The 50,662-nt window shown below is 43.2% G+C and carries 45 protein-coding genes (1 of these 45 running past the window's edge); 25 read left to right on the forward strand and 20 right to left on the reverse strand.

The genetic code is table 11. The annotated features are described in order from the left end of the window. From L4D05_RS12875 to L4D05_RS12910, 8 genes are all read left to right on the forward strand, one after another. Positions 1 to 399, forward strand: partial view of an N-acyl-D-amino-acid deacylase family protein gene (locus tag L4D05_RS12875; protein WP_428794294.1) — the final stretch only. The gene continues 1,041 nt to the left of window position 1, outside the view; 399 of the gene's 1,440 nt are visible here — the last part of the coding sequence; the start codon falls outside the window, past its left edge; it ends in the stop codon at positions 397 to 399. A gap of 58 nt (positions 400 to 457) precedes the next feature. Next, entirely contained in the window at positions 458 to 850 is a 393-nt protein-coding gene (locus L4D05_RS12880) for a RidA family protein (RefSeq protein WP_265674154.1), read from the forward strand. 190 nt (positions 851 to 1,040) lie between these two features. Further along, positions 1,041 to 2,534, forward strand: coding sequence for a sodium:solute symporter family protein (locus L4D05_RS12885; RefSeq protein WP_428753152.1), 1,494 nt, complete (start codon positions 1,041 to 1,043; stop codon positions 2,532 to 2,534). A 91-nt stretch (positions 2,535 to 2,625) separates the two neighbouring features. Continuing rightward, on the forward strand, positions 2,626 to 3,549 hold the full coding sequence (locus L4D05_RS12890; RefSeq protein WP_265674152.1) for a sugar kinase: 924 nt from the start codon (positions 2,626 to 2,628) through the stop codon (positions 3,547 to 3,549). Between the two features lie 10 nt (positions 3,550 to 3,559). Next, the gene (locus L4D05_RS12895) at positions 3,560 to 4,183 is read left to right on the forward strand and encodes a bifunctional 4-hydroxy-2-oxoglutarate aldolase/2-dehydro-3-deoxy-phosphogluconate aldolase (protein WP_428794258.1); all 624 of its coding nucleotides are present in this window, start codon (positions 3,560 to 3,562) and stop codon (positions 4,181 to 4,183) included. Positions 4,184 to 4,335: 152 nt separating this feature from the next. Further along, complete coding sequence (locus tag L4D05_RS12900; protein ID WP_428753157.1) at positions 4,336 to 5,055, forward strand: oligogalacturonate-specific porin KdgM family protein; 720 nt, start codon at positions 4,336 to 4,338, stop codon at positions 5,053 to 5,055. 10 nt (positions 5,056 to 5,065) lie between these two features. Beyond that, positions 5,066 to 7,519, forward strand: a complete 2,454-nt coding sequence (locus L4D05_RS12905) for a family 20 glycosylhydrolase (RefSeq protein ID WP_428794259.1) — start codon at positions 5,066 to 5,068, stop codon at positions 7,517 to 7,519. A gap of 258 nt (positions 7,520 to 7,777) precedes the next feature. Continuing rightward, on the forward strand, positions 7,778 to 8,731 hold the full coding sequence (locus L4D05_RS12910) for a GGDEF domain-containing protein (protein ID WP_428794260.1): 954 nt from the start codon (positions 7,778 to 7,780) through the stop codon (positions 8,729 to 8,731). A gap of 26 nt (positions 8,732 to 8,757) precedes the next feature. Here L4D05_RS12910 and L4D05_RS12915 read toward each other — a convergent pair whose 3' ends face one another. From L4D05_RS12915 to L4D05_RS12925, 3 genes are all read right to left on the reverse strand, one after another. Next, positions 8,758 to 9,348 (reverse strand): HAD family hydrolase, encoded by a 591-nt coding sequence (locus L4D05_RS12915; RefSeq protein ID WP_428794261.1) that lies wholly within the window; start codon positions 9,346 to 9,348, stop codon positions 8,758 to 8,760. A gap of 89 nt (positions 9,349 to 9,437) precedes the next feature. Beyond that, positions 9,438 to 12,278, reverse strand: coding sequence for a PAS domain-containing hybrid sensor histidine kinase/response regulator (locus tag L4D05_RS12920; RefSeq protein ID WP_428794262.1), 2,841 nt, complete (start codon positions 12,276 to 12,278; stop codon positions 9,438 to 9,440). Beyond that, positions 12,275 to 13,324, reverse strand: a complete 1,050-nt coding sequence (locus L4D05_RS12925) for a cytochrome-c peroxidase (RefSeq protein WP_428794263.1) — start codon at positions 13,322 to 13,324, stop codon at positions 12,275 to 12,277. Before L4D05_RS12925 ends, L4D05_RS12920 begins: the two co-directional genes overlap by 4 nt. 293 nt (positions 13,325 to 13,617) lie before the next feature. Here L4D05_RS12925 and L4D05_RS12930 point away from each other — a divergent pair, with 293 nt between their 5' ends. From L4D05_RS12930 to L4D05_RS12940, 3 genes are all read left to right on the forward strand, one after another. Continuing rightward, positions 13,618 to 14,709, forward strand: coding sequence for an efflux RND transporter periplasmic adaptor subunit (locus L4D05_RS12930; protein WP_428794264.1), 1,092 nt, complete (start codon positions 13,618 to 13,620; stop codon positions 14,707 to 14,709). A gap of 28 nt (positions 14,710 to 14,737) precedes the next feature. Then, a complete protein-coding gene (locus L4D05_RS12935) occupies positions 14,738 to 17,782 on the forward strand; it encodes an efflux RND transporter permease subunit (protein WP_428794265.1) in 3,045 nt (1,014 codons plus the stop codon). A gap of 259 nt (positions 17,783 to 18,041) precedes the next feature. Further along, the gene (locus L4D05_RS12940; protein WP_428794266.1) at positions 18,042 to 19,106 is read left to right on the forward strand and encodes a BamA/TamA family outer membrane protein; all 1,065 of its coding nucleotides are present in this window, start codon (positions 18,042 to 18,044) and stop codon (positions 19,104 to 19,106) included. A 97-nt stretch (positions 19,107 to 19,203) separates the two neighbouring features. On the opposite strand, the gene dcuC is transcribed toward L4D05_RS12940, so the two are convergent. Then, the gene (gene dcuC, locus L4D05_RS12945) at positions 19,204 to 20,571 is read right to left on the reverse strand and encodes an anaerobic C4-dicarboxylate transporter DcuC (RefSeq protein WP_428753173.1); all 1,368 of its coding nucleotides are present in this window, start codon (positions 20,569 to 20,571) and stop codon (positions 19,204 to 19,206) included. 336 nt (positions 20,572 to 20,907) lie between these two features. On the opposite strand from dcuC, the gene L4D05_RS12950 reads away from it, so the two are divergent. Together L4D05_RS12950 and L4D05_RS12955 are read left to right on the forward strand one after the other, a co-directional pair. Continuing rightward, positions 20,908 to 21,807, forward strand: coding sequence for a LysR family transcriptional regulator (locus L4D05_RS12950; protein ID WP_428753174.1), 900 nt, complete (start codon positions 20,908 to 20,910; stop codon positions 21,805 to 21,807). A 111-nt stretch (positions 21,808 to 21,918) separates the two neighbouring features. Continuing rightward, positions 21,919 to 22,698, forward strand: a complete 780-nt coding sequence (locus tag L4D05_RS12955) for a LuxR family transcriptional regulator (protein ID WP_428794267.1) — start codon at positions 21,919 to 21,921, stop codon at positions 22,696 to 22,698. Here the strand turns inward: L4D05_RS12955 and L4D05_RS12960 are convergent. Then, positions 22,639 to 23,247 carry an acyl-homoserine-lactone synthase gene (locus L4D05_RS12960; RefSeq protein ID WP_428753178.1) on the reverse strand — a complete coding sequence of 203 codons (609 nt, stop codon included), beginning with the start codon at positions 23,245 to 23,247 and terminating at the stop codon, positions 22,639 to 22,641. The two genes, L4D05_RS12955 and L4D05_RS12960, sit on opposite strands and share 60 nt — an antisense overlap. A gap of 397 nt (positions 23,248 to 23,644) precedes the next feature. On the opposite strand from L4D05_RS12960, the gene L4D05_RS12965 reads away from it, so the two are divergent. Together L4D05_RS12965 and L4D05_RS12970 are read left to right on the forward strand one after the other, a co-directional pair. Continuing rightward, a complete protein-coding gene (locus L4D05_RS12965) occupies positions 23,645 to 25,030 on the forward strand; it encodes a sensor domain-containing diguanylate cyclase (protein ID WP_428753180.1) in 1,386 nt (461 codons plus the stop codon). 67 nt (positions 25,031 to 25,097) lie between these two features. Next, the gene (locus L4D05_RS12970) at positions 25,098 to 25,991 is read left to right on the forward strand and encodes a LysR family transcriptional regulator (RefSeq protein WP_428753182.1); all 894 of its coding nucleotides are present in this window, start codon (positions 25,098 to 25,100) and stop codon (positions 25,989 to 25,991) included. 120 nt (positions 25,992 to 26,111) lie between these two features. On the opposite strand, the gene L4D05_RS12975 is transcribed toward L4D05_RS12970, so the two are convergent. Further along, positions 26,112 to 26,738: a response regulator gene (locus tag L4D05_RS12975; RefSeq protein ID WP_428794268.1), complete on the reverse strand. Its 627-nt coding sequence runs from the start codon at positions 26,736 to 26,738 to the stop codon at positions 26,112 to 26,114. A 475-nt stretch (positions 26,739 to 27,213) separates the two neighbouring features. Between L4D05_RS12975 and L4D05_RS12980 the strand changes: the two genes are divergently transcribed. Beyond that, the gene (locus L4D05_RS12980) at positions 27,214 to 27,348 is read left to right on the forward strand and encodes a hypothetical protein (protein ID WP_428794269.1); all 135 of its coding nucleotides are present in this window, start codon (positions 27,214 to 27,216) and stop codon (positions 27,346 to 27,348) included. 128 nt (positions 27,349 to 27,476) lie between these two features. Here L4D05_RS12980 and L4D05_RS12985 read toward each other — a convergent pair whose 3' ends face one another. The 4 genes from L4D05_RS12985 to L4D05_RS13000 all read right to left on the reverse strand — a co-directional run bounded on the left by L4D05_RS12985 (position 27,477) and on the right by L4D05_RS13000 (position 31,608). Then, positions 27,477 to 28,094, reverse strand: coding sequence for a glutaredoxin family protein (locus L4D05_RS12985; RefSeq protein ID WP_428794270.1), 618 nt, complete (start codon positions 28,092 to 28,094; stop codon positions 27,477 to 27,479). A 112-nt stretch (positions 28,095 to 28,206) separates the two neighbouring features. Further along, positions 28,207 to 29,085 carry a DMT family transporter gene (locus L4D05_RS12990; protein WP_428794271.1) on the reverse strand — a complete coding sequence of 293 codons (879 nt, stop codon included), beginning with the start codon at positions 29,083 to 29,085 and terminating at the stop codon, positions 28,207 to 28,209. A gap of 239 nt (positions 29,086 to 29,324) precedes the next feature. Continuing rightward, positions 29,325 to 30,374, reverse strand: a complete 1,050-nt coding sequence (locus L4D05_RS12995) for a porin (RefSeq protein ID WP_428794272.1) — start codon at positions 30,372 to 30,374, stop codon at positions 29,325 to 29,327. 196 nt (positions 30,375 to 30,570) lie between these two features. After that, a complete protein-coding gene (locus L4D05_RS13000) occupies positions 30,571 to 31,608 on the reverse strand; it encodes a porin (protein WP_428794273.1) in 1,038 nt (345 codons plus the stop codon). 709 nt (positions 31,609 to 32,317) lie between these two features. Between L4D05_RS13000 and L4D05_RS13005 the strand changes: the two genes are divergently transcribed. Together L4D05_RS13005 and L4D05_RS13010 are read left to right on the forward strand one after the other, a co-directional pair. Beyond that, the gene (locus L4D05_RS13005) at positions 32,318 to 33,421 is read left to right on the forward strand and encodes a porin (RefSeq protein ID WP_428794274.1); all 1,104 of its coding nucleotides are present in this window, start codon (positions 32,318 to 32,320) and stop codon (positions 33,419 to 33,421) included. Between the two features lie 412 nt (positions 33,422 to 33,833). Next, positions 33,834 to 34,937 (forward strand): porin, encoded by a 1,104-nt coding sequence (locus L4D05_RS13010; RefSeq protein WP_428794275.1) that lies wholly within the window; start codon positions 33,834 to 33,836, stop codon positions 34,935 to 34,937. A 139-nt stretch (positions 34,938 to 35,076) separates the two neighbouring features. Here L4D05_RS13010 and L4D05_RS13015 read toward each other — a convergent pair whose 3' ends face one another. From L4D05_RS13015 to L4D05_RS13040, 6 genes are read right to left on the reverse strand one after another with little or no spacing between them, the layout of a single operon-like run. Further along, complete coding sequence (locus L4D05_RS13015) at positions 35,077 to 36,714, reverse strand: BatD family protein (RefSeq protein ID WP_428794276.1); 1,638 nt, start codon at positions 36,712 to 36,714, stop codon at positions 35,077 to 35,079. After that, positions 36,714 to 38,642: a VWA domain-containing protein gene (locus L4D05_RS13020; RefSeq protein ID WP_428794277.1), complete on the reverse strand. Its 1,929-nt coding sequence runs from the start codon at positions 38,640 to 38,642 to the stop codon at positions 36,714 to 36,716. Before L4D05_RS13020 ends, L4D05_RS13015 begins: the two co-directional genes overlap by 1 nt. Then, positions 38,635 to 39,603, reverse strand: a complete 969-nt coding sequence (locus L4D05_RS13025; RefSeq protein ID WP_428794295.1) for a vWA domain-containing protein — start codon at positions 39,601 to 39,603, stop codon at positions 38,635 to 38,637. The genes L4D05_RS13020 and L4D05_RS13025 overlap by 8 nt, the downstream gene beginning before the upstream one ends. Further along, the gene (locus tag L4D05_RS13030) at positions 39,603 to 40,196 is read right to left on the reverse strand and encodes a DUF4381 domain-containing protein (RefSeq protein WP_428794278.1); all 594 of its coding nucleotides are present in this window, start codon (positions 40,194 to 40,196) and stop codon (positions 39,603 to 39,605) included. The genes L4D05_RS13025 and L4D05_RS13030 overlap by 1 nt, the downstream gene beginning before the upstream one ends. Further along, the gene (locus tag L4D05_RS13035) at positions 40,193 to 41,203 is read right to left on the reverse strand and encodes a DUF58 domain-containing protein (RefSeq protein ID WP_428794279.1); all 1,011 of its coding nucleotides are present in this window, start codon (positions 41,201 to 41,203) and stop codon (positions 40,193 to 40,195) included. The genes L4D05_RS13030 and L4D05_RS13035 overlap by 4 nt, the downstream gene beginning before the upstream one ends. Positions 41,204 to 41,227: 24 nt before the next feature. Then, positions 41,228 to 42,184, reverse strand: a complete 957-nt coding sequence (locus L4D05_RS13040) for an AAA family ATPase (protein WP_428753201.1) — start codon at positions 42,182 to 42,184, stop codon at positions 41,228 to 41,230. A gap of 491 nt (positions 42,185 to 42,675) precedes the next feature. Between L4D05_RS13040 and L4D05_RS13045 the strand changes: the two genes are divergently transcribed. The 4 genes from L4D05_RS13045 to L4D05_RS13060 all read left to right on the forward strand — a co-directional run bounded on the left by L4D05_RS13045 (position 42,676) and on the right by L4D05_RS13060 (position 44,841). Beyond that, entirely contained in the window at positions 42,676 to 42,876 is a 201-nt protein-coding gene (locus L4D05_RS13045) for a restriction endonuclease subunit S (protein WP_428794280.1), read from the forward strand. A gap of 297 nt (positions 42,877 to 43,173) precedes the next feature. Further along, positions 43,174 to 43,851 carry a LuxR C-terminal-related transcriptional regulator gene (locus tag L4D05_RS13050; protein ID WP_428753205.1) on the forward strand — a complete coding sequence of 226 codons (678 nt, stop codon included), beginning with the start codon at positions 43,174 to 43,176 and terminating at the stop codon, positions 43,849 to 43,851. A 172-nt stretch (positions 43,852 to 44,023) separates the two neighbouring features. Beyond that, positions 44,024 to 44,608 carry a thioredoxin domain-containing protein gene (locus L4D05_RS13055; RefSeq protein ID WP_428753206.1) on the forward strand — a complete coding sequence of 195 codons (585 nt, stop codon included), beginning with the start codon at positions 44,024 to 44,026 and terminating at the stop codon, positions 44,606 to 44,608. Further along, positions 44,605 to 44,841, forward strand: coding sequence for a hypothetical protein (locus tag L4D05_RS13060; protein WP_428794281.1), 237 nt, complete (start codon positions 44,605 to 44,607; stop codon positions 44,839 to 44,841). Before L4D05_RS13055 ends, L4D05_RS13060 begins: the two co-directional genes overlap by 4 nt. Positions 44,842 to 44,972: 131 nt before the next feature. Here L4D05_RS13060 and L4D05_RS13065 read toward each other — a convergent pair whose 3' ends face one another. The 3 genes from L4D05_RS13065 to L4D05_RS13075 are packed head-to-tail and all read right to left on the reverse strand — an operon-like array spanning position 44,973 to position 46,641. Next, positions 44,973 to 45,809, reverse strand: coding sequence for a CsgG/HfaB family protein (locus L4D05_RS13065; RefSeq protein ID WP_428794282.1), 837 nt, complete (start codon positions 45,807 to 45,809; stop codon positions 44,973 to 44,975). An 18-nt stretch (positions 45,810 to 45,827) separates the two neighbouring features. Beyond that, positions 45,828 to 46,238, reverse strand: a complete 411-nt coding sequence (locus tag L4D05_RS13070) for a curli assembly protein CsgF (protein WP_428753211.1) — start codon at positions 46,236 to 46,238, stop codon at positions 45,828 to 45,830. A 16-nt stretch (positions 46,239 to 46,254) separates the two neighbouring features. After that, positions 46,255 to 46,641: a CsgE family curli-type amyloid fiber assembly protein gene (locus tag L4D05_RS13075; protein ID WP_428753231.1), complete on the reverse strand. Its 387-nt coding sequence runs from the start codon at positions 46,639 to 46,641 to the stop codon at positions 46,255 to 46,257. A 578-nt stretch (positions 46,642 to 47,219) separates the two neighbouring features. Here L4D05_RS13075 and L4D05_RS13080 point away from each other — a divergent pair. From L4D05_RS13080 to L4D05_RS13090, 3 genes are all read left to right on the forward strand, one after another. Then, on the forward strand, positions 47,220 to 47,885 hold the full coding sequence (locus L4D05_RS13080; RefSeq protein ID WP_428794283.1) for a curlin subunit CsgB: 666 nt from the start codon (positions 47,220 to 47,222) through the stop codon (positions 47,883 to 47,885). A 66-nt stretch (positions 47,886 to 47,951) separates the two neighbouring features. Then, entirely contained in the window at positions 47,952 to 48,686 is a 735-nt protein-coding gene (locus L4D05_RS13085; protein WP_428794284.1) for a curlin repeat-containing protein, read from the forward strand. 89 nt (positions 48,687 to 48,775) lie between these two features. Continuing rightward, a complete protein-coding gene (locus L4D05_RS13090) occupies positions 48,776 to 49,027 on the forward strand; it encodes a hypothetical protein (protein WP_428794285.1) in 252 nt (83 codons plus the stop codon). A gap of 64 nt (positions 49,028 to 49,091) precedes the next feature. On the opposite strand, the gene malK is transcribed toward L4D05_RS13090, so the two are convergent. Next, positions 49,092 to 50,201, reverse strand: a complete 1,110-nt coding sequence (gene malK, locus L4D05_RS13095; RefSeq protein ID WP_428753217.1) for a maltose/maltodextrin ABC transporter ATP-binding protein MalK — start codon at positions 50,199 to 50,201, stop codon at positions 49,092 to 49,094. Between the last annotated feature and the right edge of the window lie 461 nt (positions 50,202 to 50,662).

The following is a 50,662-nucleotide window of genomic DNA, read 5'->3' on the forward strand; positions in this document are numbered from 1 at the left end:
GTTGAGCGTGTTCTTAAGTACCGGTTGACGATGGTGGGTTCTGATGGTTTGCCGAATGACCCTCATCCGCATCCTCGATTATGGGGGACGTTCCCAAAAGTACTGAGTCATTATTGCCGAGATAGAAAGCTATTCTCGCTTGAAGAAGCGGTACATAAAATGACAGGGCTGTCTGCACAGCGATATAATTTGAAGCAGCGTGGAATAATTGAAAAAGGCGCATTTGCTGATTTGGTAATATTTGATAAAAATAGAATTAAAGACACGGCAACATTTGAAAACCCGATATCAGTTGCTGATGGAATAGATTGTGTTCTAGTTAACGGTAATATTAGCTATAGCAATAAAGAAGTTGCAAAAAATAGGTTTGGTCGATTTATTTATCGACATAAAGAGTAATATTGATCTAATCAATATTTAGGTAAGTAATTAATTAAGTATAATTTTTGGAGTTAAAATGACTATTAAACGTTACGGTGTTGAAGGTGGTGTGGGTACTGGTGGTCAGCATCTTCCGTTTGCGAGAGCAACAGAAGCGGGCGGTTTTCTTTATGTTTCTGGTCAAACACCAATGACCGATGGTGAAGTGGTCGAAGGGGGCATTATCGATCAGTCTCGTCTTGCTATCCAAAACTGTGTCGACATTATGGAAGAAGCAGGCTACGGCCTTGAAGATGTGATGCATGTTAAAGTTGTGCTGACGGATTCTCGTTACTTCCAATCGTTCAATAAAGTATTCCGCGAGTTTTTTGGTGCTAACCCACCGGCACGTATCTGCATGGTTTGTGACTTAGTCGTTGATGTAAAAGTAGAAGTTGATGTGACTTGCTATCGCTCAGATCGTGCTTAGGCGTTACTCCTATTAATATAATTAATGGGATGTATATTAAGTAACATTAGAAGGGCATGATGATGCCCTTCACATAACAATAAAAATTCACTTTGAATTAAAATTATTCAACCAATAAATGTTACTTTTAGATAATAACGTAAAACAATAAGTGGTTAATGCACGCCACAATTATATTTGGAGATGTTCAATGAACAGTACACTCTTTTTAACTGGTTTCGGAATATATGTGTGTTTTCTTATTTGGTTAGGGTGGTTTGTATCACGTAATCAAAAGTCTGGGGAAGACTTCCTTTTAGGTGGCCGCGGCTTACCTTTGTTTCTTGTTTTAGGTACCACGGTTGCCACCATGGTAGGAACCGGCTCAAGTATGGGCGCGGTCGGCTTTGGTTATGCTAACGGCTGGGCTGGTGCCTTGTATGGCATTGGTGGTGCGTTAGGTATTTTGTTGTTAGCTCTATGGTTTGCTCCTGTACGTAAACTCAATTTCATGACCATGAGTGAAGAACTGGCGTATTACGTTGGCGCTAATCGCGTGGTGAAAAATGTTGTTGGTGTGCTGATTTTTATCGCCTCTATTGGTTGGTTAGGTGCCCATATTCTTGGTGGCGGGATGTATCTCGCATGGATTGCTGATATTGATTTAAACGTTGCCAAAGTGATTATTGCCGCAGCCTTTACGATTTACGTTGTAATTGGCGGTTACACGGCTGTGGTTTGGACCGATACCATTCAAGCGATTATTTTGTTTGTTGGCTTTATTTTGATGGCAGTGATGTCAGTGCAGTACATCGGTGGTCTTGATAACCTTTATGCTGCGATGGACCCTGCCGCGACAAGCTTCCTAGCGATTGAAAAGTTAGGTGTAGTACCTGCTGTCTCACTTGCGGTTGTGATTGGTGTTGGTGTATTGGCTACGCCGTCGTTCCGTCAACGCATATACTCAGGTAAAGATGTTTCTACCATTCGCCGTTCATTTGTGATGTCTGGTGTGCTGTATCTATTCTTCTCCATCATTCCTGCCATTATTGGTATGGCTGCTCATGCGATTGACCCATCGCTAGAAAACCCTAACTTTTCATTCCCTTATGTAGCTGCGACGGTATTGCCGGTAGGCGTAGGTATGATTGTATTGATTGCAGGTCTTTCGGCTACGATGTCGAGCGCTAGCTCTGATGCTATTGCTGGTGTATCGATTCTTCTTCGTGATGTGTACGTGATGTTTACTGGACGTATGCCTAACAAAGAATCCATGCTGAACTATTCTCGTCTGGCGTTGATTGTGGTGATTGGTTTCGCACTGTTATTTGCGTTAACTTCAAACGATATCATTGGCTACATCACGAAAATGATTTCAACCGTAATGTCTGGGATGTTTGTATGCGGCATGCTAGGACGTTTCTGGAAGCGTTATAACTGGCAAGGTGCCATCGCGACTTTGATAGGTGCGTCATGTGCATCATTCACGGTAATGCTAAGCCCAGCATTGACAACGTATTGGGGCAACCCGGTCATTCCTTCTGTGTTAGTTGCGACGCTAGCCGGTGTGGTTGTGAGTTTGCTGACTCCTGCTAATACGGTTACTCCTGAGCAAGCGCAAGCAATTCTCGATGCGGAAAGAGCACAGATGGAACTGAGTGATACCTCTGGTTCCACAATTAAGTCATCTCCTGTGACAGAGTAATTAAGCGGAATGGAGCGTTGCAAAACGCTCCATATTTTTCACCTATTTATCTTAGGTAATGTTCCTAAGCTATTTCTCCCAAGGTATAAACATGAAAATAGCGTTTTTTGGCGAGTGCATGGTTGAGCTTAGTGGTGAACCGCTGAGAAAAACATTCGGTGGTGACACGTTGAATACGGCTCTATATTTGGCTCGACTCGGCCAGCGAAGAGGCATTCAAGTTTCTTATGCTACTGGTCTGGGTGATGATCAGCTTTCATCTGACATGAAGTCACATTGGCAAGATGAACAGATTGAAACGAATTTGGTAGAAACCATAGTTGGTAAACAACCTGGCTTATATTTAGTCGAAACGGATGCGTCAGGTGAACGAACGTTTCTGTACTGGAGAGAAAACAGCGCTGCTAGACACTATTTTTCTTTGGTAGCGACAAAATTAGAGATCGCATTGGCGACGAATCAATTTGATGCTTTCTATGTCAGTGGAATTAGTATTGCGATTCTTGATGACTCCGCGAGAGAGCGATTACTTTCCGCAATCACGTCTTTTAAATCTCGTGGCGGGAAAGTGATTTTTGATAATAACTTTCGTCCACAACTCTGGAGCACTGCAGAAGCCAAACACTGGTACCAAGCCATATTGCCACATGTTGATATCGCGTTAATGACAGAAGATGACGACGTGATGATTTGGGGTAACGAGGAGTCGGTAGAGAGTCGTTGTCAACGTTTAGGTGTATCAGAGCTTGTGATTAAGCGTGGGCATGAGCCGTGCAAGGTTGTTGCAGATTTGCAGTCAGACGCTCCAACGGCAAGCTATGTTGCTGCGACCCTCGTTGCAAACGTAGTCGACACGTGCGCAGCTGGGGATTCGTTTGCCGCTGGATATTTAGCGGCTCGATTGACAGGTGAAAGTGGCGATGATGCCGCGTTATTAGGGCACAAATTGGCGTCTACGGTTATTCAACACCCTGGTGCCGTTATTCCGTTGGGTGCTATGGACCATTTAATATAAGAGAAGTGTAATGTCGTTAATAGATAAACTAAAACAATTTAAAGTAATACCCGTTATTCAAATTAACCATGTTGAACAAGCTATCCCGTTGGCAAAAGTATTGGTTGAAAATGGCTTACCAGTTGCAGAAGTCACATTTAGAACGGAAGCCGCTGCTGACGCAATCCGAGCAATGAGAGCAGCCTATCCTGAGCTATGCATTGGTGCGGGTACGGTGCTGACGACTGAGCAAGTCGATACCGCGATAGATTCCGGAGCTGAGTTCATTGTTGCTCCAGGCCTGAACCCGACAACCGTTAAGTACTGCCAAGAAAAAGGTATTGCCATCGTCCCTGGGGTTAATAACCCGAGTCAGGTAGAGCAAGCATTAGAGTTGGGATTGAGCTTTTTGAAGTTTTTCCCAGCCGAGGCTTCAGGTGGCTTACCAATGATTAAATCGTTGTTAGCGCCTTATGGAGAGGTCGCCTTTATGCCAACTGGTGGTATCAGTAAATCAAATATTAATGATTATCTCGCCATTGATCGCGTGCACTGTTGTGGTGGTACGTGGATGGTGTCACCACAATTAATTGATGACGAGAAATGGGATGAATTGTCGATCTTAGTTCAAGATGCCGTTAATTGTGTTAAATAGCTCGAGTAAAACAATCTAAATATTAGGTTATGTAAAGCATCCATTATAATTCATATGGCTGTTTTATAGGCGCAATTTACTTTTTTAGTGATGATCATTGCCGTATGAGTTTTATATGGCACGTCACGATATTGCTTTGATAGAAAATTATTATGAATAAAATTATACCTTCTGCATTACTTATATTAATGTCCTCTTCAGCATATTCGGCAACTACGTATCTTGATCTAAGACACGAATACCGAGATCCGTCAGACCGTCATCGTAGCCGAGTTATTTTAGGTCACCATTTTGATAACGGCTATGGCATTGAGATGCTGACCAATGTGAACCACGGGACTTACGGCGATAGCTTTGGCAGTAACTTACGTTTGTCGAATACAGAAGTGACTAACTACTACACCTATGCTGTCAATGATAACTTTGTTTTAAATCCCGGTTTAACCATGAACTTTATGAGTTCAAATACCTTTTATATGCCGTATCTAAAGCTAAATTATAACTTTGATAGTGGATTCTTTATTCACGGACGTTATCGATATGACTTTTCAAGTGCAGAAGCTAAAAATGCAGCAGGAGAAAACGAAACTATCCGTCGCAACCGTTACGATATGTGGACAGGATATAACACGGATAAGTATACGTTCTCTTATGCCTATACCTATTTCGACCAAATAACGAATCACCCTGGTGAGCTCGCTAATGGTAAGCAAACTGCGAGAGAGCATACGTTTAAGTTTTTATATAAATACTCTAGCTTCATGAGACCGTATGCTGAAATTGTTGATGCTGATAAAAATATTTATATTCCAGCGCCAAATACTGGCGAGACGGAATGGCGCTATAGAATTGGATTAAACTTTGTATTCTAAGGAAGTAAGAATGAAAAAGAATGTATTATCATTGCTCGTCGCTGGCTCATTGATGTCAGCAACGGCATGGGCGGCGGCACCAAACACGGATCTTAATTTGATGCCTTATCCACAATCGGTCGAATTGGGAACCGGTCAAGTTGAGCTAACAAAAGATTTTAGTATTTATATTAAAGGTTATCGTTCTGAGCGAGTTGACTTTACCGCTAAGCGATTCATTGAACGCCTAGAAAGACAAACCGGTTTGCCTACCTTAAATTGGAACGCTGATTCTGAGAGTTCGGCAACGTTTGTTATTGATATTGCGGATGCGCCTCAAAATGATGTGCAAGATATGGATGCTGATGAGTCCTACCAGCTAGTCGCGAAAAATGGTCAAATTACATTAAAGGCTAATCGTCCTTACGGGGCAATCCGAGGTATTGAAACATTGCTTCAGCTTGTTGTCACGGATGCAAAAGGCTACCACGTACCGGAAGTAAATATTGACGATGCACCGCGTTTCCCTTGGCGAGGGGTTTCTTATGATACATCTCGTCACTTTGTTGAAATGGAGGTTATTTTACGACAGCTTGATGCGATGGCATCGGCAAAAATGAACGTGTTCCATTGGCACCTATGGGATGATCAGGGCATACGTATTCAACTCGACAACTACACCAAGCTGTGGGAAGACACCACCGATGGTGATTACTACACCAAAGATGACATTCGCCATGTCGTTGAGTATGCGCGTCAGCGTGGTATTCGTGTTATTCCAGAAATCTCGTTGCCAGGCCATGCTTCCGCTGTCGCTCACGCTTATCCAAACTTAATGTCTGGTATGGGTGAACAAAGCTATGAACAGCAAAGAGAGTGGGGGGTATTCGAACCGCTAATGGATCCGACTAACCCTGACTTGTACGTGATGTTAGAGAGCGTGTTTGATGAGGTAGTTGAGCTATTCCCAGATGAGTACTTCCATATTGGTGGTGATGAGCCAAATTATAAGCAATGGCAAGAAAATCCGTCGATTCAAGCGTTTATCAAAGAAAATAAGTTGGATGGTGAACGTGGTTTACAATCTTACTTGAACGCGAAAGTTGAAAAGATGCTAGAACAACGAGGCAAAAAAATGTCTGGTTGGGATGAAATTTGGCACAAAGATCTACCAAAATCCATCGTGATCCAAAGTTGGCGTGGCCACGATAGTATTGGTCGCGCAGCACAAGAAGGTTACCAAGGTCTACTATCAACAGGTTACTACCTAGATCAACCACAACCAACGAGTTACCATTATCGAAATGATCCAATGCCTCAAGGCATTACCGTGGATGATCAGCTTCATGAAGGTGAACGTTTCGTTAGTTACCAATGGGAAAAGCCGCGTACCAAAGGTGGTCCACGTAAAGGTCTACTGACCATCATACAAGCAAAAGACGGTAAAGTTCGTGCATTCACAGACTACAATGGTAAATCACGTACTGAAGTTAACATCATCGAGTACACACCAGGGGAAAGCTTCCGTGGTCACTTTGACAACTTTATGTCGTATACCGAATTTAATCTTAATCTGTCAGGTGAGCTGTTGGCTGAAGGAAGCTACCAGTTAATTGGCAATGTTCGTTGGCCGACTACCGGTAAGATTGTCGCTTCTTCTGCTAAAGAAGGCTCGTCAATTCCAGCTCCAACTGGTGGATACCCAGCAGAGCTTACCGATGATGAAAAGGCCCTAATTCTTGGTGGTGAAATTACGGTATGGGGTGAGAACTATAACTCACTAACGGTTGAGAATCGCATCTGGCCTCGTAGTTATGTTATTGCAGAACGTTTATGGTCGGACGAAACGTTGACTGATGAAGCAAGTATGTATAAGCGTATGCGTGCGATAGATACATGGTCTGAGATCTCGGTAGGAATGCGTCATCATGCCAATGCACGAGTGCTAATTGAAAGATTGGCTAACGGGGCAAATCCACAGCCTTTGTTGACTCTGGCTGACTACACCGAACCAGCTCAATATTATGCACGTAACTGGGAGAAGTGGATTCAAACTGAAACTCCAGGTGATTTGTATAATCAACATGAGCGTTTAAATCGTTTTGCCGACGCACTCGCTGTAGAAAGTTATGCCGTCTATGAAATGAACGATTTAGTACAAGCCTATCAATTGGGTGATAAAACCGCACTAGATGGATTAGAACTGCACTATGTCAAGGTTGCGGCGGCAGCTGAAACTTCAGCCACGATTTTTGCTAATAACATCGCTTCTATCGATACGGTTGATGTAGCAAAGTCGACGGTTAGCATTGCACAGCTAGGACAGACTTTGATCGAGCGCGCACGCAATCAAGACACGCTATCTTCAGCAGATATTAGAGAGTATCAGAAGATGATCGATGCGGTGGCGGTGATCAAAGACGAAACGATTGTTGCGATTACAGTGCCAACGGAAAGGTTGCTTCATGCGTTAGCCAATAAGTAGCCACGTTGTTTAACTGGTATTAATTTGAGCGCTCCCATCGGGGGGCGCTTTTTTGATCAAGAGTTAGGGTAGGAGGACTTCTAAGTTGAATGGGGCAATTCAGTGAGTCAGTGAAAATTTGTCTATACACTCATCATTTAGTTTGTGATAGCGGTCTGATATACGGGTTGTACTGCTTGTTTCCGCTGACATCCAAGTGGAAATAGAGCACATATCGACTAGTTTTAAATGAATTAGGGTTAAGAGAATCATGATGCCATGCAACCACCACCTATTCCCGTCAACGAAGACTACAGAATACATCTTCTTCGCCAACTAAAGATCTTAGATACGCCGCGAGAAGAGCGATTTGATCGGGTGACCCGCCTAGCTAAACGTATGTTTAATGTTGATGTTGCATTAGTCAGTTTGATTGATGAACAGCGACAGTGGTTTAAATCAGGGGTTGGGATTGATGCTACCGAAACTCATCGAGATATTTCATTTTGTGGTCACGCGATACTCGGTGATGAACCATTTATCGTTCCGGACGCATTGGCTGATCGTCGATTCTGGGATAACCCCTTGGTAAAAGGTGATCCGAAGATACGCTTTTATGCGGGTGTGCCCCTCAAACTGACTGAGGGTGCTAGGGTTGGGACGTTGTGTATCATAGGACGAGATCCCCGCCACTTTACCGATCAAGAAGTACATGACCTCATTGACCTAGCAAAGTTGGCAGAAGGTGAACTGGTTGCCAATCTAAACTCTACCATCGACGAATTAACGCAGATCTCTAATCGACGCGGTTTTAATGAATTAGCAGACAAGGTGATCAGTAAGTGTCGTTTTCTAATGGAGCCATACAGCTTAGCGTATTTTGATTTGAATGATTTCAAGCAAATTAACGATACGTTAGGTCATTCTATTGGTGATGATGCGTTGACCTCTTTTTCTCGATTGTTAATTGATAACTTTCGAGACTCTGATGTCATTGCCCGTATCGGCGGAGATGAATTTGTGGTCCTAATGTCGGGCACAACCGGTATAGACGCCCGCTATCCTATGACTCGATTTGATGAAGAGATAATGAAGTTCAACAGCGCTCATCCTCGTATTTATCAACTGGGGTATAAGGTTGGGGTCGTGTCATGCTCACCGTTAGAAGACATTGACCACAATGAGCTATTGGAGCGCGCTGATAGAGCGATGTATCAATATAATCGCGACTAATACAAGCACGATTAACCCAAGCGAGATTAACGTGCTTTGAGCGCGCGGAGTAATCCTATTAGCGACGAAAAACAAAAGTTAGCGTGAGCGGGGATATTTGCTTCAATGTTCTCGTTGGCAATGAAACAGCTTTGACAACCCGCGTTTTTGGCTGTTGCAATGTCGTAGTAATGATCGCCTACGTAAAGTACTTCTTGTGGGGTGAGTTGCCACTGATTCATTAGATGATGTAACGCGTCAGGCGCCGGTTTAGGGGCAAACTCTTCCCTGGTTAGCAAGTGTTCGATGGGCAGTTGATGGGTTTGTATTTTGGCAGTCGCGGCCTGACGACAGTTTCGAGTAATCACCGCTGTGTAATATCTCTTTTGCTTTAACCAACTAATCAACTCGGCAGCACCGGGCATAAGTGTGCTGCTTACCGCGTCTTTAAGTTCGTATTCTCTGACAATATCGGTTAATCGTTTTTGTTCTTCTAGATCAAACTGTTTTAAATGGATCAGAAGGTCACGATCTTGTGGGCATTGGAGATGATGGCGTAGCTGCGTAAAGTCGATATCTGAAGAAATGAGAGTGTTGTCTAAATCAAATACGATCGCTTTAAGTTTATACAGGCTCAAGAATAGTGCACCAAAGCAGTCTTAGATGATTGCAGAATAGGTGAGCTTAATCGGCTTGGGTAGTTGTTGATGGTGTAACTGTGAGATTGCTACCCGTCAAAATGTTTTTTTTGCGGGTCAATAGCCAGTAAACTAGGCTGGTTATCTTTAACGCTTTGTTGGTCAAGAATTCGTATAGCTTGGTGAATATTAACCTCAACCAAGTTAATTAGGGATTGCATATCTTGGATACTAGGTTGTTGTCCGCTATTAAGAAATGCAATGAGCATAGCCAGTTTACTTTCAACCAACGTAAGATGAAGTTCGCTAATTTCACTTTGTAGCGATGTGAGGGTAGTCAATATTTCTGGTATAGCTTTCTCGGGGTAAACTTTTACTAATATATCGAGATACTTTTCTGCTACATCTTTAAATTGGGCTATCTGATTGATATCGATGGGAGAGATTGAATGCAAGTTTGATGTCATCCTTAACTCGGCTTCGGTGTTGCTAATCCCTGCTAACTTAGTTACGTCATGTCTAATTAAATGCAAGATATTGGGGTGAGTATTTTTCTTGGATGGAATCATCAACTGATGACGAAAACGTTGAAGCGCGTCGATAAAGCTCTCTTTTTGTAACGGCTTTGTTAGGATGTGGTTCGCACCTGCTGCCATAAAATTATCATGGGCTTCTTTAAAGACATCTGCGGTACATCCAAAAATAACGGTATTACATTTGAGCTGTTGTCGAATGATTTTAGTGGCCTCAATACCATCCATGACGGGCATATGGTTATCCATAATAATAAGGTCGTAAGTATTGTTGTGGACACATTCAACCGCAATCTCTCCATTCTGGGCGACATCAACCTGATGGCCCTGTTTTGTACAAAATGTTTTAGCTACCAGTGCGTTGACTTTATTATCCTCCACAAGAAGGATGTTTAGTGAACAGGCAATCGCTTGGTCATCAAGAGACACTGTTTTTTCATGAGCGGCTTGAACCGTTTGAATCGGTATCAGTTTTAGAGTAACAGAAAAGGTACTCCCCTTACCGATACTGCTAGTGACATTGACATCTCCCCCCATTAGATTAGCGAGCTGTTTGACAATTGCTAGGCCCAACCCAGTGCCACCAAACTGTCGAGTTGTTGATGATTCTGCTTGAATAAAAGGGTCGAATATTGATGCTAAGCGATCGGTGGGTATGCCTATGCCTGTATCGCTAATAGCAATCACGAGAGTTTCAACATTAGAGTGTTTGTTATTACGGTCGGATGCATCTCTACTCAAGGTGATGGTGACTCGGCCTGTTTCGGTGAATTTGATAGAGTTACTGAGTAAGTTAAAAATAATTTGACGAATTCTGGATTTGTCACCTCGATATGATTTTCCGGGAGATAGTTGATTAATCAATTGAAAATCGATGCCTTTTTCTTTACATAAAGAGCTATAGGTACTGACTATTGGGTCGCAAATATCTTCGATAGAAAAGTCTAAAACTTCCAGATCTAGCTTCCCCTCTTCAATCTTCGAAATATCGAGAATGTCATTGAGTAATGATAGCAAGTGATTGCCTGACTCTAGGAGGATATGTAGTTGCTGTCGATGCTGAGCATTCGTTACCGAGGATTCAAGAATTTGGGCCATTCCTAGGATGCCGTTGAGCGGTGTGCGTAATTCGTGGCTCATAGTGGCAAGGAACGTAGATTTAGCGCGATTAGAAGCATCTGCTCGTTCAACAGCATTTTCGAGGCTTTTTTGAAGCTGTTTTCGTTCGCTGCTGTCGCGTTCGACAGCAATAAATTGCTCGACTTGATTGTTTGCGTCGAGAATCGGTGTGATGACAATATCAATCCAATACGGTTGACCACTTTTATTATAATTGATGAGCTCTGACTTAACGGTATTTCCAAGCTTGAGCTCTTTAGAAATACGGGTTACTTCGCTAGGCGAGGTCTCGTCACCTTGTAACATGTCACCAGGTTTTTTGCCGATAACCTCATTCAGGCTGAAGCCTGAGATGGCTTCGAATGCGGCGTTGACCCAAGATGTATTACCTTGTTTATCTGTGATAATGATCGCATCGCTTGCGTGCTCGACCACCATCGCGAGGTGAGAACGCTCTTTTTCTTTGACGAGCAGGTCGGCAATCAACTTCCTTTCTTTATACTGATGTATCAGCTGTTTTCTATACAAATAGCAGCCGATAGTTAGCAGTAATAAAAATGATGCAATGGAAATGTGGGCTTTGGTTGATAGTGAGCGCTCAAGCCAAAAATTATTGGTTTCATTCATGAGAACATGAATCTCGCTATCGACCAGTGCTAGTTTTTCCAAGCGAATACTATTTCTTACTCTATTATGAAGTTTGATATACCCGTCAAGTGCGAGTAGGTCGTTGTTCTGTTTCAATTCATTAGGAATATCAGCGATCGATCGTGCAAAATCTAGATATTGATAAATAGCGAGCTTGTCTTCGGTCGAATGTGTGTTGGAGATTAGATTAGTTTTGAGCACTTTAAGGGTATTACTTGAATACTCCATCGATACCTTTGCACTAAGCAGACGTTCTAGTCGTTGAGTAAAAATGAGGACGTTGTTTTTCACCTTCAGCGCATACGACACACTTTCTTGTGGTATTGGGCTGACAAAAGAGGGAAAGGCTTGGCTGTTGTGTGTAATGTTGTCATAAAGTTGTTCAGATAGTCGCTCTAACTCTACTAATTCTTTGGAAAATCTATCGTAGGTTTTAGTGGGACTATATTCAAATGAATATATTTCTTCGAGGCTATGAGTAATATTTTGGGATAGGGATAGAAATGCTTTTTGATAGGAATCACTTACGTAAGTACTAACGGCACTAACAATGAGCCAAGCCGCCGAAAGGAAAATAGCCATGATATACAGAAATTCGGCTCGGCGTTTTGTCAGTAATCGGTTACTCATTGGATGACTCCTTGAGATAGCTCCTCGAGATAGGGCGGGGCAGGCGCGGAAAGTGAGTGTAAAAATGCGCTTATTTCTATGACGGTGCTAGCATCTAACTCTTGACCAAGTTGGATCTTCGCCATGGTAATGATGGCATCTTCTAGCGTTAAGCTTCGTCCGTCGTGAAAGTAGGGGGGAGTGTTGGCCACGTTACGAAGGCTTGGAACGCGAAATACGTTTTTGTCAATTTCAATGCCTGTTATGTTGTAGCGACCTAAGTCTTGGCTTTGAATACTTGTTTCTTTTACATTACCAAACTTTTGAAATAAGTTACCGCCAACATTTGTACCTTGATGGCACACAATACAGCCCAAAGACTGAAATTTTTGCCAGCCTTTTTCCGCTATAGGTTCGATGGCAATTTTGTTGCCTTTTAAATAATGATCAAACGGGGCATCCGGTGTAGTGAGAGACCCCATGAAGGTAACAAGAGATGCTTTAATATTAGCTAGGTTTATTTTCCCACCCCATACGATGTCAAATTGATCACGATAATGCGGTACGGATTCAACGTAATTGATGATGTTATCCCAATTCGTATCCATCTCTAGCGGATTGTGAACAGGCCCATCCATTTGGTGCTCGAGACTCGACGCTCTGCCATCCCAAAAAAATCGCGTGTTGTTTGCAATGTTAAACACTGTCGGAGAATTCCTAGTGCCTGCTCCTTTTACGCCCGTTGAGACTTTGGTCTTTTCTGCTCCATTGTCGAAAATATGATGGCAAGATTCGCAACTGATTTGGCCATTAGATGAAAGGTTAGGATCGATAAACAGTTGAAAGCCGATTTTAGCTATTTGTTTCTCTCTAGGGCTAAGTTGAGTTACCTCAATAGGAGAAATTAGCGGGGTTGGTTGCGCATCATATTTATCTGCGAGCGAATGATGTTCATGCTCTTCAAGTTGATGGAGAGTTAGGGGCGAGTTAAAACTGTGCAACAGCCATGCTGCAAAAATAATCAGAAAGGTTACAGCGACTATCCATTTCGCTAAATAGCTATTCATACCGCTCGCACTATTATTGGTTGTATTTATTAGTATGGGATACTTATTTGCCGCTTCAATATAATGTAAAAAAAAACTAAGAATAATGAACTTACGTTAAAAGATAGGTCTTATAGAGGGCTATTGGTTGCAATCCGTACTTTTACTCAATCACTGATATTTCAAGTTGAATTTTTGTGTCCACAATGTTGCTTTTTGCTTGGCTTGATGTAACGTGTACCATTAAGTAGTTATTGATTTTGTTAGCCTATAATAGTCTTAACTTTTATAAATTTTTATTTTGGGTGGTTGTTATGAAAACTCATTTACGTGTTCTTACTCTGACGGCGCTAATTGGCGTTGCATTGACTGGATGCAGTCCAGAACCAGAGAAGACAGTTGAAGCTCCTGTTGTACGTCCAGTAAAAACGTTGGTTATTGGGTTAGAGAATCAAAGTATGGTTCGCGAATTTCCCGCACGAGTTTTAGCGTCTGATCGCGCTGAAATGGCTTTCCGAGTTTCAGGCAAGGTCGATTCCCTTCCGGCAAAAGAAGGCGATGATGTGAAAAAGGGCACTGTCCTCGCTACACTGGATGATACGCGTTTTAAACTTGCAGTGAGAGATGCAAGAGCGACATTGCAACGTTTGCAAGCTGATTTCAAACGAGCAAAAGAGCTAATAAAAGATAACTTTATTTCGAAGAAAGATTATGAACAAATTCGTGCAGACTTAACTAAAGCGCAAGCTGGTTATGATAATGCCAAAACGCAACTTAGCTATACCAAACTTGTCGCCCCTTTTGATGGTTATGTTGCTCAACGTAGTATTCAAAACTTTGAAAACGTCGAAGCTAAGCAAGTCGTGTTCTCTTTTCAAAACTTAAACACACTGGAACTTAAGTTTGCAGTACCGGAAAAGCTGGTTAGAGAAATTCGTGATCAGCAAGCCGACGATCCAGTTGAAATTCCAGTATTTGCTTATTTTGATCGTTCGCGTGAAAAGCCATATCCGGTAGAGATTACGGAAGTCTCCTCTAAAGCAGACACGGATACACAAACATTTGAAGTCACTGTAACGCTGGAGGCGCCAAGCGATCAGAATATTCTTCCTGGCATGACGGGTTATGTGACAGCTGATTTTTCAAACTTGAATGATACGAAACGTACGGTTCAAGTTCCAAGTACTGCTGTTGTCAGTGATAACGCACACAACCCAACGGTTTGGGTAGTCAACGACGACAACACCGTTTCTCCTAAGTCAATTGAAGTGTCGACAATGTCTGGTGACCGCATCACGGTATTGTCCGGCTTAGAAATGGGTGAGCGCATTGTAACGGTTGGTGTTCCATTCTTAAACGAAGGAATGGAAGTAAGTCTGATGCCAGAAATCGATCAAGCTCAATAACTGTTGACTCAGCGAGAAGAGATGTTTTATGAATTTAGGTGAGTATTCAGTAAAAAATAAAGTCAATAGTTGGCTACTAGTGCTACTAATGACGGTTGGCGGAGTCTTGGCGTATTTTGAAATGGGTAAGCTGGAAGATCCAGCCTTTACTATCAAAGAAGCCAAGATCATTACAACCTATCCAGGCGCTTCCCCAGAGGAAGTCTATGACGAGGTGACGTATCATATTGAAGATGCGGTACGTCTATTAGGACAGGTTAAGCGTATTAAACGTTCGGTTACCCGTGAAGGGCTATCCGATATTACCATTGAGTTTAAAGATGAATACACGTCTGCAGAAATGCCGGGTATCTATGATGAGCTCAGACGTAAGATCGCCGATAATAAACACAAGCTCCCTCCGGGCGCAGGTGAGCCGCAAATCATTGATGATTTCGCCGATGTTTATGGTGGATTTTTAGCACTAAACGGCGAAGGGTATAGCTTCCGTGAGCTAAAAGATGTTGCAGATAACCTTAAGAAACAATTGGTACTGGTTCCTGGGGTACGAAAAGTCTCTATTGATGGTGATCAGCAAGAAGTTGTCTATGTTCAAATGTCTCGCAACAAGATGGCGAAGCTTGGCATTGACATGGCGACAATCGAAAAGTTACTGAGTTCTCAAAACTTAGTGTCAGATTCAGGCCGATTCCGTGTTGGCCCTGAGTTCATTCGAATCGAGCCGACGGGAAGCTTCAAACATGTTAGTGAGATTGAAGACTTACTGATTGCTAGTGATGATAAAAAACTCATTCGTTTGGGTGATATCGCAGAAGTTACTCGTGAGTATAAAGAAGAGCCGTCGAAACTTATTTACTTTAATGGTAAGCCGTCACTCACCGTTGGTATTTCGATGCTAAGCGGTAAGAATGTGGTAGAAGTTGGTGGTTTAATTAACGATAAAATCAAAAGCTTAGAGAATCAAATTCCTCTAGGTATGAACCTTGATATTATCTATAACCAACCACAAGAAGTTGACGCATCCGTTGCTGGCTTTGTGACCAATACGGTCGAAGCGTTGATCATTGTTGTTGTTGTGCTATTGGCCTTTATGGGGCTGAGAGTGGGTTTGATCATCGGTGCTGTACTGGTGATTACCGTCGCAGGTACGTTGGCAATTATGCACCTGTATGGTATCGAACTGCAGAGGATCTCACTCGGAGCCTTGATCATAGCGCTCGGGATGCTGGTGGATAATGCCATTGTGGTTGCCGAAGGCATGATGATACGTATTAAGCGTGGTGTTCCAGCAATGAAGGCCGCCGGAGAAGTTGTTGGAGCTAATGGCTGGGCACTACTCGGTGGTACTGCGGTAGGTATTCTAGCGTTTGCAGCTATCGGTATGTCCCAAAGTAATACCGGTGAATTTACCCGTTCACTCTTCTACGTTATTTTGATTTCTCTGTCATTGAGTTGGGTGACGGCGGTTTCAACGACGCCATTACTGTGTGCATTACTTCTTAAGAAAGAAGATCGCAAAGAGGGTGAAGAAGAGAAAGACCCATACGCTGGTGCGGGCTTTGTTATCTATAAGAGTGTCCTTCAGTTTGCACTTAAGCAACGAGCGCTGACCATCAGTATTATTTTGGCGATGTTTGTTGCATCTGTCTGGGGCTTTGGTTTTGTTAAAAGTGCCTTTTTCCCGAATGCAAATACCCCGATGTTCTTTGTCGATGTATGGGAAGTGGAAGGCAGCGATATACGTCAAACCCGTGATGACACTTTGAAGGTTGCGGAATTTATCCGTGAACAAGAGGGTGTTGAATGGACGGCAACCTTTATCGGTGGGGGGGCATCACGTTTCTCCTTGGTTTATACGCCTCAAGATACAACCAAAGCGTATGGTCAAGTTATTGTTCGAACTGAGAACCGTGAAATGATCGCTGCGCTGCAAGCGGACATTGATAAGTTCATGACGGACAATATCGATAGCATCGAGCCTAAAATTAAGAGCCTACGGATTGGTCCAGGACGAGACTCTAAAATTGAAGCGCGATTTGCTGGTCCTGATCCTGCGGTATTAAGGGATTTGTCCTCTCAAGCAGAAGCGATAATGCTTGCGGATCCAGAAGCGAAAGAAGTCCGTAACGACTGGAGACAGCCTGTTAAGTTGATCAAGCCTATCTTCAATGAGCAAGTAGCTCGTCAGCTAGGCATCACACGTACAGAGCTTACCGCATCATTACGAGCGGCAAGTGAAGGCTCGCAAGTCGGTATCTATCGTGATGGAGTGAGGCTACTGCCGATCTACTTCCGTACGGATGCGAGCGAACGTGAAAACGTTGCCCAACTGATGGATGCTCAGGTCTACAGTCCTGTACTAGAAAAAACGGTTCCAATTGCGCAAGTTGTCGTGGCTTTTGAGACCGTTTGGGAAGATGCGATGATTCGTGGTCGTGACCGATTGACGACGATTATTGCCTCGGCTAACCCAACAGGTGAACTTGCTGCGCCGTTATTTGAGCGTTTAAAGCCTCAGATTGAAGCGATTGAGTTGCCACCAGGTTATTCTATGGACTGGGGTGGTGAATTTGAAGATTCAGCGGAAGCGCAAGGCGCGTTGTTTAGCGCGATACCTGTATCGTTTATTATGATGATCATTGTAGTGGTATTACTGTTTGGTAAAGTAAAACAGCCACTGATCATTTGGATTACTGTTCCATTAGCAATTATTGGTATCACAGCCGGTCTGCTACTGCTTGATGGTGCATTTGACTTTATGGCTCTATTGGGCGCACTTAGCTTGATAGGTCTATTGATTAAGAATGCGATAGTCTTGCTAGAAGAAATCGATATGCAAGCGGAAGAAAAGTCGGTCTATGATGCAATCATTGACTCTTCTATCTCTCGTATGAGACCAGTAATGCTAGCGGCATGTACGACTATTTTAGGTATGATTCCGTTGCTAGGTGATGTGTTCTTTGTAAACATGTCTATCACGGTGATGTTTGGTTTAGGCTTTGCGACGATCCTTACGTTGGTGTTTATTCCTGTCATGTATGCCATCTTATTCAAAGCGAAAAACCCTGCATAAGTAGCGCATTACTTTACTAGGTAGAGAATAGGAAGCCGAGTCAGTTTCATTACTGACTCGGCTTTTTTTATGTGGTGACATGGGCAGGGTATGCGAGTGCAAGAGTCGCCTATTGTTTAATATTCAAAGGTTTATGTTTTCTAAAATTGGCTGTACGATGTACGATGTACGATGTACGGTAGATATGGCTTTTGCAAAGGATTGAATCACGATGTGTGGAAAGCGTTCTTTAATCATACTTAGTATTGGATGCACTTTGATGTCAGTTCAGGCGTCGTCTGCTGAATACCAAGAACATGTTAATGACAAAAAAGACCAAGTAGAAGACTCGAAGCAATCGAATGAAGAAAAGGAAGGGTTTATCGCCTTACCTATCCCAATGTCTAACCCGACGCTAGGAACTGGGGTACAGCTAGTTGGCTTATATATGCATGCCAAGGAGCCAGACAGTAAAGCGCATAATGACACAACAGCACTCGTCGGTATGGTGACATCGACGAAAAGCTGGTTAGTTGGAGCTTTTCACGATGGTGCGCTAAAAGATGACTCCATTCGTTATACTGGTGGTATTTTTCATGGCAAGTTGAACCTAAAATATTTCGGTGATGGCAACGATCCAATTTTTGCTGATGATCCTCTAAAGTACAATATGGAAATGAGTGGTGTGATGCTTAGAGCACTATTTCAACTTGGTCACTCTTCGTGGTATTTAGGACCCCAATATAATTACATGCAAACCCAGATTGCATTCGATGATCTCAATGAATTCTGGCCTGAAGCCGAACGAGTGTCCTCCGCTGGAGTGGGGGCGGTACTTCACTTTGATACACGAGATGATAACTATTACCCAACGGCAGGATGGTTTGCTCAGCTGAGCTATATGGACTATGGCAAACAATGGGGCGGGGATGGTGATTACGCGATAGGGAAGTTTGCGACAAGTAATTATACCAGTGTGATTGATAATGTTGTTTTTGCCTCTAAAGTAACCATGCAAATGAGTGGCGGCGACGTACCGTTTTATGAGAAACCTACCTTACAAATGCGAGGGTTTAATCATGGACGTTATCGAAATGACAATATCATGCAAGGTCAGTTTGAAGGTCGCTGGACATTTATGCCAAGGTTTGGTTTGGTTGCGTTTCTGGGACTGGGTAAAACGTCAGAAGCGCAGCAAGATATTCTTAGTCAACGTACTATCGTGACGAAAGGGGTTGGCTTTAGATGGCAGCCTGTTGAGCAGAAAAAAATGAACATTCGACTCGATGTCGCAAAAGGGCCAGAAGAGAATGCTTTCTATTTATCGGTTGGAGAAGCCTTCTAATTCATTCAAAGCACTCATTTGAATAAATTAGAGCGGATATAGAAAAGGGAAGCCATGATGCTTCCCATTTTTAATGAGTTTATTTTCTATTCGGTGGTTATACCGACATTGGTACGAGTACCATTGTACCAATAATCACGGTGATCAACCCTGCAATGACGGGAACAGAAGTACGCTTAACGACTTCAAATGGTGAGATGTTACCCATGCCAGAGGTAGCGACGATAACCCCTGAAACCGGTGAAATCGTACGACCAAGGTTAGACGCTTGCAACATAGGAATGATCAAGAACGCAGGGTTAAGGCCCATTTTCGCTGCCAGAGAAGGCGCCAGTTCAACGAAGGCGTAAAACGGTGCATTACCAGAGCCTGTCGCGATTGCCGCTGCCACAGTAAGACCTGTGAGGATTAGCATCAATGCCACTCCGCCAGCGCCGGCTGAGTCCGCAAGATGAAGTAGGTTATCAATCGCGCCGATAGACATTAAGCCTTGTGCAAAAACACCAGCAGCAACCAACAGCATCACCACACCTTTAAATGCATCGGCCATTCCTTGGTAGCATGACTCTAAATCTTCTAGCGTCTTTTTACCATTGAACCTTTGCGTGATGAAGTTGATCACAGCACCAATGAAAATTGAACCGACCACAATAGTATAGATATCGAGTGATAGGCCGGGAATAGTGCGACCATTGAAGAGAAAAACACCAATAATAGGCAAGAATGGAAGTAAGCAATAGAACGCTGGTGCGTCTACTTTCATCTCGGAGACATCAACACGCTCCATTGGTGTATTTTCTTTTTGGTCTAAGTACTTATTCCAGAAGAATGCCGCGGCGGCCATGACAATGATGGCGCAAATGGACACAGGAAGTACAGTTTGTACTGCAAACACGTCAAGCGCGAGTCCAGATTTCTCGGCAGCAATAACAACATCACCAGATGTCGGGGAAAGAATAATGGCAGCAGGTGAGGCACACACTGCAACCGCTGCAGGACGAGAGATACCCATCGCTGTCATCATTGGAAATAAGGTTGCCATAAGCAGTACGCCCAGGCCAGTCGCAGAGCTGACTGCTAGCGACATCAAGCAGGCAACAATATACGCCGCGACCAATAATACATAAGGAGACTTGATGAACGACAATGGCTTAGAAAACTGTTTAACCACCACGTTATTGGCGCCAATATGAGTCATGTAAGACGCAAAACCACACAGCAGCATGATTTGCATACCAAGACCACCCCCGCGATACTGGAGCATATATTTCACGTACTCTAGTGAGTCCGTAACCATATTGCCCGTTGAAGCGATCTTGGAAGGTAATATAGTGTGCCCCAACACGCCTGTGAGTAAGAGCAGTGCAATACCAGCTGTCAATAAAACGCCTGCGGGTTTGTAGCCCTTAACAATGAAATAGCCCACGGCTACTGTCACTATTAAGCCAATAAGTAGTTCTAACATAATTGTCCTTTTATTCAGTTAAAATACGCAACAATTTATTTCTAAATGTGTCAGAAAATGTACAGGAAATTGATTTGTGGCACGACAATTACCTAACGAAGCGATGATCTAAAACAATAAATTAATTCGGATGAAAACTGCAGGTTTTTGGGCTGTGCTAATAGTGTTGAGTAGGTGTTAATTTCGTATTAATGTCATCATGTAAAACTATTGCAGTGGTCACATTGGGTTGATTTTTGACCAGGTTCATTGGTAAATGTATGACTGGTGATGTTTCGGTTGCAAATTTGGCAAATAACGACAAAATCAAACCATGCTTTTATAGGAATAGTCGATATGTTGCACCCTTCTGTTAATTTGCTTGATGTCCGAGCGTTTGTGCTAGTAGCAAACTTAGGTAATTTCACTAAAGCTGCTGAAGCGCTAAAAGTATCGAGATCTCACGTATCCAGGCAAATCCAATCTCTTGAGAAAGAGATGGGAGTGAGTTTATTGATACGTACTACGCGCACAATGAAGCTGACTCAAGCAGGGAAAGCTTTACTGGCCAGTTGCGATAGTGCCCTGCATACCATTGATCAGGCGGTTCATGCTGCAATCGATGATATTGATACAGTTAAAGGGCGCATCAATATTAATTGTGTGGGCGGTTACATTGGTGAAGAGTTGGTTGCGAAGTATCTATCTGAATTCTCTTTGCAGTATCCCGAAGTGTCAATTGAGTTGGATTTCTCCAGTCACCGCGTTGATTTACTTGAAGAAGAGTTTGATATTGCTATCCGAATGGGAGAGTTACCCGATGCTAACTATGTTGCTCGACACTTAATTGATATTGAGATGCTAACCTTGGCTAGCCCTCATTATTTAGCAAAGGCGAACCCTGTCGAGCATCCAAAAGATTTGAGGCAGCATAATTGTTTAACGGGTTCGGTGACAAAGTGGCAATTCATTCATGATAGTAGTGATGAAAAAGTAGAAACAACGATTTATGGTCGTTTAAGTTGTAAGAATGGACGAGTGTTGGTTAATAGTGCAAAAGCAGGGCTAGGAATAATTCGAGTGCCAGCGATGTACTGCCAGCCTGAATTGGATTCGAAGCAATTAGTTCCCGTATTTGAAAACTGGGGGATTAAACCTGTGCCATTGTCGCTAATCTATCATCGTGATCGATACCAACCTAAACGCATTAAAGAATGCGTGGCATTCTTGAAAAATTGTTTTGTGCATGCGCTTTGAACATCCTCTGATTGTATTTTTATAGTGTGCAAGTTATCTTAGTTCAATTAGCCGCATATCATTTTATGGGTTAACTCGTACTATTATTTAACCAAGAGCCACTTTAACCACGTGTATTCAGTAGATAAAATCAATCAAATATTAAAGCGAGATCTCAAGGAAGCAGATGAATTTAGCTTAGATGGACTCAATAAAAAATTAGCTGAGGTCACAGATGTCCTTGATTTTGAGCACTTCTTGTTTGCGGTTTCTGTCCCTGTGACGTTGATGCGCGCTGAAAACGTGGTGTTAACGAATCAGCCAATCAACTGGCGTGACTTTTATGAAAATAATGAGGTGATGTATTTTGACGAAGTTGTCCTTCATTGCCGCAATAGCACCGCCCCCATTTTATGGAATGACATAATCAAAAATGGACAGCATGAGAGTAAAAATGTCGTTAAATTAGCGTCTGATTTCGGGCTCGGTGATGGTATTACAGTGCCACTTAGAGCCAATTTTGGTTGTTTGGGGTTACTTAGCTTTTCAAATCGTAAAAGCTCGTCCATATTGACAAATGAGTCAATACTATTGGCGACTTACGTCGGCAGCTTAATTGCTGACTACATCAATGATGTAAGGTACGAGGTGTGTAAACAGCAACCAGGCTTTGTCGAGTCAGACTTAACTTTACGAGAACAAATATGCTTAGCGTGGGTTGCAGAGGGCAAAAGCTCATGGGAAGTGTCACAGATTATCGGTTGCTCTGAAAGGACGGTTAACTTTCATATTCAGAATGCGAGTGAAAAACTTAATGCTTTCTCTCGCACTCAGGCTGTGTCTAAGGCACTGTTAACTGGCTCTATCGAACCTATGTTGGTGTATCGTAGTGTTGGCAAACCAGTGACGTAAAGCATCATCTACAGGGACGCGCAGTGCAACGCTGCGTGTAGTGTCGAGTAGATGTACCTTACCATCCCCAATTCGACAACTTGGAATACCAATTAATCTCATGATGCGCTCAATCCCTGTCGATGTCAGTGTGACGTACTCGGTGTAGCCCTGCTCAATGGCATACTGCACAACGAGGTAAAACAGCATAGCGGTAAAGTTAATATGGCTTGCTCGTTTGGCTATTTCTCTATCAACGGCAAATCGAGTGAGCTCTACAATCGATTCATCATCAAAAACCTCACCTTGTAACAATTCAGGAAAGGTATTGTTGAGCATGTAAGCGCTGTTGGTATGAAGCAAGCGCCAGCATGCGGCGACCTTGTTTTCATATTCAATAATAATATATTTGGAGTCAGGGCGATCATACTCGTCGATATCCAGCTGGTCCTTAGTGTTAATAGACCATTGTAATCGCTCGACAAACACCTGATAGCGCAGCTGATGCATCTCGAGTTTTTGCTGATCTGTCAGCTCATTATAAGTACAAATAGTAATGATCGGTTCCATAGGATGTCCTCTTGGTTGTATAACAATCAGAGGTTATCGCGAGTGAACCATAAGCATAACTGATAGAACGCTCAGCTTGTTTTCTAAAAAACAGCAATATGTCAACCTGTCATTTTCTGCAGTTTATTAATTTATTAATAAGTGTAAAACTACAGTTAAGCTCTGTAGACCTCTTAAAACAACGTCAGAACATAGATTCAATGATTAAAATAAAGTCACACTCGGCTAGGTGACTCTCGGTTTACAGAGCTTCTCCCTTCTCTTGCTGCTACGCTTCTCTTTTTAGACAATAATTGTTGCGTTTGAGTTGTTTGACTTCGCTGAAATCGAGATAATACTTAGTTAAGTGCTGTTGACCGTTGTCGGTCATTCGCGAGACCTTTGGATTAAGTATTTGATGACTATGCACAAACTGACAAAAATCCATACAACGATTGTACTCAAGGCGGTATTGTTGTCTTTGGGGATTTATACGATTGTGTTGTATAAAGCGGTTGATAAGCTTGTCGATAACGAGGTCGCGAAGTTTCACCTTGTGACGAAATCAATTTCTGACTATAAGTCTACGTTATACTTGCTCGGAGCACTGTTTGAAGCTGAAATTGCCGCTAAGCAAGGCATCACTTTACAAGGTCCTTATCTGAAAAATGGTAAGGTATACGCTTCTGATAGTCACGCAGAACTGACGAAAAGCGAACGCATCGTCAGTATCACGGTTAATCGTATCTTTACGCGTATGCCAGAGTTGGTTAATGTGAGAGAGGTCTTATATTATTATCGCTCGTATGAGGGCGAGAAAATCATGTCGGCTCACTCTTTTGATCAAAACCCGCTATCCTTTGAGTCGGTATTCTCTCGAAAAATGTGCCAGTCTTCTTTAGCGTGTTCCAAATATGCTAGCGATAGCGATTTGAAAGACAGACTCGTTGTGTCCAACGTCTACAAAGACAGCGTCACAGAACAACCGATAATCACGATATCCAGTCCGGTCTATTTCGAAGGCGTGATGATAGGTGATGTCAATGTTGATGTTTATTTAGACAAATTCCCATTTTTAGTTAATAAGGATTACGTGTCTCTAGAGAGTTCATCTGGTCGACAAGTGATTATTGAAGACTTGCGCTATCCTTTTTCTGATCATGCATACTCTGCCAATTATTTAGCTGATGACGACTTTTTAGCTACGTATCGGCTACCTTACAGTAAGATAGTCATTGATTATGGCTGGCTTCTTATTGGACTATTTCTTGTATTGATGTATGTGATCAACAAATTAGAAGAACTGAAAATTAAGCGCGTTAAGCTTAAATTAGCTGAAGTTGCGATACGAAAAGATGAATTAACGGGTTTATATAATCGGGCAATATTGAAAGACAGCGCAATAAAATACGCGATGGAAAAGAAGGGTATCACTGTTATTGCGATTGATGGCGATAAGATCAAAACCATCAATGATACATATGGACATCATGTTGGCGATGAAGCGATTATCCATATTGCACAGAGTATGCGTCAATGTTTTAGAGAGAGCGACTATCTAATTCGAAGCGGAGGCGACGAGTTTATCGTCATCCTTCCTGGGTGTAAGTGGCCGGCAGCCTATAATCTTGCGAAGCAGCTAGCTAGTGAAGTGGCGTCTAAACCATTTGGAGTTGAAGCCTTAGCACTTAATATCAGTTTTGGGGTGAGTGAACTGCGAGAGCATGAATCGTTACAAAATGTGTTAAAACGCGCGGATGCGCGGCTTTACTTAGCAAAAGAAAAAAAATACGCACCAGATTGAGTATTAACCTGAAGGCTTTAGCTGAGTAACAGCAATATGTGAATAAAAGTAATGAGAGGATATTTAGTTGCATAAAGAGCACGATTTTAACCTATTAAAAGTCTTGGTTATGATCTACCAATATCGAAATCTGACAACAGTCGCGGCTCACTTAGGTAAGACAGAAAGTGCGGTGAGTAAGCACTTGTCCAAGTTAAGAGAGCAATTAAAAGATCCTTTGTTTGTCCGAACGGTTGAAGGTTTTGAGCCTACCCACTATTTAGAAAGAATAATTCCGGGCATTGAGCAGGGATTAAAATCGGTAGAGCAAGCTTTGCAACATGGTGAAACCTTTGATGCGGAAAATTACGAACAATCAATAAGACTAGCATTCTATAATGTGGCGCTGGAACAATTTGGTGAGCCGATCTACCAAGCAGTTCGTGAGGCTTTCCCAAAAGCTATGATTGAATTGAGAACGTGGAGAGAGAGTACTTACCAAGACTTAGGTAACGGTAAGATACACTTGGGAGTACAAATATTTAATGAGGACTGCCCTAAATCTATTTACCAAACGAACTTGTTTCATATAGAAATTGGGGCATTAGTAGGACGACAGAGCAGTATTCAAACTTGGCAAGATGTCTTTGAGCACCCGAGTATTTTTTTTGAAGTTAGAGGTTGGAATGACATCCACCAGCGGCTGATTAAGTTAATGGACCAAAATAATTATCATCTAGACTACCGTCTACGGTTGGATAACCTAACCACCACATACCAAGTGTTAAGGCAGCATAATTATTCGGCGCTATTAGCCAGACATCTTGTGGCTGGTTCTGAGTTTCGATTTATCCCTTTTCCCGAAAACATACAGCCTCACACGCCGTTGGTCGCGTGTATGAAACAGAGCAACAGGCAGAGCCCGCTCCACATGATGCTGCATAAAATTGTCAAAAAAGTGATGAGTTCGTCGAACCAGTGACATGAAGAGGGCGAGTCATCTTGGTGTGGTTTTTGTAGTGTAAGCAGCATCAATGGTGACGAGAGGCTCGTCACCATTGAGTTACGATCTAGCGTAGTTGGTACTTAGCTAGGTCGATATTTAGCTGGCAAGGCGTATTTCGCTTTCTACCACGTCATGAGAATTCACCAACTCAACGATAGAGTTTGCTTCGTATTTATCTAAAATACGTGATTTATAAGTACTAATTGTCTTAGCGCTTAACGACAAAAATTCTGATATTTGTTTGTTGGTATAGCCTTTCTTTAGGTAGTTAAATACCACGGTTTCACGTTGAGAAAGGACAATTTTTCTATTGCGGACCTTATAGTCGGTTTTAAATAGATTGTAACCACGCATGACCCCGCTAATCGCGTCTCGGATCAAAGCTGGATCTTCAGATTTACTGATGTATCCATTTACACCTAATTTATAAGCGGTTTCTGAGTAGATTGGGTAGCCATAACTAGAAATAAAAATGGCTTTGCCTCGATAGCCCGCTGTAAACGCTCGACGCATAAACTCAAACCCATCGGCTTCTGCTAGATTGACGTCTAGTACGATCAAGTCAATACTTCCTGCTTTTACTAGGTCTAGAGCGACCTGGATATCAGAAATTTGATGAACTAAGTTGATATCCTCGATGCTAGAGACGATGCGTGAAATAGCCTCTCTTACCAATGGAAAGTTATCAATAACGAGGCAGTCTTTTGATTGTGAGCGGAGCATTCGCATTACCTTGTTGAAAGTGAGAGATTAAAAGAGAATCAAATTGGGTCCTTCACTCATGGTGCTGCATGACAGTTGCAGGATTATTCTGATGTCCATTACAAGAATTTGATGGCGGAAAGTATAAGTAACAATACGGTGAAAGTGTGGAATGGTCGAAATGCCAAAATGGAATGGCATAAAAAACATACAGCATACATATATATCAATTGGTTACGATTGAATTTTTTGTAGTGTTAATCGTTCTGACAATAATGTTTGATTGACGAAATGACTTGATATCGCGTAGATGAGCGGAAAGGGAGCCCTAAATTAGTGGTCTAAGATGTGAGTAAATCTGTTAACAGAGAGGTTACGTTATGCAAGATATAAATTTCAGTTACACCAAAAATGTGATCTATGTCTTGTGTTTTTTTGGATTGAGTATAGAATTCGCGTCGAATTGAAAACTACTGATAGATTAGTGAGAAAAATCATGGGTTATGAATTAGGCGCCGCATACGTAAGCCAGCTTGCCGCCAAAAAAATGATTGATGACATGCTTTATGGCAAACCTGAGCCAAAGAAAAAGTCATTTCTTAAGCGAATGATGAAAAAGCTACGCAAATAAGAAAAGTCGGAATTAACATGAAAAAGCTCGCATTCTGCGAGCTTTTTTAATTATTACGTAACCATTATTTACGTAACCGCCATTGCATTTATACGCACATGACGACTAGTTATTGTCCGAAATGCACGCTAAGACGCTGATTTTTCGTTAAAGTTCACGACATTGTTACTACTAGAAGCGATAGGCTGCTTTGCTAGCCATTGCTCTAATTGTTCAGCACCACCGATGTACTCTCCATCCATCCAAATTTGTGGGACCGTGACGGGGGTTTTCTCGCCGATATGAGCTTTGACTTCAGGGATCATTCGATACAGTGCCGCACTGTCTTTAACCACATCGTGATACTGGAAGTCAATTCCAGCCTCGCTAAGCAGCTGCTTTGCTTTGACACAGTAAGGGCACGTTTCTTTACCAAAAACAATAGAGCCAGTTAGTTCATCTTGCTTGGTCCACTCTTGGATAATGGACTGCACCAGCACGCCGCGGTTTAATGCTTCTCCTTGGCTAATGACTTTACCTTCGACCATAATAATCGGAGCGTGCCAAGCGCCCACTTTAAGTGGCTCCCACCAGTTAGACAGCCAGTCTTTTACTTCTAACTCAACCGGTACGCCATTCAACTCGTGAGCAAACGTATCGTTAAGAATGTCTTTGGTCAATGTGCACTCACCGCAGGGAATATTGACTTTGAATGGGCCCCAGCTCCCTGCCCAACGATATAGAGTGACTTTGATTGGCTTCGCCATGGTTATCTGCCTCTTAACTGTATTTATATAAGAACAAGAAAATGTGTCCATATAAGTATAAGAACGCGCTCATCACCGATTTATTTCACATGAAATGATTATTTTATGGAACTTACTTTCTAGACTTTGTTTCCCAATGAGTAATAAACGCGATGGATGCAATAATAATAGCAGCGCCAATCCACAAGCGCCCTGGCGGAACCCAACTAAAGACTAGCCAACCGGCGAGAACGTTCATAGGTAGTTTGGCGTGGTCAAAAGGTTGAACGAAAGACGCGTCGGCAACGGAGTATGCTTTTACAATCGCCCATTGAGCGAATGCAGTTAACGCCCCAGCGCCAATAAGATAGACCCAAATAACGCCTGAGGATGGTAGCGACCATGTAGGTAGTGCTAGCATGAAATTAAACGGCGTAATGAGCAGCAATAGATAGATGACCATCGTAGAAGGCGCGTCATGCGCTGAGAGTTTCTTGACCATCAAAGAATAACAAGCCCAGAAAAAGGCCGCTCCGACTGGAAGCAACGTCGCCCAGCTAAATGAATCAGACCAAGGTTCTAAAATCACCAGTGCGCCAATAAAGCCGCATATTGTGGCAAACCAACGGGCGTATCCCACTTGCTCTTTGAGTATTAGCCCTGAGCCTAATGTCGCAAAGAGCGGGGAGGTCATCAGCAACGCAATCCCTTGCCAAATAGGCACGGGGTAAGCGAGCGCCCACATCCATAATTGGATACCTATGACAGAGAGTAGGATACGGAAAAGGTGTGCACCAAAATGCTGGGTGCGGAGCGAGCGAAACAGTCCACTGTTGCGAAGGGTCGGGAGGATAACAATAAGTGCAATCGCATATTGAATGAGAGCAATCATGGTCGACGACATGCCGTGATTAATGCTAACAATTTGGGCAATATTATTGACTAGCGCAAAAGCAGCGCCAGCGGATAGCATCCAAACTGCGCCTTGAAGCGGGTGATGTGATTGACTCATAGTATGGGTTCTTAGTGTTGGTTGGCTGATATTACTATGGAAACATAACTATGGAAACTGACACTTAACCGATTATCCTCGGCAGAGTCATACTGGTTGGCGGGATAAGGGCTTTAGAAAGAGGAGAAAAGCAAGGATGGACGATCTTATTTTGTAAAGAGTAGAGACCAAATGCAAACAAGCCGAGGACATGACCTCGACTTGCTGTATTCGTTTCGCTCTTGATGACTCAGAGATGTCTAGAAATCGTAGCGAAGACCTAGACGTAGGGTATTTTCAACGTCATAGCTGATTTTCGTGCCATCGATATCGCTATAATCATCTTTGTTACGGTTATCGATTTTATAGGATAGGTAGGTACGTAGTGATTTATTGAAGTGGTATTGACCCGTTAATTCAATGAAATCATCTTTATTATATTTGTTTTGGCTAGCGCCCTTGCCTTCAATTTCTGATTTTGCGTAAGCTGCCATTAGACGGAAGCCACCGTCGAATTTGTAGGTACCAGAAACCTCAACGCCGTTATAGTTCGTATCGCTGCTACCAGTGTTCTTGTAGGTGCCTTGCGTATACGTACCGCCTAGTGTCAAACTGGCGATAGAGTAGCTTAGACCACCTATGATTTGGTCTGCGTCACCCTTGTCTTCGTTCGTTGTTGGTTCAGTGCCTAAACCGTTTTGCGCGTAGCCTAAACCGATATCAAGACCAAATGGTGTCGCGTAGATACCCGATAAGCCATAACCATCGGTATTTTTATCCGATCCCAAAATTGCACTGGCTTTTACATCAAAGGCGTCAGCAAAAGTATTGGCATACGCAATAGTATTGTTGATTTGCTCGTTACCGGCGTTGATGAATTCTTTTTGTCCGCCAGTCCAGATTTGGCCTGCATCTGACATTTGAGAAATTTGTACGCCAGCCGTATCTTGTTTACCAAATGAAATGTCACCGAATTGAGTACCGATACCAGCGTACATATAACGCTGTTTTAATTCGATTTCCGCCTTTTTATCACCAGTTGATTCAACCCCTTGCTCTGCTTCGTAGAAACCAAAGCCAGTAAGGTTATCAGTGATCTGCGTTTCACCACCGACATTAATACGAAAACGAGATTTGTTTGCCATCGTGCCTTCGATTTCTTTGCCGCTATTGCCAATGAAATCACCACGAAACTCAGCACGGCCACCGATTTTCAGCGACGTACCTTCAGAATTGTATACTTCTGCTGCGAGGGTTGAACCTGATGTCATCACTGCCAGTACTGCACTTGCCAAAACTGCTTTTTTCATTTTAGTTACCTATTAAGTCTCTGTAGACACATGTCTTTTTGGAATGCAGGTAGGTTAGGGTTTGGTTGTTACAGTGAAATGTAGGGGATATTGCAGTTTGGTTTCAGTTGGTGTTGTGTGGGGGAATAGAAGTAGCTACTTAGTAAGAAAGGGCGAATAAATCGCCCTTTGTGTATAACTTAAATTAGTTAGGTAATTAGAAGTCGTAACGTAGACCTAGACGAAGAGAGTTTTCTGCGTCAGCATAGTCCCCAGCACTATTTTTAGTCTGCTCATCACTTTTCTTGAGGTTATTGAATTTATAGGAAATATAACTATGAATCGTGTTATTGAAGAAATACTTCCCTGTTAGTTCAAAGTAATCACTTACGTTGTATTTTTCACCACCCTCAGGATCTATTTCCCCTTTTTGATAGCCCGCGACAGCTTGGAAACCACTGTCGAACTTATAGTGAGCAACTAACTCATAGCCTTTATAGTCGTTATTGGATGTAAGCAGTTTTGCTGATCCCTCACCTTGAGTATAAGTCCCCGCAACATACAGACTATTCCAGCGATAATTTAGACCGCCAATAAACTGTGTAGAATCTTGTGAACCGTCATTTTCGTTAGCGGCATAACCCAAGCCGATACCAAGACCAAAAGGAAGCGTGTATATGCCAGAAAGGCCATAGCCGTTACTACTTGCTTTATCTCCAGCCACATAACTGGCCTTAAGAGATAAGGCATCCATAAAGTAGCCTGAGTACCCAAAAGTATTGTTTACTTGTTCGTTACCAGCGTTGATAAACTCTTTTTGAGCACCACTATAGGTACTGGCATTATCCGACATTTGAGATAGTTGTACGGTTGCCGTGTCTTGACGACCAAACGTTATGGTGTTGTCATTACTTTCTAGTCCAGCATACAAATAACGCTGCTTGAACTCAAGACCGTTAGTTCCTTTTTTGTTGTCACCTGATGAGTTAGAGCTTTGTTCGGCTTCGTAGAAGCCAATACCTGAAAGGTCATCGTTGATTTTGGTTTTTGCATCGATGTTAATACGGACACGAGATTGGTTATCCATGGTTCCGCTTAGCTCATCTCCTGATGCCCGGCCTTGAAAGTCGCCACGAAACTCAACTCGACCACCTACACCGAGTGAAGTCCCATCCGAATTATAAACCTCTGCCGCTAAAGCTGAACCAGAGACGAGTGTTGTTGTAATCGCTGCTGCGATGGCTGCCATTTTCATAATTATATTCCTTTAATTTGTATCACCACTGCAATGTCGCCATTGCTATTTACCAATGCCTGCATACACATCAGTAACTAAAGCAAGAATAGAACGGCATTCGGAACTTTCCTGATCCGAAAGGGGTAAGTTCAAGTTTTATGCTAGTTTTGTGACCTGTGGCTCATATGTTGCGTACTTCATTGGCATTTTTATAACCAATTTCATGTTTGGGGAGAGGGAATAGCCATGGGGAAGGGCATGCTTTTCTAGGTTAAGGACGGTGTTTACACCTCGGTAACGAAATTTAAGCTAGATTTGCACGTTAGTTTAAAGAAGGGAGGATCCGCTAAGCGATTGAAATTACGCATGAGGAAGCAACAATAAAAAGCTAGCAGAGTGTAAAATTTCCCCACGCAAAAAGTCAATTTGCATAAAAATGACTCAAATTTACGCTTATTTAGGTTGTTTTATCTTTTTTATATTTATTTTAAGTTGTTGTTTTAATGTGATTAATTAAAATAGAAAACACTGTTTTTAATCTTTTACGTCTTTTTATGAAAGCTTTGGGAACTTTAGGGTTAGAGTGATTTTCGTCATGTTAATCCAGCGTTACATTAAGTGGGTTACATGCATAGGTGTTATGTCTGTGTACGTAACAGCTTCATGTACGTTATGTCATTCATTATGTAGATGTTTGGCGCACAAAACTTGAAATATGGAAATCCCAATGAACAAAAAATTTATCGCACTAGCAGTGGCAGCTGCAGCATTCGGTACATCTGCACAAGCAGTTGAGCTTTACAACAAAGACGGTTCTACTTTCGCAGTAGGCGGTCACGTATCTGTAGGCGTTGCAGACGCTGAGTCTACAGCAGCTGGCGTAAACTCTGTTTCTCCACGTATCAACTTCGAAGCAACTCAAGACCTAGGCAATGGCTTTACTGCTGATGCTAAAGGTGAGTGGGCGCTAAACATGCTTGACGGCGGTGACAACTCTTTCACTACTCGTCTTGGTTACATCGGTGTGAGCCATGAAGAAATGGGTCGTGTAGCAGTAGGTACTCAATGGGCACCTTTCTACACAGCTGGTGGCGTTGCGGATCTTCCAATCGCTTTCGCGAATGACTTCCTATACGACAACCACGGCGCGTTCGGTACTGGCCGTGCAGAATCAATGATTGCTTACACTAATGCATTCGATTTTGATAATGCTGGTGCATTCAACTTTGGTCTAGGTTGGCAAGGCGCAAGCGACATCGATAACAGAACAGCGTCTACAAGTCCAGTGGTAGATAATGGTCAGTTCAACGTTGGTCAACGTGCACAAGTTCAACTTGGTTATGATGTAGCTGGTTTTGGTGTTAACTATGCGTACACCGGCGGTGATATCACTTCTACTGGTTCAACAACTCAGATTCTAGATGATAAAGCTACATCTCACCTTGTATCGGCTAAGTACGGTACTTACGGTAAAGGTCTATACGTTGCTGGTGTTTATGCAATGAATGACTATATGACAAGTTACGATAAAGGTGCTCAAGGTCTTCAACTAGACGACACTAAAGCATACGAAGCAATCTTAGCTTACGGCCTATCTAACAGCTTGAACCTGTCAGTTAACTACGAGTCAGTTAAGTATGACGGTGATAAAGTTCTTGGTGCTGGCTACCAAGGCGAAACTATTTACGCGACTTCAGCTATCCAAGCTGAGTACGACGTAACTTCTCGTTTACGCGCATACGCAGGCTATGAGTTCGATCTTCAAGGTACGGGCGAATTCAAAGAAGCACGTGACAACGTATGGATGGCAGGTGTTCGTTTCTTCCTATAAGGAAAAAATGACCATTTAGCTCCAACAGTTTGATGAAAGCCGCTCCTTGTGAGCGGCTTTTTTGCGCCTTGTGTTTGCGTGGTAAATGGTAGTGATTGCATTTAATTCACAGAACCAATGAAAAAAATAAAAGAAAACCTACGAATAAGTATAAGGTTCTCACTGTTTATAAATCTTTATGTGTAAGTTATTGTTTTTGAATGGGTAAGTCTCTTGTTCCTGGCTCTCTAAAATTTCAGTTTGTTTCACGACACATTCGGGAACTCTCAATTTAAAGTAATTCCATATTTCAAGTTCACGTTTTTAGCGTCTTTAACACCGAGTGGCCTGCCAGCTTCTCTCGTTAAGGAAACACTTTAAACACCTATCGGGCGATACAGCTCGATAATAAGCCGTCAATATGGAAATCGTAATGAACAAAACACTATTAGCACTTGCAGTAACAGCTGCTGCAATCGGTACTCAAGCAAACGCACTAGAAGTGTACAACAAAGAAGGCACTCAAATGTCTATCGGTGGTCACGCGACTATCGGTCTAACGGGTGCTCACGCGGGTAAAGATGCACGTGTTACAGAGACATCGCCACGTATCAACATCGAAGTAATCCAAGACATTGGTCACGGCTTCAAGGCAGACTTCAAAGCGGAATGGGCGATGAACATGCTTGAAGGCGGCAAAGACACATTCAAAACTCGTTTAGGCTACATCGGTCTTGGTCACGAGACATACGGTCGCATTGCTGCGGGTACACAGTGGTCTCCTTACTACATGGCGGCAGGTGTTGTTGATACGCCAATCGGTTGGTCAAACGACTTCCTATACGACAACCACGGTTTCTTCGGTACAGCTCGTGCGGATAAACTAGCGGCTTACTACAACACTATTGATTTTGGTGATGCAGGAGCGTTGACAGTTGGTGCTGGTTGGCAGGGTGCTAACTCTGTGAGCGAAACCATTCAATATAACGACTCGGGTGATGTTGTAGCGCCTGGCGAAATCGTTGATGGAACCAAAACTCAAACTTGGTTGAGCTCACAAAACCGTGCACAAGTTGCAGCTGGTTATACGATTGCAGGCTTCAATGCGAACTACGCATTCAACAGCGGTAACATCACTGAGCGTGGCGTAGCTAAACTGGCTGACTCTCACCTAGTATCTGGTAAGTACGGTAACTTCGGTTCTGGTCTATACGTTGCTGCTACACTAGCAAGCAACAAGAACATGAACTCGTTCGATAGCAAGCTTATTGCTGAAACTGAAGCATTCGATTCTATCCTTGCTTACGGTCTAGACATGGGTCTTAACCTAATTCTTAAGCACGAAGAGATGAAAGACATGCAGAACGACGTTCGCGTTAAGTCTGGTACGTCTATCCAAGCTGAATACACGCTTTCTCCACGTCTACGTGCCTACACTGGCTACAACTTCGACAACCAAGGCGAAACTGGTAGCACAGTTGATTACCGTAAGCGTAAAGACAACCAATTCATCATCGGTACTCGTTTCTACCTATAAGCGACCATCGATGTTAACAATGAGTTAATCATTGCTTAAAGCGCCCGTTTAAGGGCGCTTTTTTTATGGGTAGTATCCAGTATTTCAAGTGTTACGAGATCGCTCATCCACTAAATCAGATTGAACAGATTGAATAGCCTTATAGCGGCGGTAATTCATGGCCTTCTTTGGTTAACCTTGCACTTCCAATTAATCCGATAACATGGCTTGAATCCCAAGAACTCGATTCATTGCGCTCTAATTCGCCAGTGAGTGATAAACGACTCATCTCAGTAAGCTGCGCTTGAATTTGTGCCACGGTTGATGCCGACAAACCTTGGTTCGACTTAATCCACATATGGAAGACAGACTGCGCCTCAATGGCTCGGTTATCTTTGATGGCTTGTATTAAGCGCTGCTTGATAGGCAAATTGCTGTCGCCAGTTTGCAGAGTTTCAACGTTTGAACGTGGTGCGTGTTTGCTTGCCCTGTACCACATGAATGTCGAAAATAGCCAAAGCATCGCCAAAATGCCACTTATGTATGGCCAAAGCCCAGGGTCTTTGACCACTTCTGCAGGGGGGGGTACATCTGCTGGCGCAAATGAAATCCCGGTTTCATCGCTTTGTTGCACGCTAACGGTTAATCCGGGAGATGTAGATTGGTCAGCGAGGTTCGTGGTGGTATTCCACCAATTCACCGTGATCTTGGGTAACTCATAATCCCCCGCTTGTTTGGCAATTAATACTTGTTTGGTGGTCATGGTGACTGAACCATCACTATTTTCGGTAAAGGTAGGTTTTTCCGGATAGACGCGAAACGCGTTTGGGTTTTTTATCGAAAGGTTAGGGAGCTGGTTTGCCGTCAATCCCATCGCAGTTAATGTGATGGTTCGAGTGAGCGCATCGCCTGTCGCCATTTCAGTGTCATTAGACGACACAAGGCTGCCATCAGCACGTTGCCAAGATTGTGTCATTGAAAGTTTGGAAGTGGGGAGCCAAATACCTTGATAGTTCTCAGGAATAGGGTGCACTGTTATGGCAAGTGTCGGTGCTTTGTGGTTTAGAGTGAGTATTTTAGTCGACCCACTCCGATTATTACCATAGAGCACTCCGCCACTGAGTGTTGGGGCCTGAAGAGTAAACTCACCAGCGTCTTTCGCTGTCACTCGATATTGTTGATCAATGATCAATACATCAACACCGTCTAATACGGCTTGGTATTGCTTTGGCTCTCCAATCGCGTCTAACGATACGCCATTGGCGATAGGTTGAACTAGTTCAGGGTTTTGTAACAGGCGAGGGTCTACTTTAACGATAATCCGCACGTTTAATAAGGTGCTTTCTTTAGGAAATAGTTGCTGCTTGCCGATTTGTGTTCTGACCTCAATCATATCATCGGTGGTTGGCGTTTGTTCATCAATTGTCACAGACAGTGTGATTGGCGCCGTTTTCACTCCATCAACATCAAAGCTTGGAATGACAATTTTTCCTATCCGTTGTGGTGCAATGGCAATAGTCCACACACTACTGTCCGTTCGCGAGCCGTTTAAAATGTTAACGGAAGAACTAAAATTGGCGCGACCAGTATAGAAGTCACCGCTCAGTGCATCAAAAGAGACCTTATTCCCATCGAGTTTTTCGTCGGCGACCACTCGCAGTTGAATGACTTCATCTTTACTGACTTTGGTTTTATTAACGCTAGCGGTCACGTTCAAAGCCCAAGAGGGAAAGCTGATAAGCCCACACAAGGTGAGTAATAAGCTTAGGAGCAAAGGATGCAATTTCATGTTTTTCATTACCAGTTTTTCCCTTGAGCTGTCGGTTGTTCTCTATCTCGAGCTTGTAATAACATTTGGGCTTGAATAAGGCGGCTCGGATCTCGCGCGGATTCTACCTGTTCGAGTTGACGCAATTCTGGATCTAGCGCCTCTAATTGATCGTGCTGCGATATGGCATTATTGCTCTGTGTGTCGCTGCTGGTGTCCGCTTCTTGGGCATTCTTACCTGCCTGGGCGTCGATCGTTGAGTCTTGCTTATCCGCTAGGTTTTGTTCATCGCTGGGTTGTTGTCCTTGCGTATTGTTAGGCTCGTTGTCTTCGCTTGCTTCTTGTGTTGACGACGGCTTTTGCTCACGATTTGCCATGTTGTTTTCTTTTGAAGATTCGGCTTGTGAAGAGTTAGCCGAAGAAGAATCCGCCTGCGACGTGGAATCTTGATCGTTTTGTGATTGTGAAGCGTCGGCATGGTTTTCTTCACTATTGCCGTTTTTATTATTCTGTTCGGGTTGCCCTTGCTGGTCTGTTGAATCAGAATCTTGCTGTTGCTGTTGCTGTTGCTGTTGCTGTTGCTGTTGCTGTTGCTGTTGCTGCGCTTGTTTAACCGTCGCTAAATCTTGCTGCGCTGCCAGGTTGTTAGGCTCACGTTCGAGTACGGTTTCATAGCTTGAAATGGCGTTATCAAAATCCCCATTTTGGGCGTACGCATGAGCCAAGTTGTTAATGTCTTCGGTCGTATTGAGTGATTGCCATGCTTGAATTGCCCCGGCATAGTCACCCGCTTCATATTTCGCTGCACCTTGCCATTGCGCATCGGTGAATTCGTTCGCCGCTTGCTCAAAGCGTTTGTCTTGAAAGGCACCATACGCATTCTGGTCACTATTTTGAAACCAACCAGCGATGGGGGAAGCCTCCACTGGGGAGGGGCTGGAAACGAGTACGATAAAGAATAGAGGCAGAGTGAAGATCAATCCTTTTCTAAATAAAGGCAGCATGAGTAATAAGATGAAAGGCAGTAACCAAATCCCGTTGTTAACATGAGTGGTGACCGATTGATCAGCGACCTCTTGCTGCACCTCGTTATCAAACGAGGGGTTTATTGCGGTACGGACAAGTTGCTCAATATCGTTATTATTGCTTTGGTAGGCGCTAAACTGACCAGCGTTTATGTTTGCGACTTGTTTTAGAGCTTGGAAGTTGGTCTTCGCAACCACCGTTGTCCCAGCTTTATTTTTTAATAATGAACCATTTGGAAGCGGAATCGGTGCGCCAGCTTTAGACCCGAAAGCTAACACTGATAGAGTCCAATGGCCATCGCTTAACAACGCTTTAATATTGGATTGCTCTTTCTCGCTAAGGTCATCTGAAAACAGAACGATTTCCCCCTGTTTTGCCCCCCCTTGTTTCATCATAGTTATGGCTTGCTGTACTGCGAGATCAGCGCGCGCCCCTTGAATAGGCATAATGTCAGGCGAAAGGTGCTGAATCAGGTTTTTTAATGTGGCAGAATCGGAAGTGAGTGGACTTAAGGTATAGGCGTCACCCGCGTAAGCGATGAGACCCGTCTGCCCTTGCTTTAATAGCGGCAGTAGATCCTGAGCCTTATATTTTATCTGGGCAAGTCTACTGGGTTTAATGTCATTAGCATAAACAGATTGAGACATATCCAGCACCAACACTCTCGCGTCGTTAGTTTGCGAGGCAGGTACGGCGTGTTTTTGAAAGCTCGGTCCGGCGATGGCAATTATGACGATAACGATCAGTACCGAAATCCCAGGTAAACGTAAATAGTGCCCTGATTTCGCTTGAGTAAAATAAGCGGCTAAATGAGGGGCCATCAAAGCATTCGCTTGCCCACTGCGTTTTAACCAGCTTAGCAAAGCTAAGCCTATGAACGCAGGGAGCAGTAACCATAAAGCCTGCGGATGAAGGAAAATAAAGTCAGACATCGTCTCTCCTAATGAAAAGTAACGCGCTCAGCAACATCAGTGCGACTAAAGCAGGTAACCAAAACCATTCGGTTTGAGGTCGCCAACTTTGAGACGCTTGAGTGATCGGTTGCAGCGCGTTAATCGTGTCGTAAATTTTGCTAAGATCTTGTGCGTTTCTGGCTCGAAAATACTCGCCGCCAGTCATGGTTGCGATTTGAGTTAGGGTTTCTTCGTCTAGATCTTCAGCAGTATTCACAGTTCGAGTCATGAAAAAGTCTTTCACCTGCATCTCGCCAGCACCGACACCGATGGTGTAGATCGTTGTCTGGTATTTTTTTGCAATTTCAGCCGCTTTAATGGGGTCGATGACTCCTGCGTTGTTACTGCCGTCGCTGAGTAAGATCATCACACGTTGCGGAGCATTGCCGTCGATAAAGGTTTTTGTCGCCAGCCCAATCCCTTCGCCAATCGCGGTTTGTGTACCGATTAACTTCAATACAGTCTGATCCAGTTGACGCTTGATGGTTTCTTTATCAAACGTTAGTGGCGTTTGCAGGTAGGCATGGTCAGCAAAATAAACTAACCCAATACGATCGCCTTTGCGCTTATCGACAAAGTCAGAGACGACGTGTTTTACCGTGGTAAGTCGGTCTATGTATTCGCCTTGATAAGCCATATCTTCTTTACTCATTGAGTAAGAAAGATCGATAACTAACATCATGTCTCGATGTTTGGGCTGGATCTCAATGGGTTCTCCAAACCAAACAGGGCGAGCGCTGGCGATGACGAGTAGTAACCATGCGCTAATCGTTAAAAACTTCCCCACATTTTCCACTCGATTGACTTGCTTTGGAAGTGCAGTCAAATGTGGAAGGATGACGCGGGTCGAAGGGATATTCGGCGCCAGTATTCTATGAGCAAAATAGGGCAGTGGAGTGAGTAAGAACATCCACCACCATTCAAATGACAGTGACATGATTAGCCCCTATTCCAATTGCGATATTTCCGCTTTGGCGGTAGTGCTTGTTGAATCCAACGCTCACAGTCTGCGATTAAAGTATGACCTTCCAAGCTTGGATGCGAGACCGTCGGCAGGGCGTTGTTTTCCTCTTGAACTTGCTCTTTGACATCAGTATTTGCTCCGCCATTGAGCGTTTGAGCGCGAGGGGAGCTATAAGCATGTTGCGAGCAGTAAAGCGCCTGATTCCATAGTGCTTGGTTGGGAGAAAAGATGTCCTCCGCCAATTGTGAATCTAAGAATTGATACCAGCTCTGTCCACTCAACTTCGCAATATCTTGCCTTGGGTAGTAACTCAGCGCCGCTTGTCGGACGACCTCTATGGCGGAAGAAGGGGTTAAATTGTGGCGCTCTATCTTAAATAAATTAAGTGCTGCACGTTTAGCTCGCGTTTTCTGTTTGTTGCGTCGGTACCAAAATAGCGAACAGACGATAATGAAAGCGAGGATTAATCCTGATATCCAACATCCCGGCCCAAGTGGCCACCATGATGGCGCAGTCGGTAGGGTAAGGGGACTCAATTCTAATGGGTGCGATATAGTTTGTTGGGTCATGATTGGCGTTCTAAAATTTGCTGAAGTAGTGGCGCGCCACTGGAAATTTGCGATAAATGTATCCCAAACGACGCGAGCTCATATTGAAGGCGGCTGTGATGGTCGAGATACGCTTGTTTGATAGCTGAACGAGTGCGGTCGCTACTCATGTTTAGTGTCATTTCATCGGCTTTGCCGTGAACGCGTTGTAGCCCTTTGCTGTTGCACTCGGCTATTTCTAGTGGATCGTATATTTGAATCGCACGCACTCGATTATGCTGAGAAAGGCGTTTAACGGTGTCAAAATCGTCGGTTGTCGAGGTAGAAAAATCACTGATAAGCACGACTTCACTACCTTTTCGGCAAAGATTGCTCAGCGCATCAAACGCCCGCGTTTTTACTTCGCTTTGCTTTTGCTGCGTGAAGGTGAGTTGCTGCTCAGCAGACGTTGTCGTATTTGGTTCTAGCAGGTGGTTGTGCGTAGAAGCAATGGTGTTCAGGAGTTGGAAAACCGCGCCTTTTGATGCAGAAGGTCGTAATTCAATAAGCCGATCCTGAGTACGAATCACTGCCCCGACACGGTCTTTATTCGCAACGGCGACCCAACACAAAAGGCTAGCTAAATGGCACAGCTGCACAGACTTAAGGAGCAGTTTGGTGCCACTGAATAGACTCGGTGTTAGGTCAAGAAACAAGACAACGGGTCGCTCTCGCTCTTCGGAAAATAGTTTAGTGTGAACCTTGCCCGTGCGCGCCGTAACCCGCCAGTCTATTTGCCTCACATCATCGCCAGCTTGATATTGACGGACTTCAGAAAAAGTCATACCACGTTCTTTGTGGAGGCTTAAATGCGCGCCGTTAAGCTGTGACCATAAACTTTTTGCTGGTGGTTGCCATCGCTTGCCATGAGTTTGGTAAAAGGCAAGTTCGTCTACGGTTAGGCTAACACCGTTACAGGTAGGTAAGTGCCCTTGCTCAATCGCCTGCTGTAAAGGACTCACTTGGTTAGATTGACGTCGAAAAAACATAACTGCATACCGCCTAAATGTTCGTTACGCAGAAGCAACAGTGCTAAGAAGCTCGTCAACCACATCATTTCCGGTGATCCCTTCGGCTTGAGCGTGGTAGCTAAGTAGCAAGCGGTGGCGCAGCACAGGGTAGATGACGGCATGTACATCTTCTGGGCTAACGAAGTCTCGCCCGGCTAACCAAGCATGGGCACGGCTTGCTCTATCTAATGCGATTGTGGCTCGTGGGCTCACGCCCATTTCTAGCCATTTTGCTAATTTGTCGCTGTATTGAGTGGGCTGACGAGTCGCGACAATCAGTCGAACGATATAGCGTTCAATAGTGTCTGCCATATGAATAGAGAGAACTTGCTGGCGAGCCTTGAAAATATCCGATTGTGAAATGGCTTGTTGTGGTTGCATGGTATGACCAAGTGCCTCGCCACGATTGAGCTTGAGGATGGCTAACTCGCTCTCTGCATCCGGGTAATCGACTTCAAGATGCAATAAAAAGCGGTCTAGCTGTGCTTCTGGTAAAGGGTATGTCCCTTCTTGCTCAATTGGGTTTTGTGTGGCCATCACAAGAAATAGCTCGGGTAATGGGTAGGTGGTTTGCCCTACACTGATCTGTTTTTCGGCCATTGCTTCAAGCATGGCAGCTTGTACTTTTGCCGGTGCGCGGTTGACTTCATCCGCAAGCAGTAAAGAATGGAAAATAGGGCCCGCTTTAAATTCGAACTCGCCACTTTCTGGGCGATAGATATCAGTACCAGTTAGATCGGATGGCAGTAAGTCTGGTGTAAATTGGATACGATGAAAGCTGCCTTCAATACAATCTGCTAGTGCTTTTGCTGCCCTTGTTTTTGCGAGTCCTGGAGGTCCTTCAACAAGAATATGCCCGTCGGCGAGTAGGGCGATGAGCAATTGTTTTACCAACGCTTCTTGGCCAATGACTTGGGTCTCAAGGTAACCTTGGAGTTGTTGAAAGGCTTGCATAGGCATGTATTATTTCCTTCTTATCGATAGCTAGCCACGACAAATGACATAACGGGCTTATATAAATCATCTAGACGTATTAAGTAGAGGCGTTACGGTTCACAAAGTTCCATCTGTTATGTCATTGTTTTGTCAAGCTAGTTATGACGTTTGTCGAATTTGCGATACCCGATAATGTAGGGCGTTAGAGAGGATTGTTCAATCCCCTTTGAATGAATCTATAGCAGAGAATATGCATCCGTCATAGTAGGTGTTATGTTTGGGTAAGGTATGTAGGAATTACAGACGTAGATAGTACGTATTTTGTACGAAAGCTTTTAGCATTTGTAGGCGAAATAGCTATTTTCTGACACGCTTTGCATTCTGTGACCTTTATAAAGATAGAGGGATTAGACTTGTCGCTAGCCTCGCTATTGTAAAACCAGTAAACTAGCCAGAATTTTAAGCATCTTATTGATGAAATTTCATATTGGTAAAATTAGTAAAGGTAATGGGTTATGAGTGATTTTGAGAAAGAACTAGAAGCAATGTCTGTTCAAACAGAAGGAGAGCCAGAAGTGTCTTTACCGTCAATTGAAGAGCAACGTGAAATCGCGCAAACACTGAAGAAGTTGGAAGAAGAAGGCAAGCTGACGCCAGAAATTTTAGAGCAATACTTTGGTAAGTTTAGCGAAAAGAATACAGCCCCTCTTCACTAATCAGTACCACGAATTCTAGGCTACCCTTGCGGTGTTATCATAGCACCGCCATTTATCCGCTTAATATGAATCAATTCGACTACACTTAGTAATTATGTTGGGTAGTCATAGATCTAACCAATGACTTAATAATGATAAGAGATCTCATATCTGAGACGATGACTATAATTTACTGATAGTTATAACATTAACTTTGTTCTTCTCGTGAATGTCTTAAATGCAACACTTGACGAAAGTAAATAAGAGGTTAACTTTAGAGTTACTTTTCGGGAATCCACGCAAACAAGGGAGTGTGTTATGCCGACCGTAGAAGTTGAGACCCGACAAGCGATTTTGTTGGCGGAAAATAACCTACAGTCAAGCTTACTGAAAGATTCAATAGAGCAGAAGGTTGATCTTAGTATCAAGCTTATCTCTCCAGATCGACTCAGTAGTTGTAAGCTTAGTCTAAAAGAATATCATTTCGATATCGTTATTGTCGATCACCCGGCAATGACGGAGAAACATATAGAAAGATACCAAGACTTGCGAGAGCATCTTTCTGCTGATGTCCAAGAAATTCTAATCAATACGTCTCCTGAGCTTTCCCATGCAGATATGTTAAAGTGGCAGCATTTGGTGGGTATTTTTTATTCAACTGATAACCTCGATAAGCTGGTTACGGGCTTTGAGTGCATTTTGCGTGGTGAAATGTGGATGAGTCGCAAACTGGTGTTTGAATACATCAAGTTTTATCGTGGCCGTCAATGCGCCAAAACCAGTCCTTATTACTCCAAGTTAACGAAACGCGAGCAGCAAATTATTAAGTTACTGGGGGATGGTGCGTCTAATACGCAGATCGCAGATTCGTTGTTTGTTAGCGAGAACACAGTGAAAGCACATCTACACAACACCTTTAAGAAAATAAAAGTGAAAAACCGTCTACAAGCCTTGCTATGGGCAAAAAACAATATTGCATCTAACGAATTTGTTTAAGTGATTGAGGCTCGTGTTTAAAGCGCATACCACGTGAATGATGTGAATAGAAGAGAGGTGACTCCCTTCTATTGTTTTTCAATTTCTCCTTCTTATCTCTACATATTTTAGAATTCATCAGTAATTAATGTTTCGTTATGGTAGCGCTCAGGTTTTTAGCTAGAGATTACCAATGAAATCCCTGTTTGCTTTGATGGTATTTACCCTCGTTCAATTTTCTGCTGTAGCATCGCCGTATAAAGCGGGACAGCACTACCTTACCTTAACGCATGCCCCAAGCATTGAGCCTCAGGTCATGTTATTCCACTCTCCATTTTGCGGACCTTGTGCCATGGTTCATGGCCCTATTATGCAAATTGTTAAAAAACACAATGCGACTTTTAGGGAAATTATTGTAGGTGTCGGCCCGGTTGGGCGTGATGTGCAAGAGGCGTTTATTGTTGCCAAAGAGCAGGGGCTAGAGAAATCATTCATTGAGGAATTGATTCACAGAATTCATTTTCGCGCTAATCACGCCCCTCAGTATAGAGAGGATTTTGTTGAGGTTCTTGATACGTGTGGTGTGCAACAAGACAAATTTGAAAGTCGTTGTCAGTCAGTGAACGATCAAGTAGAAGATTTTAATCGGCTAGTGAAAGCTTATCGTATTAATGCCACACCTACGATTGTCGTTAATGGCAATAAGCAAGTAGTGTTGCATCGGCTTAATAGTTTTGAGGACCTCGATGCATTAATCGCGGAGTTACTAGCATCATGATGGAACAAGATTTTGCGGTAACGATGATTTGTTTCAGCGTACTTTGTGCACCAGCCGTGTTGGGCGGTTTCCAATCAAAACGGTCGTTAACTTGGTGCTTCAATGCCTTGAGTGCGGTCTGTGTCGGTATCGCGTATCATTACCCTTATCATCCTATGGTTTATCTGCCAATGCTGATGTTAGCCGTGACAAGCTGGCTCTTTGCAGTAGGATTCGCAATTAACCAGCCTTAGGGTGTAATTAACTTTATGGCCAGTTCCCATTGATCAAGGGTAAAAAAATAGGGCTACGGGTAATATCCTTTTTCCGCATAGCCCTATTTGTTGCTTATTGTTTTATCTACCGTTTATCGTCTTAAACACGGTTATAGAATCTCGGTTTTTGCATTAGAGTACTTTGCAATAATGGGATTAGAATTTGCGTCAGGGTCGCTAGACGACCACATGCCACGCTCCATTCCTTTGATGATTAGATGAATGACTGCTGCATCTATCGCTGACATAATGGCGATGTTAACAGGCTCGTTATTACTGTATCCCATTTCGACTTCTAGTAGCTCTTTGTAGTCGATGAATCGGAATGCGCCTAGCCCAAGTTCATGAGACGAAATTGTCTTAGAGGTTGTGATACTCAATAGTACTTGCCCGTTTCGAACGTCAACGGCTCTAAGGTTGACGGTAACTTGATCCGTTCGGTACTGACCAGATGCGCCGATGCCCAAATACTTAGCGCCGACTCCACCGGTACGAATATTAGAATCGTAAGCCACAATTCCACCTTCAATCACCACGTTTGCCGAGTTGAGTGAAGAAAGGCCGGCTCCGTGATTGGAAATAACCTTATCTTTTTTCTGAGCAGCACGAATGATTTTCCGTTCTGTTAGTAGGTTTTGTAGCCCTTCTCGCTCTAGAGGGATAAACCACTTTGAATCCAATAGTGACGTCGTTAGTAACGAGGTGCCTCCTTGGGGCACCGCAGTAGAGAAATTACTATTCGGTTGCGGTTTATATTGACCTGTTTGGTCCCTAAAATCATAGACTGAGACAAGAATTTTACCTGCGGGCTTGGGTAGTGAGATCAAATCGGTATAGGTTGCGCCGCGAGGCATCAGTTTTGGCTCTGCGGAGGTATCGGGTATATCCAATGATGTTGCACAGCCCCCAAGCAATAAAGCCATACATAAATAAAAGAGACCTTTCATAATACTATCCTTGTAATTTTAGAGGTCGGGATTTAGGCCAGAAACCTGAATTTCCGTTGATTCACCTGTGGACTTATCGACAATTTGCACCAGAAGTGAACCGTTTGAATCAACAATATTGAGGAAGAAGTCATCGGTTTCGAGTTGACCGGTATTGCCGTTACCGACATCGGCAAGCAGTTGACTAATTAAGCGAGACTCTAGGCTTGAGGCGAGCCTATCGAGTGCGCTTTCTTCTTCAAAGTCAAAGCTTGACGCGTTAGGGTCCTTATAATCATTTATCGCAGTAGCATGATTGATAAGAATGGTACTGTTTAGGGGGTTCCCACCAAAGCTTGGGTTGATAGGGGTATAAACAAGTTCACTCGCATACGTTGTGCTAGTAGCTATGACAACGATGAGTGCGATAATCGGGGTTAAATGTTTCATCCTTGTATCCTTAAACTTAGAATTCTTCATGATCGAGATCGTAAGTGTCTTGAAATAAGCGCTCAGCTTCCCAACGAACGATGTAGTTGCTGACAACACGAATAGCATCATTTGCGCGGTCTTTTGCTTGCTGGCGACCAGGGGAAAGTGCGGTGCGGTAAATAACTTTTCTTGAATGAAATACTTCAATGATGCTGCCAGATAAAGCAGTAGGAATTTCTGATACGGTTAGGTTTTCTTTGAGTTCGGGGTAGGTGTCATTAAGACGTTGTGCGAAGAAAAAATAAAAATCTTCTCCTAGACGAGTGATTGTTCGGTCGACAATCAGCCCATCCACTTCATTAAAATTAGTGAATCCAGCTTTATCTCCAGAGTCTTGTTCTAGTTTTTGATTTGACTCGATTGAAGATTTAGATTTTTCTGCAGGTTGGTTAAGCAGGCTCCGACCTTCACCCACTGCTGATGAACTAACAACCCACAATAGAGTTACAGCGTAAATGAAACTGAATAGTGGTTGGAATTGAAAGATACAAGTTGCACCGACTGAGAACCTATCCTTCATATAGGTATAGGCGTTATGTTGCTTGTGCCTTGTTAAGCGCCATATGCTTAGGTTTATCCTTTTACCTGAAATATTCCACATACCCGAAATCCTTTTCTTGGTACTTTATCGGTAGATATTTTTGCTTTCTTTATCATCGTTATTAGATATTAAAATTATAAATATTAGCCGTGATGTGAGCCATAAACTATAGCGTTAGAAATAGTATAAATAATATAGATCGAAGGTTTCTAATTGATAGGAGGGTGTAGATATAAATGATGCGACTATGTGAGGAAAATTCTATTTTAGTTTATGGTTATGTTTCCTTACCTACTTTAATCTTTAGGTGAATATTACAAGGTAGTATCGCATGTGGTTTTATTTGGTTTATATCTTACTATCACCTATAGGGAAATTGAACCAACATGGTTATTAAAATGTATACGATGGAAAGATTGTGGAGTTATTTTATCGAAGCTTTAAAAATGGCAGTCTTCTGTGTGTTTACGTTGTTCTTTTCTTCAGTAGCCAATGCTTCAATCTCTTTTGATTTAAATGGAGAGTTTGGTGATTTTGGTAATGGAATAAGCAACAGTGACCTCATGGAATTTGATGAACTGAGTGTGGCTACGAGTAGTAGCGGTTATAGTAATTATGCAAAAGTGGTTGTGTCAAACTCTCAGTATAATCAGTCTATTATAGAACAGGAAGGAGGAGGCTATAGGAGTAATGGTGCGGTGATTATACAATCAGATACCATGAATAGTCAGGCTTCGATAAGGCAGGACGGTCAAGCAAATCTTGCGATGGTTAAGCAGTCAGGTCACGACAACTCGGCAAATATTAAACAGCACGGGGTTGGTCATCATGGGTTGGTTGTTCAAGATGGAGAATATAATATAGCAATATTGAATCAATATTCAACGGCTTATTCTTCTTATTCTGGTAGCGATATAAGTCTTAACCAAACCAATGATAATAACATTGCTTTTATAGTTGATGGAGGTGGATCTAATTATGGTGTTAATCAAGATGGTGGCGACCAAATATTAATTGTCGGCGCATCTAATATGGGTATTTATGTGAATCAAACAACACCTTGATTTGAATCGCGTAATCACAAGTGCTTCGTAAGGAAGCGAATTTTAGACAATATAGGAATTATTGCTATGAAAAAACTAGCACTTTCAATTTCAGCATTATTGGTTTCGGCATCAGTGGCTGCGGTACCGACCGTTCCCGGTGTCTCTAACGTACATATTAAGAATGCAGTAGCGAGTTATTCATTACCTGCAGGGGATAACTCAGCCCTCGTCTTGATGGACGGTGGTGATTGGGGGGATGTCTCAATTGTTCAAGGCGTTGTTCCATTGAGTGATGGTAATCTAGCCGTTGTTGATTACACTGGCAGTGGTAATGATAATAATACGACGATTAAGCAACATCGTGAAGATAATAATGCCCTTGTTCAAGCGTGGGGTGATAGTGGCCATAACGATGTCGAAATCATCCAAAACGATGATGCAAGAGCATGGGTGAGATTTGGTGGAGACAGTGACGGTAACGATGTGGAAATTTTGCAAAGAGGGTCTAGTAACCAAGCTCGTGTTGCAATGCGTCAAAACAGTGATGATAACAGAGTCGATATAGATCAAAAAGGTTCAAACTTTAAAGCGAATGTCGGAGCTAGAGGCAATAGTGATGACAATGAAGTTTATATTTTGCAAAAAGCGGGTCACAGTAACTCTTTAGCTGAAGTGTCGTTTAACAATGCGAGTCACAATGACGACAACAACCAGTTTAATAGTACGTCAGGTATTTATATTAGCCAAACAACAGGTGATTATGCCGGCGTATTTATCTCTAATGCCGATCATAATGCGGTGTACATTAAACAAAACTAATGACTTGTCTTCTCGTAGCAATAAAAACGGCGCTTTGCGCCGTTTTTATCGTTTGTCTAACGATAAGTTTTGATATTAGTGCGTCTGTAATGAGTGGTCCTTTAATGTGTTTGGTCACGAAAGAATATGTGCAGATTGAGCCTAATCGAGGAGCAAACAGTGGCGTTTTAACCATTGTTACTCACCATCGCAACACGTTGAGGGTAGACAGCAGCAACGGGGTTGTTCGATATAGGTTGGGTACGACACAATTTCCATTGGAAGTGTTGGATGAGAATAGCGGACGTCGCTGGATTGTGAATGCTGATTGTACGAAGCAGGTAGAAAAGAAAATCCCCTAACTTCTATGAAGTTAGGGGATAGCTTACAAGCCAAAGTGGTTTAAATATTGGCTATTCTTGCACTCTATAAACCGGCTTCTTTATACAGGCGGCGACAAGCACGACCATCACTGTGGAACAAGTGGCAACGGTGAGCTGGAATACCGATAGCGAATCTATCGCCCGTTTCAACAGATAGAGTGTCAGGTTGACGGAAAATAACGTCCGCGTCGGCGCTTTCAAGGTTAAGGTAGACTTGAGTTTCGTTGCCAAGTTTTTCAACGATCATCACTTCCCCTTCAACTTTGGCGTCGGCTTCATCTGCGAGAAGAAGATGCTCAGGGCGAATTCCTAGTGACATGCGATCACCACGGTTAACCGTTGTACCATCAACGGGAATCCAGAAAGAATCACCGTCAGATAGCTGAACTTTTACTCGATCTGCTTCAGCGTCATCAATGAATACGCTCATGAAGTTCATTTTTGGTGAGCCAATGAAGCCAGCAACAAAACGGTTTTCAGGGTAGTGATACAATTCTAAAGGCTTACCAACTTGAGATACCCAACCGGCGTCCAACACCACAATCTTATCAGCCATGGTCATCGCTTCTACCTGATCGTGTGTGACATAAATCATGGTGCAACCGAGCTGGCGTTGTAGCTTAGTGATTTGCGCACGCATATTGACGCGAAGAGCGGCATCTAAGTTGGATAGCGGTTCGTCGAGTAAGAATAGGTTAGGTTGAGACACCAAAGTTCGGCCGATGGCGACACGTTGACGTTGCCCACCAGAAAGTGCCTTAGGCTGGCGCTCTAAAAGGTGACCAAGTTGTAGGATTTCAGCCGCGTGTTCAACACGACGGTCTATTTCAGCTTTATCGGCTTTCGCTAACTTAAGACCAAACGACATGTTGTCATATAGGTTTAAGTGAGGATAAAGGGCATAAGATTGGAACACCATACCAACGCCACGCTTTGACGGTTCAACGTCATTCATGCGCTCGTCACCAATATACAAATCACCGGACGTGATGTCTTCCAAACCTGCAATGCAACGTAGTAGCGTTGATTTACCACAGCCCGACGGTCCAACAAAAACAACAAATTCACCTTCGTTGATTTCTAGGTCGATGTTTTTGGAGATCAGTACGTCGCCGTACGCTTTACTAACATTTTTTAACGTGACACTCGCCATGTAGCTCGTCCTCGATTCGTTTTATTTCTTTTTGCCGGTCATTATAGAGATAATTGAACCGCTAATAATAGGAAATTGGTCAGTGAGTATGGGAAATTTTGTGTTGCCACAGAATAATGCAATGCATCGATTTATTGCTCAAAGTCCCTGATGGAAAGAAAAAGGGGTGGCGTCGTACGATAACGCCACCCTCAACGCTAAGAAGTCGTCAGTATCCCCCGACTCAGACCGAATGCATCCCCCGTAAACTAAATTACTTATTGCATTTCAACCTGGGTCTACTTAACGATGCCAGCGATGTAAAACCAGCGCTCTAACCTATATGGCTTTAACCTATATGAGTCTGCTGGAAAGGGTTCTTACCATCCACTCTTGGATGACTGCAGTTTCCTAGAATCAGGTAATCTAGACATCCTCCCGTAAGAAATAATTATAGGGGGAGTAGTAGGGGAGTAGGGGGC

The sequence above is a fragment of the Vibrio nomapromontoriensis genome (assembly GCF_050337205.1).
Taxonomy (GTDB): domain Bacteria; phylum Pseudomonadota; class Gammaproteobacteria; order Enterobacterales; family Vibrionaceae; genus Vibrio; species Vibrio nomapromontoriensis.

Bases quoted from the DNA above. Each gene is read 5' to 3' on its own strand.
- L4D05_RS12940 (WP_428794266.1), top strand. From the start codon at position 18,042: ATGTCAGTTCAGGCGTCGTCTGCTGAATACCAAGAACATGTTAATGAC.
- L4D05_RS13040 (WP_428753201.1), bottom strand. From the start codon at position 42,184: ATGCCTATGCAAGCCTTTCAACAACTCCAAGGTTACCTTGAGACCCAA.
- L4D05_RS13005 (WP_428794274.1), top strand. From the start codon at position 32,318: ATGAACAAAAAATTTATCGCACTAGCAGTGGCAGCTGCAGCATTCGGT.
- L4D05_RS12920 (WP_428794262.1), bottom strand. From the start codon at position 12,278: ATGAGTAACCGATTACTGACAAAACGCCGAGCCGAATTTCTGTATATC.
- L4D05_RS12895 (WP_428794258.1), top strand. From the start codon at position 3,560: ATGTCGTTAATAGATAAACTAAAACAATTTAAAGTAATACCCGTTATT.
- L4D05_RS13000 (WP_428794273.1), bottom strand. From the start codon at position 31,608: ATGAAAATGGCAGCCATCGCAGCAGCGATTACAACAACACTCGTCTCT.
- L4D05_RS12995 (WP_428794272.1), bottom strand. From the start codon at position 30,374: ATGAAAAAAGCAGTTTTGGCAAGTGCAGTACTGGCAGTGATGACATCA.
- L4D05_RS12960 (WP_428753178.1), bottom strand. From the start codon at position 23,247: ATGGAACCGATCATTACTATTTGTACTTATAATGAGCTGACAGATCAG.
- malK (WP_428753217.1), bottom strand. From the start codon at position 50,201: ATGGCGAGTGTCACGTTAAAAAATGTTAGTAAAGCGTACGGCGACGTA.
- L4D05_RS12885 (WP_428753152.1), top strand. From the start codon at position 1,041: ATGAACAGTACACTCTTTTTAACTGGTTTCGGAATATATGTGTGTTTT.
- L4D05_RS12900 (WP_428753157.1), top strand. From the start codon at position 4,336: ATGAATAAAATTATACCTTCTGCATTACTTATATTAATGTCCTCTTCA.
- L4D05_RS12880 (WP_265674154.1), top strand. From the start codon at position 458: ATGACTATTAAACGTTACGGTGTTGAAGGTGGTGTGGGTACTGGTGGT.
- L4D05_RS13055 (WP_428753206.1), top strand. From the start codon at position 44,024: ATGAAATCCCTGTTTGCTTTGATGGTATTTACCCTCGTTCAATTTTCT.
- L4D05_RS12935 (WP_428794265.1), top strand. From the start codon at position 14,738: ATGAATTTAGGTGAGTATTCAGTAAAAAATAAAGTCAATAGTTGGCTA.
- L4D05_RS13010 (WP_428794275.1), top strand. From the start codon at position 33,834: ATGAACAAAACACTATTAGCACTTGCAGTAACAGCTGCTGCAATCGGT.
- L4D05_RS12950 (WP_428753174.1), top strand. From the start codon at position 20,908: ATGTTGCACCCTTCTGTTAATTTGCTTGATGTCCGAGCGTTTGTGCTA.
- L4D05_RS13030 (WP_428794278.1), bottom strand. From the start codon at position 40,196: ATGACCCAACAAACTATATCGCACCCATTAGAATTGAGTCCCCTTACC.
- L4D05_RS13090 (WP_428794285.1), top strand. From the start codon at position 48,776: ATGAGTGGTCCTTTAATGTGTTTGGTCACGAAAGAATATGTGCAGATT.
- dcuC (WP_428753173.1), bottom strand. From the start codon at position 20,571: ATGTTAGAACTACTTATTGGCTTAATAGTGACAGTAGCCGTGGGCTAT.
- L4D05_RS12925 (WP_428794263.1), bottom strand. From the start codon at position 13,324: ATGAATAGCTATTTAGCGAAATGGATAGTCGCTGTAACCTTTCTGATT.
- L4D05_RS12910 (WP_428794260.1), top strand. From the start codon at position 7,778: ATGCAACCACCACCTATTCCCGTCAACGAAGACTACAGAATACATCTT.
- L4D05_RS13085 (WP_428794284.1), top strand. From the start codon at position 47,952: ATGAAAAAACTAGCACTTTCAATTTCAGCATTATTGGTTTCGGCATCA.
- L4D05_RS13080 (WP_428794283.1), top strand. From the start codon at position 47,220: ATGTATACGATGGAAAGATTGTGGAGTTATTTTATCGAAGCTTTAAAA.
- L4D05_RS13060 (WP_428794281.1), top strand. From the start codon at position 44,605: ATGATGGAACAAGATTTTGCGGTAACGATGATTTGTTTCAGCGTACTT.
- L4D05_RS12930 (WP_428794264.1), top strand. From the start codon at position 13,618: ATGAAAACTCATTTACGTGTTCTTACTCTGACGGCGCTAATTGGCGTT.
- L4D05_RS12985 (WP_428794270.1), bottom strand. From the start codon at position 28,094: ATGGCGAAGCCAATCAAAGTCACTCTATATCGTTGGGCAGGGAGCTGG.
- L4D05_RS13015 (WP_428794276.1), bottom strand. From the start codon at position 36,714: ATGAAAAACATGAAATTGCATCCTTTGCTCCTAAGCTTATTACTCACC.
- L4D05_RS12980 (WP_428794269.1), top strand. From the start codon at position 27,214: ATGGGTTATGAATTAGGCGCCGCATACGTAAGCCAGCTTGCCGCCAAA.
- L4D05_RS12990 (WP_428794271.1), bottom strand. From the start codon at position 29,085: ATGAGTCAATCACATCACCCGCTTCAAGGCGCAGTTTGGATGCTATCC.
- L4D05_RS13020 (WP_428794277.1), bottom strand. From the start codon at position 38,642: ATGTCTGACTTTATTTTCCTTCATCCGCAGGCTTTATGGTTACTGCTC.
- L4D05_RS12890 (WP_265674152.1), top strand. From the start codon at position 2,626: ATGAAAATAGCGTTTTTTGGCGAGTGCATGGTTGAGCTTAGTGGTGAA.
- L4D05_RS13045 (WP_428794280.1), top strand. From the start codon at position 42,676: ATGAGTGATTTTGAGAAAGAACTAGAAGCAATGTCTGTTCAAACAGAA.
- L4D05_RS13070 (WP_428753211.1), bottom strand. From the start codon at position 46,238: ATGAAACATTTAACCCCGATTATCGCACTCATCGTTGTCATAGCTACT.
- L4D05_RS13065 (WP_428794282.1), bottom strand. From the start codon at position 45,809: ATGAAAGGTCTCTTTTATTTATGTATGGCTTTATTGCTTGGGGGCTGT.
- L4D05_RS12905 (WP_428794259.1), top strand. From the start codon at position 5,066: ATGAAAAAGAATGTATTATCATTGCTCGTCGCTGGCTCATTGATGTCA.
- L4D05_RS13050 (WP_428753205.1), top strand. From the start codon at position 43,174: ATGCCGACCGTAGAAGTTGAGACCCGACAAGCGATTTTGTTGGCGGAA.
- L4D05_RS12975 (WP_428794268.1), bottom strand. From the start codon at position 26,738: ATGCTCCGCTCACAATCAAAAGACTGCCTCGTTATTGATAACTTTCCA.
- L4D05_RS13035 (WP_428794279.1), bottom strand. From the start codon at position 41,203: ATGTTTTTTCGACGTCAATCTAACCAAGTGAGTCCTTTACAGCAGGCG.
- L4D05_RS12965 (WP_428753180.1), top strand. From the start codon at position 23,645: ATGACTATGCACAAACTGACAAAAATCCATACAACGATTGTACTCAAG.